We start from the raw sequence: 56,038 nt of genomic DNA, 5'->3' as shown, positions 1-56,038 counted from the left end.
GGCGATCTGCGCGAGCTGCGGCGCAAGCGCCTCGACCACGCGGGCGGTCTGGGTGGGATCGGTCCAGAAGTGCGGGTCGACGGCATCCGAGTCGGCGTAGTCGAGCGGCTCGATGTGGTCGCCCGCCACGAACGAGGCAACCCCGTCGGCCACCGCGGCGTCGACGTGGTGCTGCACGCCCTCTTCGAGCCCCAGCCCGTTCGAGACGAGCAGGTCGGCGGTGCGCATGCGGGCGGCTTCACGCGCCGAGAGCTCGAACGAATGCGGGTCGCTGCCGCGGGGCATGAGGGTGACGACATCGACCTCGTCACCGACGAGGTTCGCCGTGATGTCCCCTAGCAGGTCGGTCGTGACGACGACGGTCGGCCGGTCGCTGCCCGCGGCGGCACACCCCGTCAGCGCGGCGACGGCGGCGACCACCAGCGCGGCGAGCGCGCGCCTCATCGGCCCGTCTCCGCGACGAAGGCAGGCGCGTCTGCCTCGAATGTGCGGGCGATACGCCCGGAATCGGCGTGGTCGATCTCGAACATCACGTTCTCGGCGGGTCCGTTCAGATAGGTGCGGTTCGCGTCGATCTGCAGGGTCACGCCCGCCGCGAGTGTGGGATCGGCGAGGGATGCCGCCACGAGCGGTTTCGTGCGCGCGATCGCCTTGCCGCTCTCGCCGTCGATCACGAGAACCTCCCCCTTCGTCGTGAGGGCGACGACGTGCTGGTCGGCGTCGTCGACCGCGGCGACGCGGGCGAGCGGCTCGCCGGCATCGACGCGGGTCCACGCGCGCTCGCGGGTGTCGAGCAGCCAGAACGCGTCGCCGCCGGTGAGGCCGGCGACCGTCGGCCGCCCCTCGCGTGCGGCGAAGGAGAGCGCGCGGTCGTCGGCACCCTCGGGGTAGGGGATCCGCTCGAACGAGGTGCCGTCGGCATCCGTCACCGCCAGGATCGCAGCGTCGGCGCATCCGACGACGACGCCGACGTTCGTGGCGATCGAACCGGCGGGATCATTGCAGGGCACGGTCTCGACGTCGGCGCCGGTCGCGTCGACGTGGCGGAGACCGTCGGCATCCGTCACGAGGGCGCCCGTCGGGAGCGGGACCACCATGCCCGAGCCGGCGGGGACATCGAGGCGGAAGCGCTCCTCGATGCGCCCCTTCTTGAGCGCGTCGAGGTCGAGGAGCACGGCCTCTCCCCCGTCGAACCGGATCCCCGCACCGAGGTCGCTCGCGACGACGGTCGGCTCGCCGTCGCCGGTGAGGTCGCCGAGGATCACTGCGGGAGCCTCGTAGTAGTGGAAGTGGTCGACGTGGTTCCACGTCCAGACGCCGCTGTCGACGATCCCGACGCCGCCGTCGCGCCCCGCGTAGAGGAACCGGCCGTCGGTCTCGAGCGAGGTCGACGGCGTGATCTCGCCGAGTGCGTCGGTCGTCTCGTCGAGCAGGTCGAGGTGGCGGACCTCACCGCCCGGGGTGACGCTCGTGAGGTGCAGGGCGGGCTCGGCGAGTTCGGTGGCGCCCGCGATGGCGCCGTGTCCCTCGCCCGCCGATTCGGGGACGGATGCCGGTGCCGACTGGCAGGCCGCAAGGGCGAGGGCGAGGGCGAGGGCGGGCACGAGGGCGATCGGGGCGCGGCGGTTCATGCGGTCCTTTCGTCGAGGGCGGGGCGGGTAGGACGGACGAGGGCTCGGATGCCGGTGGACGCCGCGCAGGAGCAGATCGCCGTGAAGGCGACGGTGGCGCCCGCGGCGGTGCCGAGGTGCCACGACAGGACCAGGCCGACGGCGACCGCGACGGTGCCGATGACCGCGGCGAGCGTCATCGTCGGGACGATGCGGCGGGTCCACGCGCCGGCGGCGACCGCGGGGCCGAGGAGCATGCCCACGACGAGGAGCGATCCGACGGCCTGATAGGCCGAGACGACAGCGAGGGTGACGAGGCCGACGAGCAGGATGTGCGCGAGGCGAGGGCGGAGGCCGAGCAGCTGCGCCTGCCGCGGATCGACGGCGAGTGCGACGAAGGAGCGGTGGCCCGCGGCGGCGACCAGCAAGGTCACAGCCGCGGCGACGGCGAGGAGCACGAGGTCGCCCCGCTCGATCGCCAGGATGTCGCCGAAGAGGATGGCCGAGGCATCCGTCGCGAAGCTGCGCGAGGCCGAGATGACGATGACCCCCAGCGAGAGACTCGCGACGAAGAGGAGGCCGATGCTGGTGTCGGCCGAGAGCCGACCGCGGCGCTGCAGGGCTCCGACGCCGAGCGACATCGCCGCCGCGCTGACGGCCGCGCCGACCACGGGCGGGAACCCGGTGAGCGTGGCGACCGCGATCCCGGGCAGCATGCCGTGGGCCATCGCCTCGCCGAGGAAGGCCATTCCGCGGAGGACGACCCACGTGCCGACGACCGCGCAGACGACCGCGACGAGGGCGCCGCCGACGAGGGCGCGCTGAACGAAGGCGGCGGCGAACGGATCGAAGAGGACGGACACGGTGCCCGACTGTACACGTAATTGAGAACGGTTTTCATTTGCAATACTGGTCGGATGCACAGCTCACGGGTCGTCGTCCGGTTGGGTGAGGTCTGCGTCGACATCGACGGGCACCGCGCCCTCGACGGCGTCGATCTCGACGTTCGCGCCGGCGCGCTCTCGGCCGTGGTGGGCGCGAACGGGTCGGGGAAGTCGACGCTCGTGTCCGTGCTCGCGGGGCTCCGCGCGCCGACCTCGGGCACGGTCGAGATGCGCCCCGGAACGGCGATCGCGCTCGTGCCGCAGCACACCGCCGACACCGCGCGTCTGCCCCTGACCGTCGCCGATCTCGTGTCGATGGGACGCTGGCGCGAGCGCGGCGCTTTTCGCCCGCTGAGGCGGAGTGACCGGGAGCGCGTCGCCGAGGCAATCGACGCGGTCGGGCTGAGGCCGTACTCCTCTCGTCCGCTCGGTGCGCTCTCGGGAGGTCAGCGTCAGCGGGCGTTCGTCGGCCAGGCGCTCGCGCAGGACGCGGATCTGCTGCTCCTCGACGAGCCGACGAGCGGTCTCGACGATGCGTCGCGGCGAGCCGCGGCATCCGCTCTGCGCGTCGCGGCCGACAGGGGTGCGGCGGTCGTCGTGGTGACGCACGACCTCCGCGAGCTCGGCGAGGTGGATGACGTCGTGACGCTCGCGGCGGGTCGGATCGTGGGTGCGCCGACCGCGTACGACACGCGGGGGCGGAGGGGTCGGAACGTGAGTAGCGTTGAGGGGTGACCAACGCTCCGATCGATGCCACCACCACGTCCGCCTGGGCTGAACTCGAGTCGCTGAAGGCCGGCTTCACCCCCGATCTGCGCGGCTGGTTCGCGGCAGACCCGGGGCGCGTCGCCAAACTGACGCACGACGTCGCCGACCTGCACGTCGACCTGTCGAAGAACCTCGTGACTGACGAGATCGTCGCCGCCCTCGTGCGCCTCGCCGAGCAGACCGGCGTCGCCGAGCGGTACGACTCGATGCTCGCGGGTGAGCACATCAACACGACCGAGGATCGTGCCGTGCTGCACACCGCTCTCCGGCGTCCCGCCGACGCGACGCCGTCGCTGACGGTCGACGGTCAGGACGTCGACGCCGACGTGCAGGGCGTGCTCGACGCGATGGCCGAGTTCGCCGGCCGGGTGCGCACGGGCGAGTTCACCGGCATCACCGGCAAGAAGGTCGAGACGGTGGTCAACATCGGCATCGGCGGGTCGGACCTCGGGCCCGTGATGATCTCGGCGGCGCTGGAGCCGTATGCGGATGCCGGCATCTCGGCGCGCTTCGTGTCGAACATCGACCCGTTCGACATCGCGTCGAAGACGAAGGACCTCGACCCCGAGACGACGCTGTTCATCGTCGCCTCGAAGACGTTCACGACGCTCGAGACGCTGACCAACGCGCGCCTCGCCCGTGACTGGCTGTGGGAGGGCCTCGCGTCGGCGGGGGCCATCGACGGCAGCGACGAGCAGAAGAAGGATGCCGTCGCCCACCACTTCGTCGCGGTGTCCACGGCACTCGACAAGGTCGCGGACTTCGGCATCGACACCGCGAACGCGTTCGGCTTCTGGGATTGGGTGGGCGGCCGGTACTCGGTCGACTCGGCGATCGGACTGTCGCTCGTTATCGAGTTCGGGCCCGACACGTTCCGCGAGCTGCTGGCCGGATTCCACGCGGTGGACGAGCACGTGCGGACGACGCCGCTCGCGCAGAACGTGCCTGTCCTGATGGGCCTGCTGAACGTCTGGTACACGAACTTCCTCGGCGCGCAGTCGCACGCGGTGCTGCCGTACGCGCAGCAGCTGAGCCGGTTCGCCGCGTACCTGCAGCAGCTGACGATGGAGTCGAACGGCAAGTCGGTGCGGTGGGACGGCTCCCCCGTGACGACCGACACCGGCGAGGTGTTCTGGGGTGAGCCGGGCACGAACGGGCAGCACGCGTTCTACCAGCTGATCCACCAGGGCACGCGGCTGATCCCGGCGGACTTCATCGCGTTCGCGAACCCCGCCTACGCGCTGACCGACGGCGACCGGGATGTGCACGGCCTGTTCCTCGCGAACTTCCTGGCGCAGACGAAGGCACTGGCGTTCGGCAAGACGGCCGAGGAGGTCGAGGCCGAGGGCACGACCGGTGCGCTGGTCGCGGCACGGACGTTCCCCGGCAACCGTCCGACGACGTCAATCTTCGCGCCGTCGCTGACGCCGACCGTACTGGGCGAACTCGTCGCCCTGTACGAGCACATCACGTTCACGCAGGGTGCGATCTGGGGCATCAACTCGTTCGACCAGTGGGGCGTCGAGCTCGGCAAGCAGCTCGCCATGCAGATCGCGCCGGCGATCGAGGGCGACAGCGACGCGTTCGAGTCGCAGGATTCCTCGACCAAGGCGCTCCTGGAGTACTACCGCGACCACCGCGCCTGAGGCTCGTGACGCGTCTCGAGGTCGAAGTCGGTGGGTGGGAGCACGATTGCTGCGGCCCCGAACTCGTCCGGTTCACGCCTGTGGAATGGACTGTCATCCCCGTGGTTGACGGTCCGTTCGTCGAGACGCATCACGGCCTGGAGGAGTCGGAGGGCCTGAAGGTCATCGAGGTCGCCGGCACGATCGTGGAGCTGGAGGCCATCGATCGTGATGGTTCCCGCATACCGATCACGCGTATCCCCAGCGGACGCGCCTTGCTCGGGATGGACGAAGAAGACGCAGGCGACGTGATCGAGATGTACACCGACCGCATCGTCAACGTGTCGGACGACGATTTCATCGTGACCGTTGACGTGCAGGACTGACCGTCGGTCCTAGAACGGTGGTGGGTCGGTGGTGAACTGCGGGATGCGTCGTTCGGGCTTTACGAGGTAGATCCGGCCGGCGGGTGAGGTCCATTCGAGTGCGCCGCCGGGTTTGGCTGTGACCTGCCAGTCGGTGTGGTGTTTGAGGGTGTGGTGCCCGCGGCAGAGGGGTGCGAGGTTGGTGGCGTCGGTGTGTCCGCCGTGGTGCCAGTCGACGGTGTGGTCGATGTCGCACCGATCGGCCGGGATCCCGCAGCCGGGTGCCATGCACCGGGCGGCCCGCCACGCGACGAGCCGGCGGAGGTCGGCCGGGGGCCGGTACTGTTCACGGCCGACGGAGAGGACGACCCCGGTCTCGGGGTGGGTGAGGACCCGCATCCACCCGGATGCCGCCCCGCACAACTCCCGCGCACGGTCGAGCGGGATGGGGCCGACGCCGTCGACCTGCGCGGCAGGGCCGTCACCGGTGAGGAGGGTGAGAGCGGGCACGGTGACCGTGACGGTCGGGCGGATGCCGCGCACGGTGTCGGGGAGGGATTCGGTTTCCCCGTCGATGAGGAGGTCGCCGAACACGTCGGCGCGCTTCTGATCCAGGATGCGCTCATCATCGAACGTTTTCGCGATGGCGGTGAGCCGCCCGTGGATCGCGTGCGCTTCGACGGCGGGGAGGTGCGCGGTCAGCCACGCCATCCCGTCCGCACCGGGTTCGACGCGAACGTGCCTGCGGGCGACGGCATCCATGTGACGTTCCGCGATCGTCGCTTCACGCTCCCTGTCCACAATCCGCTTCACGGCGCGGCGGAACGGCCCGGTCGGCATCTCCTCCGCGAGTGCGAGCACTTCGGACACCAGCTCGTCGCGGACGATCTCGAGTTCATCGAGGCCGTCGACGATGATCGTCGCGTGGGTGTCGGTGATATCCGCGTGGCTCATCGACTCCCACACCGCCGGGTACCGCTTCACCAACGCCCGCCCGACCCCCATCAGACGTCCCGCGGCGTGCTCGCTGATCCGCAACGCCGACGCGACTTCGAGACGCACCGACCGTTCCACCAGCACCGACGCACCCTCATCCCGGGTCGCCGCGCGGATCGCGTCATCCCACAACTCGACGATGCTCGCATACCGCTGCGCCGCGTGGATCGTGGCCATGTCCGCGCTCAACACAACCCAGTCCAGGGTCGTCGGGATCCCCTCGGGGACCTCATCGAGATACGGGGAAGGGCTGGACATAGTCCCAGACTAGGGAGGGGTTCCGACATCGCTTCGGCGCTGGTGTCGCCGCCCGACCGGCGCTTTCGGCCACACTGAGTGAGTGCAGCCGGAACAGACAGTGGTGAAATCCGACGACCCGCGGTGCGCCGAGCTCGACGCCGCCGGGTGGGTTGTCGTCTCACGATCGTGGGCAGCGCAGGTCACGGCGTCGGGCATCGATGTCGATGCCCTCTCCGGAGCGGTGGAGCGAGGTCGCCAGCACGGCGACGTTCGCGAGATCGGAGACGCGGATCTTGATGCCGTTCTCCTGCTCGACGTGGCGACGCTGGCCGACTATCCGGGTGGTGTCGCGACCCAGCACCGCCCGCTGACGAGGGCGACCGCTCGCGTGTCGCCCACGAGGCGAGGCTTCGGCATCGTCGATGGGGATGGCCGGGTTCTCGCGGTCACCTACGTCGATGTCGACGGAGGGACCGCTGAGACAGAGTTCACGGTCGTGGCAGCAGAGCACCGCGGGTTGGGCCTCGGTACGGCGGTGAAAGCGGCATCCATACTGGCTCTCGTCCGCGAGGGCGTCGGCGTCTTCCGGACGGGGGGCGCCGCGGAGAACGCCGCGATTATCCGTTCCAACCACCGCCTCGGATATCTGGTCGACGAGGAGTGGCTCACCTTCTCTCCACCTTCGGCGCGTGGTCGACGACACCAGCCCACCCGAGCGCGCGCCGACCTCACCCGGTAGCGTGCAGGCATGCGCGGACGCAGACTCACCTGGACCATCGGCGGCGCCGGACTGATCACGTGCGGGGTGGCCGGCATCCTGCTCAGTGCCACGCTGGGCTCGTCGCTGACCGACGTCCTGGCATTCTCCGTCGACCTGCTCTGGGCGGCTGCGGTTCTCATTTTCGCGATCGGCACGTCACCCCGCGACAGCGTGGTCGCTCGTCGCCCCCTCGGGGTTATCACGCTCGCGCTCGTCGCCCTCTGGCCCCTGGCGATGCGGATCGTCGGCCTTTTCCAGGACCCCATGGACCCCATCCCGCTCATCCCATGGGAGGTATCCACCTTCGTTCCGCTCGCTCTGAGCCTCGTCGCCGTCGTGCAGATCGGCCGCGCGTCCGTCGCACCGCGCGCCTGGCGGTGGGCGCCGGCGATCGCCCTCGCCGTCTCGGTCGTGTGCGACGCGCTCAGCCTGGTGGTCGTCGCGGGTGCGGACCAGGCCTCGGCCGTCCAGTTCGTCGGGCTCTCGTCGGCGCTCGGAGTGATCGGATTCCTCGTCCGCACACTGGGACTCGGGATCGTGGCACTCCTCGCCGTCGCGTCGGAGCGACCGGCATCCGTCCCGGTCTACTCGTCGCCCTCGGAGCCCGCGCCGGGCTCCTGACCCTTCGCCCCCTGCCATCGATCGGAGCTCCGCGTTCGCGCGGACCTCGGGGCGCGGAGCCTCCGCGGGAGCGCAGATCTCCGCGCGACCGCTGAGGCACGAGACCCTTCCCCTGGACAAGCCCCGCCGCGAGCGCCACCCTGGTCGCATCCCCGGACGAAGGAGACGGCCATGTTCCAGAACGACGGCGCCTACAGCGGATTCGCGGTCGACGATCTCGATGCGGCACGAGCGTTCTACGCCAACACCCTCGGCCTCGACGTGTCGACGCTCGACAGCGGATTCCTCCACCTGAACCTCGCGTCAGGCGGCACGGTGCTCGTCTACGGCAAGCCGCACCACGAACCTGCGGGCTTCACCATCCTGAACTTCCCTGTCGACGACGTTGACGCCGCCGTCGACGACCTCAACGCCAAGGGCGTTCAGACCGCGATCTACGACGACATGCCCACCGACTCGAAGGGCGTCATGCGGGGCCACGGCCCGATCATCGCGTGGTTCCGCGACCCCGCGGGCAACGTCCTCGCGGTTCACGAACGCTGACGATCAGGCCTCCCAGAACCCGACCGCGCAGAGCAGCCGCGTCTCGTCGTCTGCACCCGCCGGCGGATCGATCGCGGGAGGAAACACACCCCACTGCCGCCACTCGTCAGCGTGCGGGACGACGTTCTCGTTCAGCCCCGCGATGAGCTCGGGAGACAGGTGGAACGGGATGCCGAGATGCTTGGCGATCAGCCACGCCTGAAACGCGCGATACGTCGCCAGGTGCGCGAACCCTTCCTCGGCGGAGTAGTCGCCGTACTGGAAACGGAATGTCGTCGCCGCCCCGCCCTCCCGCACCGCAGCCGTCGCGGTGTCGTTCAGACGGTCGTAGGACGCGATCGGATCGTCGCCGAGGAGGTCGGCGTTCCGGAACTCGTCGCCGTCGGCGGGAGACTTCCCGGCGAGCACGTCGGGGACCCACGCCTCGTCGTACGCGTGCGCGAAGACGATGTCTCGGAAGGTGGGATCGGGAGTGGACGTCCACTCCTTCGGGGCTGGCTTCGACAGGTCGGCCGGATCGATGCGATCGATGACGGAGCGCAATGCGGCATCCGCTTCGAGAAACAGTTCATCGGTTCTCATGTCGACACCGTACGACCGGCCGCCGACACTGTCACGAGCCGTGCACGTGGATCCGCTCGCCCGACGCGCTGAAGATGCTCACCACCTCGGCGAAACCGTCCTCGGTGGCGCTGAGGCTGTGCGGCAGGCCCGTGTCGAACTCGGCCGCCTCTCCCGCCCCGATCCGATGCTCCTCGCCGTCGAGCAACAGCCGGATCGTGCCGCTCAGCACGTAGAACCACTCGACCCCGTCGTGCACCTTCGGCGCCGGAGCGGTGGATGCCGCGGCGTACCGGATCTTGTAGGTCTGCACCGGCGAATGCTCGAGGGTCAGCGGCGCGACGACCATGCCGTGCCGACGCTCGGTCGCGCGGCGCACCCGCGGGTCGACGGGCTCTCCGCGCACGAGGTCGTCGAGCCGCAGGTCGAGGACAGATACCAGCGGGAGCAGCAGCTCGAGGGATGCCTGTCGTCGGCCCGCCTCGAGTCGGGACAGCGTGCTGATCGACATCCCCGCCTTCTGCGCGAGGTCGGCCAGCGTCCAGCCGCGCTGCTGCCGCGCCGCACGCAGGCGCGGCCCCACCCGGGCCAGATCCGTCGTCATGGGTCGAGTTTGCCACTTCTGCAAAGGAAGTTGCCGTATCGGCCCTCCTCGCGGGAGCGTGGCGTCATGACAGACACCCTTTACGACGCCGTCATCGTGGGCGGTGGCACCGCCGGACTCAGCGCCGCGCAGATGCTCGGGCGCGCGCGCCGCCGCGTCCTCGTGATCGACGCCGGCGCTCCCCGCAACCGCTTCGCCGCGCAGATGCACGGCGTGCTCGGTCACGACGGCCGCTCCCCCGCCGAGCTCCTGCGCATCGGCAGAGCAGAGGCGGAGAGATACGGCGTCGAGTTCCTCGACACGACCGTGACCTCGATCGACGACGCCGGCGACCACCTCACCGTGGCGCACGACGGCGGCATTCTCGCCGCGCGCGGCGCGGTCCTCACCACCGGCGTCGTCGACGACCTCCCCGACGTCCCGGGCCTGCGCGAGCAGTGGGGTCGCGGCGTGATCCATTGCCCCTACTGCCACGGTTACGAGGTCGCCGGGCGCCGCCTCGGCGTGCTCGCCACCTCGCCCGCGAGCCTGCACCAGATCGAGCTCGTCCGGCAGTGGAGCGGTGACGTGACCGCGTTCACCGCGGGTCTCGGCGACGTCGACGACACGGTCGCCGCACGCCTGGCGGGGCGCGGCATCCGCCTCGTCGACAGCCCGGTCACGGAGCTCCGGACCGACGACGACGTGGTGACCGCAGCCCTCACGGCGGACGGCGCCGCGCACGCGATCGACGCGCTGTTCACCGCGCCGACGCCGCGCCTGCACCTGGACTATGCGGCGAGCCTCGACCTCGCCGTATCCACCGAGCCCGGCGAAGGACTCCGCGTCGACATGCGCGGGGCGACGAGTCATCCGCGCGTGTTCGCCGCCGGCAACGTCGTGAGCCCGTTCGGCAACGTGCCGCTCTCGATGGGCCAGGGCTCGATGGCCGGCGCCGGTCTCAACGCGGCGCTCGTCATGGAGGACGCCGCTTCAGCCCTGCGCGACTCAGAGACCCTGCGCAGCTGAGGCCGCCGCGGCGGCGCGGGCCAGCCACGCCGGCGGTTCGCCGTACCGCTGGAACGGCACGAGCCTGCCCGCCGCGCAGTCCTCGACGAGCGTCGCGAGCCGGTCGGTGCGGGTCTGCTCGCGCTTCGCGCTCTGCACCCAGTGCGCCACGGTCCTGCGATACGAGGGCGTGGCGGCATCCCAGAACGCTTGGGCGGCCGGGCTCGCGGCGAGGGATGCCGCCTGCTCGGGCGTGAGCTCGTTCCGCTGCTCGTGCGAGTAGACGCCCGACAGGTCGGGGGTCCGTCGCTCGAAGGCGGCGAGTCCCGCGGGGTGCATCCGCCCCTCGGCCTGCAGCCGTTCGATGTGCGCGATGTTGACGGCGCTCCAGATCGATCGGGACTTCCGCGGCGTCCAGCGCTGGATGCGGGCGCCGTCGCCGATGCCGCGGCTGACGGAGTCGATCCAGCCGAACCGCAGCGCCTCGGGCACCGCGTCGGCCCACGTCAGACCCAACCGCGGATCGCCCTTCCGGTAGAAGACCGTCCACACCTCGACAGCCGTCTCGTGGTGGGCTTCGAGCCAGTCGCCGAACTCCGCCGCCGAGGCGAAGAAGATCGGGTCGGATGCCGGTTCCACCATGGTCGCGACGGTACCACCGGCATCCGACGCGGTCAGCGCAGCTGCAGGCTGTTCCACGCCCCGGGCTCGTCGAACTCGCCGTAGACGACCTCGGCTCCGCTCGCGGAGACCGATCCCGCGCAGACGAGGAGTGACAGCGTCGGGTAGCCGTGGGGGCGGTTGTCGCGGATGATGGCGCGGTCGTCGGTCGGTTCCAGCGCCGTGGTGCGTTCGAGCGCGCCGAGCCATTCCGCGATCCAGTCGTCTCCCGACGGCGCCGCGAACGCGTCGTGCCAGGCGACGATGCGCGCCGTCTTCGGGTCGTCGACGTCGTCGTGCGCGATCATGTGGACGCCCGGTGCGAGATCGACTGCGCGTACCGACTCGCCGTCCCACATCGAGACGCGGGCGCGACCCGGCGTGACCGTCAGCAGGTTGAAGCCGTGCGTCGGCGGCGCGTCGGACAGCCCGCGTCCGGCCGCCGCGTCGAGCACGATGTGCCCGCGGGAGCCGGTCGCGAGCGAGTCGTCGATGAAGTCGGCCCGGTTGAGCACGACGGCGAGGCGGGATGCCGACGGGTCCGCCGCCAGCCATGCGCCGCCCGCGCGGGTGTCGCGCACGCCGATCACCCCGGGAAGGTCGGGCCACCACGGCCCGAGCGGATCCCACGCACGGGCGGGATCCTCGTCGCGGACGGCCAGCACGCGGATCGCCGCCGTGGCGTCCTCGGGAACGTGGACGATCACGGTGCACATCGTGGTGGCCTTTCGCGTCCGACCCCGTGGGAGGATCGGACCATGTTCGTCGTCGTGGGCGTCTCGGGCGGCATCGCCGCGTACAAAACGGTGCAGGTGGTCCGCGCACTGGTGACGAACGGGCACGAGGTGCACGTTGTTCCCACCGAGGACTCGCTGCGCTTCGTCGGGACCGCCACGTGGGAGGCGATCAGCCGCCATCCTGTCACGACGAGCGTGCACGACGACGTCGCCGAGGTCCGCCACGTCGCCCTCGGCACGCAGGCCGATCTCGTGATCGTCGCGCCGGCGACCGCGAACACGCTCGCCAAGATGGCCGCCGGCATCTCCGACAACCTCCTCGGCGTCACCCTCCTCGCCACGACCGCGCCCGTCGTCGTCGCACCCGCCATGCACACCGCCATGTGGGACCACGCCGCGACGCAGGCCAACATAGCGACCCTCCGTTCGCGCGGCGTGCACATCGTCGGCCCTGCGGACGGCCTGCTGACCGGCGGCGACGGCGGACCCGGGCGCATGGTCGAGCCCGACGAGATCGTCGCGGCTGCCCTCGCTGCCGCCGGTGCCCCGGCATCCGATCTCGCCGATCTGCGCGTCGCGGTGTCGACCGGCGGCACGCGCGAACCCATCGACCCCGTCCGCTTCCTCGGCAACCGGTCCAGCGGAAAGCAGGGGGTGGCCGTCGCCCTCGCCGCCGCCGACCGCGGCGCGTACGTCCACCTCGTCGCGGCGCACGTCGACGAGGGCGTGCTCGACAAGGCCCTCCACCACCCGCGGATAGCCGTCGAACGTGCCTTGACCGCTGTCGAGATGGATGCCGCGATGCGCGCCGCGAGCGCCGAGGCCGACGTCGTCGTCATGGCCGCCGCGGTCGCCGACTTCTCGGTCCCCGAGGTCTCGGACGTCAAGATCCGCAAGGAGGACGGCACCGTCGCCCTCGATCTCGTCGAGAACCCCGACGTGCTCATCGGACTCGTCCAGGCGCGTCGTCCGGGTCAGACGATCGTGGGGTTCGCGGCCGAGACGGCTGCCGACGAGGCGGAGCTGCGCGAACGGGGCATCCGCAAACGCGCGCGCAAGGGCGTCGATCTGCTCGCCGTGAACCGCGTCGGCTGGCAGGAGGGCTTCGAGACGGCCGAGAACCGCGTGCTCTTCGTCGACGCCACCGACGAGGTCGCATCGCAGGCTGCGGGGACCAAGCGCGTCGTCGCCGACGCCCTGTGGGACGCGGTCCTGCGCCTGCGCTGACCCTCTCGCGCCCGCGCGGAAGATAGCGGCATCCGATCCGGTTCGGGCTCCGAATCATCTGTGTGCCGCAGATACACACTCCCCTTCTCGCGCCCGTCGACGGGCATCGCAACGTCACGGACCTCCTCGTCCAGCGTGCCGAGAAGGCTCCCCACCACGCCGCGTTCGACGTCGCCACCGGCGACGGCTCGTGGCGGCAGGTATCCACCGTCCGGTTCCTCGGCGAGGTCCGCCGGCTCGCGAAGGGCTTCATCGCCGCGGGTGTCGCCCCCGGCGACGCTCTCGCGATCATGGCCTCCACACGCTACGAATGGGCCGTCACCGACCTCGCCGCCTGGTTCGCAGGCGCCGTCGTCGTGCCCGTGTACGAGACGTCGTCGCCCGTCCAGGTCGCCGGCATCGTCGCCGACGCCGGCGTCGTGCTGGGCGTCGGCGGAACCGAAGCCCAGACCCGCCGCCTCGCCGACGCCTTCGCCGAAACCGGCGCGGGACGCCTGGGCGCCTATGCGATGGACCCGGCCGACCGGGTGGCCGGCGGCATCCGGACCCTCGACGACCTGCGCTCGCGGGCCGACGACGTGACGGATGCCGACCTCGAGCGCCACCGCACGGCGGCCGACCTCGACGCACCCGCGACCATCGTCTACACCTCCGGCACGACCGGGGAGCCCAAGGGAGCCGTGCTCACGCACCGGAACTTCCTCGGCCAGGTGCTCAACATCGCCGCGGCCTACGGCGAGGTCGTCCACGAGCAGGGCAACACGATCATCTTCCTTCCGCTCGCGCACGTCCTCGCACGCGGACTGCAGCTCATCTGCCTCGCGAACGGCATGCGCATCGCGCATCTGAGCGACCCGAGCACGGTCGTCGAGACACTGTCGGTCCTCCGGCCGACGTTCCTCGTCGTCGTCCCCCGCGTTCTGGAGCGCATCCAGGCAGCCGCCGCGCAGAAGGCGGATGCCGCGCACCTCGGCCGCGTGTGGCGCGCCGCTGTCGCGACCGCCGTCTCGGGCGGACGCGCGGCCGAGCAGCGCACGGACGGGCGGGCACCGGCATCCGTTCGTCAGCGCCTGTTCGAGACCCTGTTCTTCCGCCGCCTGCGCGCCGTGATGGGCGGACGGGTCGACTACATCCTCTCGGGCGGTGCGCGGCTCGACCCCGAGGTGTCGCTGTTCTTCCGCGGCATCGGGGTTCCCGTCATCGAGGGCTACGGCCTCACCGAGACGACCGCGCCGCTCACCGGCAACCTGCCCGGCGACATCCGTGCAGGCACGGTCGGTCGACCCCTCCCCGGCTCGACCGTCCGCATCGGCGACGACGGCGAGATCCTCGCGAAGGGGATCGGCGTCTTCCGCGGCTATCGCGACCCCGCGCACGACGCCGACGCCTTCGTCGACGGATTCTTCCGCACCGGCGACCTCGGCCGCTTCGACGCCGAAGGGCGGCTCATCATCGACGGCCGGGTCAAGGACGTCATCGTCACCTCGACCGGCAAGACCGTCGTCCCCGCCCCGTGGGAGTTCGCCGTCGAAGCGGACCCGCTCGTCTCGCACGCCGTCATGGTCGGCGAGGGACGGTCGTACCTCACCGCGCTCATCGTCCTCGATCCCGACGAGGCCGCCCGCCAGGGCGATGCGCCCGCCGCCGGCCAACTGCGCGAGATCCCCGACGAAGGCCTGCGGGCGCGGATCCAGCGGAGCATCGACGCCGCGAACGCGCTCGTCTCACGCAGCGAGCAGGTGCGCCGCTTCACGGTCATCGCCGCCGACCTCGCCGACACCACCATCATCACGCCGACGCTCAAGATCAAGCGCCGCGTCCTCCTCGAGCGCGGCTCCGACGTCGTCGCCGCCCTCTACAGCTGACCTTCCCCCGCCTCGAAAGGCCACCATGTCTTCGCAGAACCGTTCCGCCGTCATCACCGTCGTCGTCGGGCTCGTCATCGGCGCGCTCGTCGCGCTCGCGGGCAGCCAGGGAGGCGCGACCGTCGGCGGCATCCCGGTCTTCGCCCTCGCCGTCGCCGCCGCGTTCGCCGTGCAGGTGCTCGTCTACATCCCGTCGGCGATCGCTCGCACCGAGCGCTTCTTCGACGCCACCGGCAGCGCGACGTTCATCCTGGTCACGCTCGGCGTCACCCTCCTGTCGCCGTCGCCCGACGCCCGCTCGCTCGCCCTGGCGGCGATGGTGATCATCTGGGCGGCCCGCCTCGGCTCGTTCCTCTTCATCCGCATCCACCGCTCCGGCAGCGACGACCGCTTCGACGACATCAAGGTCCACCCGCTGTCGTTCCTGCGCGTCTGGATCATGCAGGGCCTCTGGGTCAGCATCACGGCCGCCGCGGCGTGGATCGCGATGGCGACCGAGCCCGCGGACCGCGTCTCGTTCGACGTGTTCGCCGGCATCGGCATCGTGATCTGGATCGTCGGCATGCTCATCGAGGTCGTCGCCGACCTGCAGAAGAACGCGTTCAAGGCGGACCCCGCCAACAAGGGCCGCTTCATCCGGACCGGGCTGTGGTCGCGCTCCCGCCACCCCAACTACTTCGGCGAGATCCTCGCGTGGGTCGGCGTCGCGATCGTCGCCGCACCGGTCTTCGAGGGCTGGCAGTGGATCGGCCTGCTCTCGCCCGTGTTCGTGATCCTGCTGCTGACCCGGGTGAGCGGTATCCCGCTTCTCGAGAAGAAGGCCGACAAGCGCTGGGGAGGCGACGCCGACTACGAGGCGTACAAGACCGCGACGCCGGTCCTCGTGCCCTCGCTCGGACGCGCGAAGGTCGCCGCGCACTGACGCAGGTCAGCCGGGCTCGCCTCAGCCGAGCCCGGCGACCTTCGGCGCGGGCGTGCCGTGCACGTGCTCGCCGAGGAAGCCGAACACCGTCTCGTACCAGACGACGGCATGCTGCGGCTTCAGCACCCAATGGTTCTCGTCGGGGAAGTACAGGAACCGGTGCACGGTCGACCCGTCGTCTTCGCCGAAGTGCTCGTTGAGCTCCGACCAGAGGCGCAGGCTCTCGCCGATCGGCACGCGGTAGTCGCGGTCGCCGTGGATCACGAGCAGCGGTGTGGAGATGTCCTTCACGTAGCGGTGCGGTGAGTTCAGGGCCATCGCCTCGGGCGTGAAGATCTCCTGCCAGTACGACGAAGCGTCGGTCGTCCCGGCGAACTGGTCGAGGGCCCACAGGCTCGCGTGGGTCACGATGGCGCGGAAGCGGTCGGTGTGACCGGCGACCCAGTTCGCCATGTACCCGCCGAACGAGCCGCCCATCGCGGCCGTCTTCGTCTCGTCGATGTCCGCGCGCGCGACGACCTCGTCGGTGATCGACATGAGGTCGGTGTACGGCTTCTCGCCCCAGCTGTTCCAGCCCCGGGCGATGAACTCGAGGCCGTACCCGGTCGACAGCGCCGGGTCGGGCAGCAGCACGGCATACCCGCGGGCGAGCGCGAGCTGCGGGCTCCAGCGCCAGCTCCAGGCGTTCCAGCTGTTCAGCGGCCCGCCGTGGATCCAGAGCAGGAGAGGCGCGGGGGATGCCGCATCCGCCCCCGCGGGCAGGAGCAACCAGCCGCGCACCCGGGCGCCGTCCTCGGCGGTCGTCTCGACCTCGGTCATCGTTCCGGCGGGCGTGGGCAGCGCAGCCGGCGTCGCGAGCGCGGTCACGGTGCCGTCGGGGTCGATGCGGACCGGATGCGGCGGCACCATCCACGACGAGCGGAGCGCCACGAGCGCGCCCGTCGCGCGGTCGACGGACACGTTCGAGTACGCGTGGTCGTCGGTCGTGAGCTGCACGGGAGCGCCGCCGTCGAGCGGCACGCGGAAGACGGGGCCTCGCCCATCCTGGTCGGCGGTCACGATGAGCGCGGTGTCGTCGTGCGCGAACGCGATGCTGGTCGGCCAGCGGTCCCAGCCCTCCGCGATCCGGCGCGGCTCCGAGCCGTCGATGCCGGCGATCCAGAGCTCCTGATCGGCGGGGCCGGTCGGGTCCGAGAACGCCGCCCGCCCGTAGGCGATCGACCGTCCGTCGTGGCTGACGGCCGGCGACTCGAAGTACGTCGACCGCTCCTCGAACAGGGTCGTGTGCGCGCCCGACGCGACGTCGATCGAGACGATCGCGAACCGCTCGGCGCGGCCCTGCGGGAAGCGCATGGCGGCGATGAGCGTGCGGCCGTCGGGGGTGAGCGCCGTCCCGGCGGTGTCTGCCGCGCGGCCGGGGGCGGGCGTCAGGTCACGCGGGCGCGGAAGCGACGCGGGGTAGGGGGTCGTGGCATCCGGTTCGTCCTCCGCCGTGTCCGAAGCGGCGAGCGATCCGATCGTCTCGGCGAGCGCGTCGAGGTCGAGCGAGAGCAGGTGCGGCTCGGCGGGTCCGAGGTCGTGGTCCCAGTAGCGGACCGGGTAGGTCGTGTGCAGGATCGCCGAGAGCTTGCGCTTCTTCCGCTCGGCCCGCAGCTTCGCGTCGGCCTCGAGCGAGTCCGCCGACGGCAGCAGGTCGGCGGCGAGGACGGCGACGGATGCCGCATCCGCGACGGCCGCGATGCCCGACACTCCCCCGGCCAGGCGTGTGATCGCGCGCGCATCGCCGCCCTTCGCGGGGAGGAGCCAGAGCTGCGCGGCCTCGTCCTCGCCGTCGCCCTCCGCATCGGGGCGGGCGCTCAGGAACAGCAGGTCGCCGTCCGCGGTGAACGCGGCGCCCTGCTCGCCCTTCGCCGAGCGGGTCAGCCGGCGGGGCGTGCCGCCACCGGTCGCCGGGACCTCCCACAGCGCCCGGTCGTATCCGGTCTTGTCCTTGTTCAGGGTCGCGACCGTGAGGACGGCGCGGGTGCCGTCGGGCGAGAGCGCGACGGCGTCGATGCGGGGCAGGGCGATGTAGTCCTCGAGCGAGGCGAAGGGGTTCTGCGGCATCCCTCCACGCTAACCGCGGACCCCGTCGCGGCGACAGGGTCGGTTCAGCGGAGCAGGTCGGCGCTCGAGCAGACGGTGGCGAACTCCCCGTCGAGGTTTGTCGCGGTGATCGCCGCGAGCGTCGCTGCGGTGACGACGGTGCCGTCGGGCGCCGTCCGGTCGAACGAGTGGGTGGCGTCGAGGGCGAAGTACACGTCGTAGCCGAGGTTGCCACCCACGCGGGCCGTCGTCTCGCAGCAGTGGTTCGTCGAGATGCCCGTGACGACGATCTGCTCGATCCCGTTCGCGCGCAGCCACGCGTCGAGGTCGGGCGTCCCGTGGAACGACGAGTTCACGCTCTTCGTGACGAGCAGATCCGGGATGCCGGTGACCTCCGGCTTGAGGTCGTTGCCCGGCTGGCCGGGTCGAAGCGGCGACACCGGCGACGTCGAGTCGTGCCGGACGAAGACGACCGGCCAGCCGAGCTCACGCCACCGCTCGAGCAGTGCGGCGATGTTCGCCTCGCACTCGGGGTTGTCGCGCTCGCCCCAGTGCGCGGTGTCGTCGAAGCCGCGCTGCACGTCGATGACGACGAGCGCAGCGCGGTCGAGGGCGAGGTCTCGCGGCGGGATCTGCACACGTCGAGCCTGGCACGCGGTCCTCCCGTGCGGCGGTCAGGGAACGGCGGGATCCTGCCAGGCTTGGTGCCCGAGGCATCCGGTGTCAAGGGTGTCCTCGGACGTTGCGGCGTCGACGACCGTGGAGGGATGCCACGCCGCTCCACCTCTGCATCGTCCGCCCCCGATCGCGCCGAGGTCGAGCGCGTCGCCGCCGAGCGGTTCGGGCTGACGCATCTGCGACCGGCGCAGCTCGATGCGATCGAAGCCGCTGCCGGCGGGCGCGACGTGATGGTCGTCTGGGCGACCGGATCGGGCAAGTCCGCCGTCTACCAGGTGACCGCAGCGCTGCGGCCCGGCGTCACCGTCGTCGTGTCTCCGCTCATCGCGTTGCAGGAGGACCAGCTCGCCGGTCTCGCGCACGCCCCCGATGCGCCGAAGGCCGTGGCCCTCAACTCCGGGCGGGGCGAGAAGGCCCGCGCCGAGGCGTGGCGCCGCCTGCGCGAGGGCGAGGCGACCTACGTGCTCCTCGCACCCGAGCAACTGGCAGGCGACGAGGTCGTCGCCGAGCTCGCCACCCTCGACATCGCGCTCCTCGCCGTCGACGAGGCGCACTGCATCGCCTCGTGGGGGCACGACTTCCGTCCCGATTACCTCGGTCTCGGCGAGGTCGCCGAGCGCCTCGGGCGACCACCGATCCTCGCGCTGACCGCGACGGCATCCACCCCCGTCCGCGAGGAGATCGCGGCCCGCCTCGGACTCGACGACCCCTCCATCCACATCGGCGACGTCGACCGACCGTCGATTCGCCTCGGCGTCCGACGGCACGGCGACGACCGCGAGAAGCGCGCCGCCGTGGTCGACGAGGTCGCCTCGCTTCCCGTCCCGGGGCTCCTCTACACATCGACGCGGCGCTCGGCGGAGCGGTACGCCGACGACCTGACCGAGCGCGGCAAGCGGGCGCGGGCGTACCACGCCGGTCTCCCGTCGAAGGAGCGGGCGGAGGTGCACCGGCAGTTCCTCTGCGACGAGCTCGACGTCGTCGTCGCGACGAGCGCGTTCGGCATGGGCATCGACAAGGAGAACGTGCGATTCGTCATCCACGCCGACGTCCCCGAGTCGATCGACGCCTACTTCCAGGAGCTCGGCCGCGCTGGCCGCGACGGTGAAGAGGCCCACGGCACCCTGCACTACCGCGCGGAGGATCTCGCCCTGCGGCGCTACTTCGCGACGAAGAATCCGGATGCCGCCGAGCTTCGCGCCCTCATGCGGGCGATGTCGACGCGGGCGCGCCTGAAGTCCGCTCTCGCGAAGGAATCCGGGCTGTCACCGCGCCGCGTGACGGGACTGCTCACGCTGCTGATCGACACCGGGTCGGCACGCGCGTCGAAGTCCGGGGTGTCGCTCCGGCGGAACCTCGACGAGCGCGCCGCCGTGAAGGCGGCACTCGAGCGAGTCGAGGAGCGCGAGCGGATCGAGCGCTCCCGCATCGAGACGATGCGCGAGTACGCCGAGACGCGGCGCTGCCGGCGCCAGGTGCTGCTCGGCTATTTCGGGCAAGACCTCGACGAGCCATGCGGCAACTGCGACACCTGCGCGGCAGGAGCAGCAGACGCCGTTCGGGCCCCGGCATCCGCTTCGGACGCGGGATTCGAGATCGATGAGAAGGTGTCGCACCGCGAGTGGGGCGCCGGCACCGTCGTCTCGATCGACGACGACCGCATGCGGGTGTTCTTCGACAGCGAGGGCTACAAGGTGCTCTCGCTCGAGATCGTCGAGCGAGAGCACCTGCTCAAGGCCGGCTGACGTGCCGAGTGCAGGTCCAGAGGTAGTTTGGGGCCGCCACGGCCGCCGTTTCGCACGCTGAACTTGCATCGGGCACGGCGACCGAGCCCCAGGGCCGAACGCCCCTCAGACCTCGATGCCGACGGCGGTCGAGCAGCGGGCGAGCTCGTCCGCCGACAGCTCGAGGTCGCGCGCCTGGAACGAGTCGGTGATGGATGCCGGGCGGCTCGCCCCGGGGATGGGGATGACGGTCTCGCCGAGCGACAGCTCCCAGGCGAGCACGACCTGCTGCGGGCTCACGCCGTGCGCCTGGCCGATCTCGGCGAACACCGTGAACCGCTCCCCGATCGAGCCGGCGCCGCCGATGCCGCCGAGCGGGCTCCACGGCAGGAAGGCGATGCCGTTCTCGACGCAGTACCGGAGCTCGCCGTAGCTGCCGGGATGCCGCGGCGAGAACTCGTTCTGCACGCTCGTGAGGTTCCCCTCACCGAGGACCTCCTGCGCGATCTGGATCTCCTCGACGCTGGCGTTCGAGATGCCGACGGTGCGGACGAGTCCCTCGTCCTGCAGCGTCTTGAGGTTCTGCATGACCTCGCCGTAGACCATCCAGCGGTCGGGGCGGTGGTACTGGTACAGGTCGATGACGTCGACCTGCAGGTTGGCGAGCGACTTCTGGACGGCGCTGCGGAGGTAGCCGAGCGATCCGTCGCGACCGAAGTCCTTCTCGGCCGTCCGGGTGATGCCGCCCTTCGTGGCGACGACGATCGACGACCGGTCGCCGTCCCAGCCGGCGAGCGCGTCGGCGACGATCCGCTCGTTGTGGCCCATCTCGTCCCAGCTGGGGGCGTAGATGTCGGCGGTGTCGATGAGCGTCACGCCCGCGTCGAGCGCCGCGCGCACCGTCGCGACGGCGTCGTCGTGCGAGGGCAGGCCGTTGCCGTTCATCGACACCGGCATCGCGCCGAGTCCAATGGCCGAGACGGTGAACGGTCCGAGTGTGCGCTGCGACATGAGTCTCCTTCGACGGGGTGGGGTGCGGCATCCACCCTGCCAGTCGACACCGCCCAGCGCGACGACCCTTGACAGATCAGCGCGGACAGATCACCGCGGCGGATCAGCGCGCGGTCAGCTGCTCCCGCACCTGGCGGCGGAGCACCTTGCCGATCTGCGAGCGCGGCAGATCGTCGAGTTGCACGACCTTCCGGGGCACCTTGTAGGCGGCGAGGTGCGAGCGGGCGAAGTCCTTGAGGGCGGATGCCTCGAACGCCGTCCCCGGCTTCATGACGACAGCCGCGACCACGTCCTCGCCGCCGGTGGCCCGTGGGACGCCCACGACCGCGGCGGACTCGACGTCGGGGTGCAGCGTCAGAACCTGCTCGACCTCGCTCGGGCTGACGTTGAACCCGCCCGTGATGATGAGCTCCTTGACGCGGTCGACGACGGTGACGAAGCCATCCTCCGAGACGGTGACGATGTCGCCGGTGCGCAGCCATCCGCCGTCGAGGAGGACCGCGGCGGTCTCCTCGGGGCGGCGCCAGTAGCCCTGGAACACCTGCGGCCCGCGGATGAGGAGCTCGCCCGCCTCACCGGCGGGACGGTCGACGTTCGGGTCGTCGGGGTCGACCACCCGGATGTCCGTGCTGGGGAACGGCACGCCGACGGTGCCCGGGCGGCGCGTCGGGCCGATCGGGTTGCCGAGGGCGACCGGCGAGGTCTCGGTCATGCCGTAGCCCTCGACGAGCAGGCCGCCCGTGACCTCCTCCCACCGGGTCACGGTGGGGACCGGGAGGCTCATGGCACCCGAGATCGCGAAGCGGATCGTCGAGAGGTCGACGCCCTTGCGGGTGCTGGCCCGCGACAGCGCGTCGTAGATCGGCGGCACGCCCGGCAGGAACGTCGGCGGCGACTTCTTCAACGCGCCCACGACGAGGTCGACGTCGAACTTGGGGAACAGCACGATCCGCGCCCCGATCGACACCGCGAAGGTGAGGCACAGGGTCAGCCCGTAGGCGTGGAACATCGGGAGGACGGCGTAGAACGTCTCTTCGCCCTCGGTCAGCCCCGGCACCCACGCGCGCCCCTGCTCCGCGTTCGAGCGGAGGTTCCGGTGCGAGAGGACGGCGGCCTTCGGCATCCCGGTCGTCCCGCTCGTGAGCTGCAGGAGCGCGGTGTCGTCGAGGGCGGGCCGCGCGTACTTGCGGGGCAGCCGGCGGGCGTTCGTGAACTGCGACCACCGGATGATCCCCCGCGCGGTCGGCTTCGAGGTCAGCGCCTCGCGTCGCTCGCGGAGGGCGGGGACGGGCAGGCGCAGGGCGGCGCGCGATGCCCAGGGCAGGGCGTCGGTCATGTCGACGGCGACGATCGCGGCGGGCGCGATGTCGCTCGGGAACTCGGCGACCATGTCGGCGATCTTGTCCCAGACGATCGCGACGACGGCCTCGTGCACCTCGAACTGGTGCCGCAGCTCACGGGCCGTGTAGGTCGGGTTGTGCTCGACGACGATCGCGCCGATGCGCAGAGCGGCGTAGAACGCGACGATGTGCTGCGGGCAGTTCGGGAGGACGAGCGCGACGCGGTCGCCGGCGCTGACGCCGAGCTTGCGCAGGGCGTTCGCCGCGCGCGAGACCTGCTCGCCGAGTTCGGCGTAGGTGGTTTCGGCGCCGAAGAACTCGGTCGCGACCTTCGACCCGTAGCGCGCGACCGAGTGGTCGAGCAGGTCGACGAGCGTCTCGTCGACGGGGTCGATGTCTGCGGGGACGCCGGGCGCGTAAGCGGCCAGCCAGGGGCGTTCCTGCAGATCGGATGCCGGCGGTGTCGAAGTCATCGTCGTGTGTCCTCCTCGGTGTCCCGCCAGCGTAGGGCGGTTTTTCGATGCGTCTGCTGTGCGTCCGCTACGCGCGTTCGAATCCGGCGAGCCCCGCGGCGAACACCCGGATGACATCGTCGACGTGTTCGTCGTCTCCGGTCGCGAGCCACCACGCGGCGAGTCCCTCGGCCGCCGCATGCACGACGGCCACGAGCGTCGCCGTCGGCGCGGTCAGCACACCGCCCCGGGACGCCATCCACGCCTCGACGAGCCGCTCGATCTCCCCGCGGACAGCCTCGGTCTCGGCCCGCGCGGCACCGGCGAGCGCCTCGGATGAGCGAGCCATCGCGGTGAGCTCGGCAAGACGTTCGTGACGCGCGCGCTCGCGCCGCAGCTCGGCGACGAAGGTGTGGAGCGCCGCAGCGACGGCCTCGCCGAGGGGGAGCGGTGCGAGCGGCTCGGCCCACAGCCGGCGCGTCAGCAGACCGGACTCCCGCTCGAGCAGGGCGGTCACGAGATCGGCCTTCGACCCGAACGCGTAGCTCACGACGCGGTGGGCGACGCCCGCTCGCTGCGCGACGCTGCGGAGCGACAGCGCGGCGACCCCGTCGTGCACCATCACCTCGACCGCGGCGTCGAGCAGCTGGCGACGGCGATCGTCGACGTCGAGATAGGTCCGGCGAGGTGACGGGTCGTTCACAGTGATCTCCGAGCGTGCGGCGCGTGGTGGCATCCATACTAGTTTTATCCACCCGGACCAATTGAGGAGATCTCATGATCAGCGTGACCCCCGCCCGCGCCACCGACCTCGCCTCCGCCGCCGCGATCCTCGCCGAGGCGTTCGCGCAGGACCCCGTCATGGCGGCCGTCGTGCCGGGCACGCGGCGTCGGCACGAACGGCTCACCGATCTGTTCCACGGCCTGCTCGCCAGTGGGCCGTACGCGACGGGCACGGTCGACCTCGCGCGCGATGCGGACGGCACGATCCTCGGCGTCGCCGCGTGGGAGGGGCCGCACGCCGAGCGGGGGGCGCTCGCACGCCAGGCGTCGGAGCTCCCCCGCTTCGCGCGGGCGCTCGGCTGGCTCGGGATGCCGCGGGCCCTGTCCCTGCTCTCTCGCCTCGCGCGCCACCGGCCGCGCGCCCCGCACTGGTACCTCGCCGAGATCGGGGTGAGCGCCGCGGCGCGCGGCAGGGGCGTGGGCGGGGCGCTGCTGTCGGCGCAGCTCGACACGCTCGACACCACGCGTCAGAGCGCGTACCTCGAATCCTCCACTCCCGACAACCGTCGCCTCTACCGACGCCTCGGGTTCGAGGAGCTCAGCCCGATCGAGGGCGTGCCGGGGGCGCGGCCGGTCGCGATGCTGAGGCTGCCCGCCGCGCGATAGCGTGCTGGCATGGACCGATCGGGCGATGACCATTGGCGTCCGCTCGTGGCCGCGCTCGCGAACGACCGCGTTCGCGAGGCGTTCGCCCGGCTGACACTCGGGGCCACTGCGGACGACGCCCTCGAGGGCCTGTCGCCGTCGCGTCGGCGCCACGTGGTCGAGACGCTGCAGCGCGCCGGGCTGCTCACGGATGACCTGCGGGCGGACGGCGGGGCGTTCGCCCGCGTCCTGGCCGCCGCGCCTTCCGCGCCGAGGCCGACGGGCATCGCGCGCTACCTCTCACCTGACGGACGTCTGATCGGGTATCCGTCGAATCCGGACGAACGCCGCGAACTCCTGATTCTCCTCGCCGCCCGCATCCTCGCCCCCGGCGAGGTCCTGGACGAGCGCGGGATCAACGAGCGGCTCCAAGCCCTCACCGACGACGTCGCCGCCCTCCGGCGGCACCTCGTCGACCACGACCTCGTCGAACGCACGCGGTCGGGTACCGAGTACGCGCTGGTCGTCGACCCGTCCTCGTAGGAGACGCTCTTCCGGCGCCGTCAACCGCTATGCGGACGGCCGCCTCCGGGTGTGCACTGGTGCGGTGAACTCGCTCCCGTTCTGGCTGGTCGTCGTCGTCTTCGTCGCAGCCGCCGCCGTCGTCTGGGTCGCCGGCATCCAACTCTCGAAGACCACCGACGTGCTCGACGCGCGCTGGCACATCGGCAGCGCCTTCGGCGGGCTGATCATCCTCGCCGTCGCGACGAACCTGCCCGAGATCGCCATCACGGTCAGCGCCGCTGCGGCGGGCAACCTCGGGGTGGCGGTCGGCAACATCCTCGGTGGCATCGCACTGCAGACCGTCGTCCTCGTCGTACTCGACGCGTTCGGCCGCCGGGGCCGAGGGGTGAAGCCGTTGACCTACCGCGCGGCATCCCTCGTGCTGGTCCTCGAAGGGCTCGTCGTGGTGGCCGTGCTCGCGGCCGTCGTGGCCGGCAGCCAGCTGCCGGAAGGACTCGTTGCCCTGCGCCTCACGCCGGACGTCGTCCTCATCACCGCGCTCTGGATCGCGGGCCTGTTGCTCGTGCAGCGCGCCGGTCGCCACCTGCCCTGGAGCGGCAGCGGAACCGTCGACGATGCGTCGCCGCACACCCCCGGACACCGCCGCTCGAAGCCGCAGCACCCCCACAAGAGCCGGCCGACATGGCTGGTCGTCACGATCTTCCTGGTCGCCGCCGCGGCGACGCTCGGCGCCGGTGTGGTCCTCGAGCGCGCCGGCGACGCCATCGCCGAGGACATCGGGCTCTCGGGCGTCCTGTTCGGCGCCACGTTCCTCGCCCTCGCGACCTCGCTCCCCGAGATCTCCACGGGCCTGCAGGCGATCCGGCAGGGCGACGACAACCTCGCGATGAGCGACATCTTCGGGGGCAACGCGTTCCTCCCGGTGCTCTTCCTCGTCGCGACCGTCATCTCGGGCCAGGCCGTCCTGCCGCGCGCGGGCGCGACGGACATCTACCTCACCGCGCTCGCTGCCCTGCTGACCCTGGTCTACGTGGTCGGGCTCATCTTCCGTCCTTCGCGGCGGGTGCTGGGGATGGGCGTCGATTCGCTGACGGTCCTCGTGCTCTACGCGGTGGGGGTCGCGGGCCTGTTCGCGGTCGCCTCCGGCTGAGTCCGTCCGGTCAGTCGTACGACGCGAACACGCGCCGCTCGACACCGTCGAGGCGCATCGTCCCGCCGTACGGCACGATCCACTGCGGACGCGTGTGCCCGAAGGGCACGCCGACGCAGACGACGGCGTCGGGGTTGTAGCGGGCGACGAGCCCGGTGACCACCTCACGCTGCGCCTCGCGGCGCGCGCGCCGGGTCTCGGCATCCGGTTCGTCGCCGAATGTGCTGACCGGCGGCCGCGCGACGACGACGCCCGCGACGACGCCGAGCACGCCGCGCTCGCCCAGTGCGCGGACCCAGCGCGCGACGAGGCGGGGCGAGGGCAGTTCCTCACTCGTCTCCAGCAGGAGGATGCCACCGCGGAGGTCCTCGAGCTCCGGCATCCGTCCCGCCAGGCCGATCTCGTCGAGCACGTCGAGGCACCCGCCCCAGGTGCGGCCCTCGACGACCCGCGCCGGCCCGGACCACGTCCACGGCTCGGTCGGGACGCGGTCGCCGTACGAGGTCAGCGCCCGTGGATCGAGCCAGTCCACACCGGTGTCCTCGGATTCGCCCGGTTCGGTCAGCTCGAGCTCGCCGCCGTCGAACAGCGCGGCGCGCAGCGACTGGAGATGGATGCCGTCGAGCCCCGGCCCCGCGCCGATGTGCACCTGCGTCGACCCGCCGTAGAAGCCGGGCACGCCCGCCTGCCAGAGGGCGTTCAGCAGGTGCGTGTTGTCGCTGTACCCGACGAACGGCTTCGGGTCGGCGAGCGCACCCGCGAGGTCGACATGCGGCACGACCGTGATCTGGTCGTCCCCGCCGATGCTCGCGAAGACGGCACGGACGTCGGATGCCGCGAGCGCCGCCTCGACGTCGGTGGCGCGGGCGCGCGGGTCGGCCCCCAGCATCCGCGTCGTCGGATACTCGACCGGCTCGAGCCCGAGTTCGTCGCGGATGCGGCGGAGCGCCTGCTCGTGCACCGCGGGGGCGAAGCCGGGCGCCGCGAACGACGGCGAGAGCACGGCGACGCGGTCGCCGGGGCGGAGCTTCGAAAGGGTCCGGAACGAGCGGGGCACGCCCTCATCGTGGCATCCGAGGACCGTCACGCGCTGTTCACCGGTGATTCACCCCGTCGCAGGAACGCCGACGGATCCTGGAACCGATCTGCACGAGAGGACCCCCCTGTGACCACTGTGGAACCCCCCACCACCCGCACGACGCTTCCCCTCGCGGCTCACGCCGTCGGAAAGCGCTCCGCCGTGACCTGCCAGTTCAAGTGCGCGAACGCGTGCCTCGGCCCCGAATGCAACGGGTCGGACAACCCGACGTTCCGCAGCATCGCCGAGCTCGCTCTCTCGCGCCGCATGCTCATCGGCGCCGCGGCCGCGGGCGCCGTCGTGGTCGCGACGGACGCGTTCGGCGTCCTCACCCCCCAGGCCGCGTCCGCCGCCACGACGGGCGGGGCGGTCGAGTCCCACTGGGGCTGGAATCACCACAGCCTGCCGTTCCAGCCGATCGCTCCGGTCCCGGCATCCGTCGACGCGCTCACGGTCCCGAAGGGCTACACGTGGTCGCCGATCATCCGCTGGGGCGACCCGCTGTTCTCGGACGCGCCGACGTTCTCGCTTGAGGGGCAGAGCCGCGCAGCGCAGGAGCGCCAGTTCGGCTACAACAGCGACTACCTCGACATCCTCGCCGACCGCTCCGGCAAGACCGGCGTCCTCGTCAACAACCACGAGTACGTGAACCCGAACATCATGTTCCCGCCGTCGACGGATGCCGCCGAGCTCCGCCGTCGCGGTGAGGTGTTCAAGGCGGCCCAGGGCATGTCCGTGGTCGAGATCACGCGTCGTCGCCGCGGCACACCGTGGCGCTACGTCGTCGACGGCCGCCGCAACCGGCGCATCACGGTCGAGACCGTGTTCGAACTGACCGGCCCCGCCGCCGGCTCCGACCTGGTGAAGACCGCCGCCGACCCCGAGGGCCGCTGGGTCCACGGCACGCTCGGCAACTGCTCGGGCGGCACGACCCCGTGGGGCACGATCCTCTCGGGCGAGGAGAACTTCAACGGCTACTTCGCGTGGGCCGCCGACACGGCCGGCCAGAAGCGCTACCAGGCGAGCGCCTCGCGGACGACCTCGACCGGCTGGGAGGCCTACGACCCGCGGTTCAACTCGTTCGACCCCGGCTACGTCAACGAGCCCAACCGCTTCGGGTACATCGTCGAGATCGACCCGGACGACCCCACCTCGACGCCCAAGAAGCACACCGCGATGGGTCGCTTCAAGCACGAGGGCGCGAACGTCATCGTCGCGGAGGACCGCCGCGTCGTGGCCTACATGGGCGACGACGAGCGCAACGACTACCTCTACAAGTTCGTGTCGAAGAACCGCATCAGCTCGTCACGCAAGAAGAACATGTCGCTGCTCTCGGAGGGCGACCTGTACGTCGCGCGCTTCCGCGGCGACTCCCCCACGAGCCAGATCGACGGATCCGGGAAGCTTCCCTCCGACGGCGCCTTCGACGGCACGGGCGAGTGGATCGCGCTGACCCGGCACGGCAAGAGCGTCGTGCCCGGCATGACGATCGACGAGGTCCTCGTCTACACGCGCCTCGCCGCCGACAAGATGGGCGCGACGAAAATGGACCGCCCCGAGGACGTGCAGCCGAGCCTCCGCACCGGCAAGATCTACGTGGCCCTGACGAACAACTCCGATCGCGGCAAGACGTCGATGGTGGATGAGGCGAACCCCCGCACCGGCAACCGCTTCGGTCACGTGCTCGAGATCACCGAGCGCCACGGTCAGGCGGGCACGTCGTTCGGCTGGAGCATCCTGCTGCAGTGCGGCAACCCGTCCGACCCGAGCACCTACTTCGCGGGCTACCCGAAGGACAAGGTGTCGCCGATCTCCTGCCCCGACAACCTCGCGTTCGACGAGGACGGCAACCTCTGGATCTCGACCGACGGCGCCCCGAGCACGATCGGGTTCAACGACGGCCTGTTCCGGGTCCCGCTCACCGGACGGGAGCGCGGCCACGTGGAGCAGTTCCTCGCCGTGCCCCGCGAGGCGGAGACGTGCGGCCCCGTGATCCACGCGCGGGAACAGCTGGTGTTCGTCGCGGTGCAGCATCCCGGCGAGAACGGCACCGTCGCAGCTCCCACCTCGCTGTTCCCCGACTACGGCTCGACGCGACGGGGCGACATCCCCAACGCGCCTCGACCGTCGGTCGTGCAGGTGTACCGGAGCTGATCGGAGTCAGCTGATGCCGGAGGGGGTCGACGTCACGTCGGCCCCCTCCGGCATCAGCGGGCGACGCCGATCGGGTCGCCGGTGCGGGCGAGGTCGGCCTCCAGCTCGCGAACGATCGGGATGACCTTCTCGCCGAACGCCTCGAGCTCCTCCTGGAAGTGCAGGAAGCCGAGCAGGAACAGGTCCACCCCGCGCTTCTTGTAGGCGATGATGCGCTCGGCGACCTGCTCGGGCGGACCGAACAGCTGGGTGCGGAAGCCGTCGTTGTACTGCACGAGGTCCTCGAACGAGGAGTCGGCCCACATCCCCTTGCGGTCCGCGGTGGATGCCCCGGCCTGCTGCACCGACTTGCGGAAGCCTTCGACGGACGCCGGATCGGCCTGCGCGATGATCTCGCGCAATTGCTCACGTGCTTCCGCCTCAGTGTCGCGGACGATCGCGAACCCGTTCAGACCGAACCGCACGGTGCGCCCGTGCTCAGCGGCGACCCGGGTGACGTCGTCGTACTGCTCGGTGAACCCGTCGAAGTCCTTGCCGTTCGAGAAGTACCAGTCGGCATGAGCGCCGCCATTGAAGCGCGCGGCCGTCGAGTTGCCGCCCTGGAAGATGTCCGGATGCGGGCGGCCGGGCACCGGGTAGGGGCCGGGGCGCAGCGTGAAGTCGTTCACGCGATAGAAGTCGCCGTGGAACTGCACGTTCTCCTCGGTCCAGAGCTTTCGCAGCACCTCGATGAACTCGGCGGAGCGGCGGTAGCGCTCGTCGTGCTCGAGCCACGGGAGGCCGAGCTTCGTGTACTCGTCCTTGAACCAGCCCGAGACGACGTTGACGGCCGCGCGGCCCTTCGAGAACTGGTCGGCCGTGAGGATGAACTTGGCCAGCACGGCCGGCTCCCACAGGCCCGGGTGGACGGCGGCGATGACCTTCAGCTTCTCGGTCGCGAGGAGCAGGGCGAGGCTGATCGACGTCGACTCGTGCTGCTGAGCCGCGCCGTAGCTCGACAGGTACCGCACCTGGCTGAGGGCGTACTCGAACCCGACGCGCTCGGCCGTCTGAGCGAGCTTCACGTTGTAGTCGTAATCCCAGGACGTCCGCTGCTCGATGTTCGAGACCACGAGGCCGCCGCTCACGTTGGGCACCCAGTACGCGAACTTCAGCGGCTCGTGGGTCGAGGCCGGGTCGAACGAGGAGGTCTGCTCGGTCATGGTGTTCTCCCTGGGCTGGCGACGCGGTCGGGCGACGCGATCGGATGGGTTCCCCGGAACCTTCCGCCCGGGCGCCGGGCAGTGTCAATCGATGTGAACGCGTGTGTCGGGGCGTGACGGTGTGTGTCGGCCCGTGACGACGGGATGCCGCGATTCACGTCACAAACGCGCCCCGCGCGGATTCGGCGAGTAGCAAGGGTGCGACGACCACGACCCCACTGCTGAGAGGCGACGACATGACCCGGCATCCCGACCCCGCACTCCACGACGAGCTCTCGCTCGGCACCGACTACGAGACGCTCGCGGCGCGGTTCCGGCCGTTGTTCGCGCAGATCGCCGACGGCGCGGTGGACCGCGAGAACGACCGTCGGCTGCCGCGCGAGGAGATCCGGCTGCTCACCGATGCCGGGTTCGGCGCCGTCCGTGTCCCGCGTGCGTACGGCGGGTCAGGGGCATCCCTCCCCCAGCTGATCGAGCTGCTCACCGAGCTCGCTGCCGCCGACTCCAACATCCCGCAGGCGCTGCGGGGCCACTTCGCCTACGTCGAGGACCGCCTCAACCAGCACGCGACCGTCGACCAGTCGGCCTGGTTCACGCGCTTCGTCTCGGGCGAGATCGCCGGGAACGCCTGGACCGAGATCGGCGAGGTGAAGGTCGGCGACGTCAACACGAAGGTCACCCGTCGCGGCGACGACCTCGTCGTCAACGGCACCAAGTTCTACAGCACCGGGAGCATCTTCGCCGACTGGCTCGACGTGTACGCAGAGCACGACGGCGTCCCCGTGATCGCGATCGTGCGCGCCGATCAACCCGGCGTGACCGTCCACGACGACTGGGACGGCTTCGGGCAGCGCACGACCGGCAGCGGCACGACGATCCTCGAGGACGCCCGCGTCGATCCCGACGACATCACCGTCTTCGCCGATCGCTTCCGCTACCAGACGGCCTTCTACCAGCTCGTCCACCTCGCCACGCAGGCCGGCCTCGTCGCGGGCGCGGCGCGGGAGGTCGCGGCACACGCCCGCGCCCGCACGCGTGTCTTCAGCCACGGCTCCGCCGGGACCTGGTCAGAGGATCCGCTCGTGCAGCAGACCGTCGGGGTGGCGACGGCGCAGGGGTTCGCTGCCCGGGCGGTCGCGGTGCGGGCGGCCGAATCCGCGCAGGACGCCTACGTGGCGCGCTTCGCGTGCGATCCCGAGGCCGAGGAACGCGCCAATCAGCGCGCCGAGATCGAGTCCGCCCAGGGACAGATCGTCCTCACGTCCCTCTCCCTCGAGGCGACGAGTACCGTGCTCAACGCGCTCAGCGCGTCGGCCGTCTCCGAAACGAAGCGCCTCGACCGCTTCTGGCGCAACGCCCGCGCCGTGTCGTCGCACAACCCCGTCATCTTCAAGCAACGCATCGTCGGCGACTGGGCGATCAACGGCACGCCCGCCCCCTATGTGTGGGCGATCGGGCAGCGGCGGACGACCGCCGCCGCGGCGCGGTGAGGGCCACACCGGACACCGAGCTTGCTCATCACAAATTGATAACAGGAATTCCTTGCCACCGTTATCTCGCCGTTATACAGTCATTGCACGGTAGATGTTTTGCTGTGGCAGCTACCGACATGTGATTGCAGGACACTCTTGGTGCAAAGGGACAAGGGCCGGCTGGATGCCTCTCCAGCCGGCCCTTACTGCATCACCCGTCAGGCGGTCTCGCTCCGGCGGCGGCGCATCACGAGCACCGTCCCGAGTGCGAGAAGCGCCGCACCGGCACTGCCTGCGACCCACAGCGGCCCGGCCTGACCACCGGTCGACGCCAGCTCGTCGCCGTCAGCCGCCGCGACCGCACCGCTCGAGACGGTCACCGCGGCCCATCCGACGAGATCGCCGGACTCGTCGACGACGGCGACCCGATGGGCGCCGGGCTCGACGTCGTTCGGCAGCGCGAAGCTCGCGGCACCGGCGGCATCCGCCGTCACCTGTCCGAGCGCTGTCGGCGTCGAGTACAGGAACCCGGAGTACCGCTCGCCGGCCGTCAGCCCCGAGACGACGACGCGGTCGCCGCGGACGGACGCTTGGATGCCGCCCTCTGCCGCAGCCGGCAGGTCGTCACCGTTCGCGACCGGCGCACCAGGGGTGCCGCCGGTCGACGGGAGCGTCGGCTGGGGAGCGGGGGTCGGCTCGGGCGAACCGGTCGGTGCGGGCGCGGGAGTGGGCTCAGCCGTGGGAGCCGGCGTCGGCTCCGGGGTCGGGGTGGGCTCGGGCTGCGGGCCCGGGCTCGGCTGGGGCTGCGGGGTGGGCTCGACGCTTCCGTCGCCGATCACGACCGAGCCGTCCGCCTTCACGGTGACCTTCGCGGCCATAGCCGCCGCGAGGTTCATCCGCTGCCAGCTCTCCTGCTCGCCCACGTCGAGGGGGTTGCCGGAGTCCTCGGCAGTCAGAGCGAGCACCTGTCGACGCTGCGCCGGCGTCAGGTCGGGGTGGGACGAGACGAGCAGCTCCTCGGCTCCCGCGGGCACCACGACCTTCTCACCCTTGGGGCCGATGTCGGGGAAGCCGTACCCGAGGTGCTCCTCGTAGTACGCGAGCGCCTTGTCGGTCGGCAGGTACGGGACGTCCTTCTTGATGCAGTTCTCGAGGGTGTCGCCGCAGCCGCGCTCCAGAACGCCGCGCAGTTCGTCGGCGGCTTCGTCGACGAGCGCGCGCATGGCCGGGTCGGCGAGGCGGAGCGCGATGATCTTCTGGCCCATCATGCGGCCGCTGATGACGTCGAGCGGGTAGTGCGCAGCCATCACGACGCGGTTGTTGCCGGCCTCGACCGTGCGGGCGAGGATCTGCGGCGCGAGCTGGGGCAGCATCTCGGCGAGCGCCGTGCCCTGCCAGTACGCCTGCGACGTGTGGCCCGACGGGAAGGAGCCGCTCGTGGAACCCCACGCGTCGCCGCCTTCCTTGTCGCGGTAGACGAGGTCCTTCGTCTTGTCGAGACGGATGTACGGCCGGTCGTAGTCGAAGTAGTTCTTTGGCGGGTTCGTCGACGAGGTCGAGCCGAGCTTGCCGCCCTCCTTGTTGAGCAGCCAGGTCACCTTGGGCAGTTCGCCGTCGGCGATGGCCTCGGCGTAGATCGCGCCGAGCTTCTTCCCGAACGCGTCGCCCATGCTGACGGACATGTCCTGGTACTGGTCGACGATGGCCCGCTGGACCTGCGCCTTCGAGGCCGTCCGGTTGATCTCGCTCGTCAGCTCGTCGTTGTAGTCCATGACGGCCGCATTGCCGCCCGGGCCGCGGTCGGTGCGGAGGTTCTGGAAGACATCCATCATCCGGACCGACCAGTTGTCCGCGCTGGGAGCGCTCGAATCGCCCGTCGAGGCGGTCGCGTCCGACGAGTAGGTCGCCGTCTTCTGCGCCTCGGTGAATCCGTCCGCCGCGAAGGCGGGGACGGCTGCCAGAGTGCACGCGACGAGGATGCCGAGGCCCCCGATCGCGCCGCGGGTCCGGCTGCCTGCTCGTCTTGTCTGTTTCTTCACGCTCACGGGCGCGCCTCACTTCCATCGGTTGCGGGAGTCGTCGCAGACTATCGATGACACGCGGGTTTGTCAGGACATAGCGACAACACAGTTCATGAGAATGCTCTCCTGAGCGTGCGAACGGCACGTGACGGCGCGGTGAAGCCGAGGGGACCATCGGCGCTCGGCGCGTCTGCCCGCGGCGATACAGTTGACGCCATGACCGATCGACGCCTCGCCATCGCCGCGTGGGAGAGCCTCTTCCGCGCGCAGCACGAGGTCATGGCCGAGATCTCCCGGGACTTCGACGACGATCAGCTGTCCGGTGCCGAGTACGACGTCCTGCTGACGGTGACCCGCTGCGATGAGCACACCGCACGCCTGCGCGACGTGACCGCCAACATGCTCATCAGCCAGCCCAGCGTCTCGCGACTGGTCGACCGGATGGTGGCACGCGGGCTCGTCTCCAAGCAGCCCGACCCGCAGGACGGCCGCGGCGCGATCCTCCGCGCCACCGACAAGGGCGCAACGATGTTCCGTCGGCTGGCGACGGTCCACGGCCGGACGATCGCCGAACGGATGTCGGTCCTCACCGACGACGAACTCGCACAGCTCGAGAAGCTGACCGCGCGCCTTCGCGGCGTGTGACACATGCGAATCGCCCCGCATCCGAGACGGGATGCGGGGCGATTCGCGTCAGTGCGAGGATGCCGCGGTGATCACTGGTCGATCGGCTGCGGATCGCTCTCGCGGGCGGAGATGGTCGGGGCCGAACCGTCGGCGACCACCTCGACCTTGCGTGGCTTGGCCTTCTCGCTCACCGGGATGGTGACGGTGAGCACACCGTTGCTGTAGGTCGCCGTGATGGCGTCGGTGTCGATGCCCTGGCCGAGGTTCAGCTGGCGCAGGAAGCTCGCGGTCTCACGCTCGCGCGTGATCCACTTCACCCCGTCGGCCGCCCCCACGGTGCGCTCGGCGCGGATGGTGAGCAGCTGGCCGTCCACGTCGATGTCGACCGAGCCCGGGTCGATGCCCGGCAGGTCGGCGTTCAGGACGTAGTGGTCGCCGTCGCGGAACAGGTCCATCGGCATCCGTCGCGGGCCGCGGCGCGTGTCGAAGAGGGTCGACGCCAGGCGGTCGATGTCACGGAACGGGTCGTAGGTTGCCATGATTCTCTCCTTCAGTGATGTGGTCTTAAAGTTGAGCCCCTGCGGCTCAAGTGCGTTCAGATTAGCACTCTGACCTACCGAGTGCCAACGGTTCTCGCACGGCGAACGCCCACGTCGGAGACGGCCTTAGGCTGGCGACATGAGCGCCCACGAGACCGCCCCCGAGCCCGCCGACCCGTTCCTCTGGTTGGAGGAGATCGACGGACCCGAGGCCCGCGCCTGGGCAGCCGAACGGACCGCCGAGACCGAGGCGGCCTTCTCGGGCAACACACGCACCGCGCTCGAGCGCCGCCTGACCGGCATCCTTCAGGACCCCGATCGACTCGTCGTCCCGAGCCGCCACGGCGATCTCATGTACGACCTGTGGCGGGATGCCGCGAACCCCCGCGGCCTGTGGCGACGGACATCCCGCGCCGCCTTCGCAGCGGGCGAACCGACCTGGGAGGTGCTGCTTGACGTCGACGCACTCGGCCGCGAGGAAGGCGTCGCCTGGGCGTTCGCGGGCGCGGCTCACGGACCTGCGGGCAGCGGGCGTGCACTCGTGCGGCTGAGCCCGGACGGCGGTGACGCCACCGTCGTGCGCGAGTTCGACCTCGACGCACGTCGTTTCGTCGACGACACCCCGTTCGCCCTCGACGCCGAGAAGACGATGATCGCGTGGGTCGACCGCGACACCCTGCTCGTCGCCACTGCCCTGCACGGCGGCGGCGTCACCGACTCGGGGTATCCGATCAGCGCCCGCGCCTGGCGACGGGGCGAGTCCCTCGCGGACGCTCCGCCCATCGTGACGGGTGTCGCCTCGGACGTCGGCGTGTTCGCGCACGTCGACCGCACGGGCGGCACCGCGACGCCGATCGTGGTCATCGCGCATGACTTCTTCCACTCCGAATCCTGGGTCTGGGACGGCGGCGAGCCGCGTCTGATCGCCGTGCCGCAGGACGCGAACGTCGATGTTCACGGCGACCTCGTCACCGTGCGGACCACGACCCCGTGGCGCATCGGCGACACGACGCATCCGTCGGGCACCCTCCTCATCGGTCCACTCGAGACCGTCACGGAGGGCGACGGGTCGGACCTGCGCGTCGCCTTCGCCCCGAGCGACACGGCGGTGCTCGAAACGTGGACGTGGACCCGCACGCGCCTGGTCCTCACGATCCTCGACCGCGTGCAGAGCCGGCTCGTGTCGCTCGATCCCGAGACGCTGACCGGAGTCGACATCGACCTGGGCCTCGGCGACGCCGATCTCTTCAGCGCGAGCGTCGCCACCGCCGACGACGACGAGGACGACGAGCTGTGGGTGGTCGCTCGCGGCTTCCTCACTCCCCCGACGCTCCTGGTGATCGCCCCCGGCGCCGAGCCCCGCGTCGTCGACCGCAGCCGCCCAACCTTCGACGCGTCCGGACTCGTCGCGGAGCAGCACTGGGCGACGTCGGCCGACGGCACGCGCGTGCCGTACTTCGAGGTCGGTCCGCGGGAGCGCTCCGGCACTCTCCCCGTCCTCATGAACGGCTACGGCGGGTTCGAGCACGCGCTCACCCCGGAGTATCCGACGATCGTCGGCCCCGCCTGGCTCGAGGAGGGACGCGTGTACGTCGTCGCGAACATCCGCGGCGGCGGCGAGTTCGGACCCGAGTGGCACCTGGCCGCGCTGCGCGAGAACCGCCACCGCGCATACGAGGACTTCGCCGCCGTCGCGCGCGACCTCGTCGCACGCGGCGTCTCGACCCCCGACCGCATCGCCTGCCACGGCCGCAGCAACGGCGGTCTGCTCGTCGGCAACATGCTGACCCAGTATCCCGACGACTTCGGGGCGATCGTCTGCGGCGTGCCCCTCCTCGACATGAGGCGGTACACGCGACTGTCGGCCGGTGCCAGTTGGATCGCGGAGTACGGCGACCCCGACGACCCGGCCGAGTGGGAGTTCGTGAAGACCTTCTCGCCGTACCACCTGATCGAGCCCGGGCGGCGGTACCCGGCATCCCTCATCTACGCGGCCGCGAGCGACGACCGGGTCGGCCCCGTACAGGCGCGCAAGATGGCGGCACGGTTGGCGGACGAGACGGATGCCGAGGTGCACTACCTCGAGCCCATCGAGGGCGGTCACTCCGGAGCGATCGACGCGGCCTCGACCGCCGCACTGCACGCGACGATCCACGCGTTCCTCGACCGCACGGTGGCGCGCGCCGACTGAGCGGCGGGGCCCGCCCTCTACGCTGGGGGGCGGGAGGTCCACCGCATGAGCACCATCGGGGCCGTCGAGGATGACCTCGCGGCGACGCTGTCCGCTGTCGCGGAGCGCGTCCGCATCGACGACGCCGCGGCCGAGCGGATCCGCCAGCACGTCCCCGGGCTGCGCGCGGCGCTGGCCCGACGCGGATCGTCTGCCGATCTCGTCGACCTCGTGACGGCGGCGGTCGTCGCCGCGAACGGTCGTTCCCTCGACCTCAAGGTGCACGGCGAGCAGCGCGCCGCGAACCCCGTGCGCACGAGTTCGCGGTTCGCCCTCGGCGCCGCCTGCTACGCCGACAGGTACGCCGGCAACCTCGCCGGGCTCCGAGACGAGATCCCCGCGCTCCGCGACCTCGGCGTGAGCGTGCTGCACGTCCAGTCACCGTTCGCCCGCCGGGAGGACGGCACGATCGACCTCCGTCGCGGCGACCCCGGTCTCGGATCGATCGACCGCCTCTCCGACCTGGCTGCCCACCTTCGCCTGTCCGGCATCTCGCTCGCGGTCGACATCCCCGCGCGCGACGATCTCGCTGGACTCGTGGACGATCTCCTCTTCCTCGCCGGGCGCGGGGTCGAGGTCTTCCTCCTTCCGGCTCGCGACACGGTGGACGTCCTCGCCCCCGTGCTGGCGATCGGTGCACCGGGGGTCGATGTGCTCCCGGCATCTCCCGGTTCCGCTCCTCTTTGGCACGCGCTCGCTACGGGCGACGCGGCACCCCTGCAGCGCGCGCTCGAGGCACGCGACGGCAGTCTCGACGTCGCCGCGGTGCGGGACGCGGACGCGGTGGTGTGGCGAGCGGATGCTGCCGAGCTCACCGCTCGCTACACGGACGGCTCCTCGTTCGGGCGCGGCCTGGCGACGGCGGACGGCGTGGCGGGGACAACCGCGTCGCTCGCCGGGGTCGAGGCGAGCGACCCGCTCGGCGAAGCCCGCGTGGCCCTCGCGCACGCGTTCGCGCTGAGCGTGCCGGGTCTTCCCGTGCTGTGGCTGGGCGACGAGGTCGGTCAGCTGAACGACCCGACGTTCCGCGACGACCCCGAGCGTCGCGACGACCCGCGCTGGACGCACCGCGGTCAGAAGCCGCGTGACCGCTATGCGCAGAGGACGGATGCCGCCACCTCGGCCGGCCGCATCCACCGCGACCTCACGAAGCTCATCGCCGTCCGGCACACGACGCCGGAGTTCGACGGGACGCGTCTGATCGGTTTCGACGTCCCCGCGCCGTCGGTCGTCGCGTATCAGCGCCCCGGCGACGGGTCGGTCGTGCTGGTGCTCGCGAACGTCGCCGCAGAGCCCGCGCATGTTCCCGCGGAGACGCTGTCGGGCTTCGCGCGCACGGCACTCGATCTGGTGGAGGGCGTCGAGCTCGCAATCGACGAAGGGCTCACGCTGCCCGCCTGCGGTTTCCGCTGGCTGCGCGTGAGCCCTGTCGTCTGAGTCCGGCCCTCTGAGACCGGCGGATGTCAGTCCTCGACGACCGTGACGGTGACCTCGATGTTGCCGCGCGTGGCGTTCGAGTAGGGGCACACCTGGTGCGCGGCGTCGGCGAGCGCCTGCGCCTGGTCGTGCGGGAGGTTCGGGATGACGACCTCGAGCTGCACGGCGAGACCGAAGCCGCCCTCGCCGTTGGAGCCGATGCTCACGCGCGAGCCGACGCTGGTGTCCTCGAGGGTCACCTTCTGGGCGCGGGCGACGGACTGCAGGGCGCTGTGGAAGCACGCGGCGTAACCGGCGGCGAAGAACACCTCGGGGTTCGGAGCGCCACCGGCGCCACCCATCTCCTTGGGAACGCGCACGTCGGTGTCGACGAGACCGTCGACAGTACGGACGTGTCCGTTGCGGCCGCCTCCGGTTGCGAGTGCTTCTGCGGTGTAGAGAGCTTCCATGATGTCCTTCGGGTCAGGAGGCGATTGCCTCGTCGGTGGTACGCATGACGCGGTTCAGGTCGTGGACCGCGTCGAGCAGCATCCGCGCCTTCTCCTCGTCGAGTCCGGTGCAGCGCGCGATCTCCGCGCCGACGACGGACAGCTCCGAGCGGAGCGCACGGCCGTCGTCCGTCAGCGAGACCTCGACGACGCGGTCGTCGTGAGGACTGCGCGAACGGGAGACGATGCCGCGCGCCTCGAGGCGGCGGATGAGCGGCGAGAGAGTCCCGGAATCGAGGAAGAGCTCTGCGCCCAACTCCTTGACCGACCGGGACTCTTGCTCCCCGAGAGCGACGATGACGAGGTACTGCGGGTACGTCAGCCTCCACGGCGCGAGCACGCGCCGATACGCCTGCCCGAAGGCATGGCTGGCCGAGTACACCCCGAAGCACACCATCTGGTCGGTCGCTCTCATACACGTATGGTTGCACGCAATTTAGTTGCGCACAACTTAACGGAAGACGAACGTTCGTTGCGGATCCTCCATAGGGTGAGTACATGACCACGGGCGGCGGCGGAATACTGCTCTTCTCGGGCGGTGCGGATTACGCCGACCCGTGGCATCCGTTCGCGGAGACCAGTGCGATCGTGGCCGACGTGCTCCGCGACGAGGGTGACGTCACGGTCGTCGACACGCTCGACGACCTCGCCGAGCGGATCGACGCTGCTGACATGCTCGTCGTCAACGCCGGCGGCGGTACCGCGCCGCATCCGCTCGACGCGCGCCTCGCCGAGATCCTCGCGGCCTACGGCGGCCCGCTGCTCGCCCTGCACGTCGCAGCGACGCTTCTGCCGGAGCACACGGTGTGGGAGGCGCGACTCGGCGGACGCTGGGTCCGCGACGAGACCTACCACCCCGAACGCGGACCGCTGCACGTGCGCGCCGTCTCTGCATCCGTGGCCGACCTCGATCCCCTCGACACCGTCGATGAGGCGTACACGGCGCTCCGGGTCTCCCCCGAAGCCGACGTCCTGCTCGTGCACGACCACGCCGACGGGGTCGCGCACCCGCTCGCGTGGACGCACGAGAGCAACGGATGCCGCGCCGCCTACAGCGCGCTGGGGCACGACGCGGAAGCCTACGCGCCGCCGCTCGCGCCGGAGCTCATCCGGCGGCTCAGTCGCTGGCTGCTCACCTGACGGGCCGAGAACAAGAAGAGCCCCATCGAAGCGGAGCTCTTCTCAGACTGTCTCAAGACAGTGCGCCCCGAAGGGCCCCGAACCCTCAACCCCCTGATCCGTAGGGACGGCCAATGAACAGAGGCCGCGCAGCCCTCCACGCCGTGGATGCCGATCACACCTGCGTGCACACATTCGAGCATCGGCCTGAACTCCGGCGCAGGCTCCGCGCACGATAAGTATCCTCATCTGGACATTGCGCATGAGCGGGCACGGTTCGTGTGCGGGGCGCTTCTGAGAAACTCGCGAGATGGATTTGCAGCAGTTGACCAGTTTCACGTCGCCCTGAGGCACTGCAACAACGTCGTGTAGTTTCGTCCCGACCACGGTGGCCCGGGGCGCGGACATCGTGCGACGGAAGCATCACTCAACCGTGCGATCGTTTTTATTGCGGTAGCGGCGTGGCAAGCCGCTGTCGAGGAAATGGTCATTGCCATTCTCGATTCAGCACGGCCGAGAGGCCCGGCGCCGATCGACATTGCCGCCACGACGCAGCCGTCGGACCTGCCCGCAGGGCGATCAAGGACTTCGCGACGCCGAACTCGCACAACACGCGACGACTCATGCGCAGTGCTGGATTCGATCCGCAAAGTCACTGGACGTTCAGTCTTGCGGGCGGGCGCGGGAAGCCCAGAATCGTCTGGACCCCGACCATGGTCGAAGCACGCCTCGATCAATGGCTCCAGGTCCGGCATGCACTGGCGCACGGTCACGACGCGCTAGGCGCAGTTAATGCACTGCTGACGGTACGCCTCAAGAACACCAAAGGCGCGCCATGGTTGAACTCGAGGATGCGGAACAGTGCGTGGCGCTCCTCAACCGACTCGTGCGGCTCACCGCTGGCGCGGTCGCCGCCCGCTGCGGGTTGCAGTGAAGTACCCGCGGCCGTAGTGGACCCATATTGAGGCAGTGCGCGGGAATCGCGCGCCGGACCAGGTGACCTGCACAACGGCGCCTCAACGACCAAGAGTTGAAGCAGGCCGCGCGCTTCATCCGATTACGGGCCACGTTCGAACCCCAGGGGGGGTGTGTTTGCTCCCCCACAGCGGGATGATTGAACCACGCCGATTGGGTCCGCTGTAAAAGAGGGGGACGAACGTTGCCAAAACCGCGTGGGCTGATCAATCACGTGAGGGTCGAAACGGCGGTCCGGGAGCGAGTCTGCCATCGCCACAAGACAGGCCAGGATGCGAGACCAATCATGGCTGGCGAACGATGCCTCGTAATCGATACCTCGGTGATGGGAAAGCAGAGCTACTGCCTCGATGCCGCAACGGACATCATCGAACAGGCCCGACTTGATATCGACGAGATTGCACGTCAAATTTCTGCTACACGCTAGGGCGCGTTCCGGTCTGTCAGGTGTGCGGGTGCGGATAATCGGGCTGATCTAGGAGTCGAGTTGCGACCACCCTTGAGCGCGCGGAGGCTCGAAGTATGTCTATCTCAGCGCCAGCGCTCCGGTCCGACTTTGCCGCTCGCAGCAGTTTGCCGGAGTTAAGTCTGCATGCCATCGAGCCAGTCGACCGGGATTAGCGCCTCCCCGTTGCGCCAATTGGCGATCACCGCGTCCTGGAACCACTGGTCGGAGAGATTTGCATGATCACAGACGATCACCTGCATGGCACCATCCAATTCGTCCACGTACCGCGCAAGAAGAGTGAATTGACGGCGAACGCCCTCCCAATCAGCGTCTTCGTCTTCGGCCGCGTCGACGATTTCTTCAGGGAAGAAGGCCTGAGTCGGCTGATCGAGCATCAAGAATCTCGGCACCGGACGAGCTTGGGTTGCAAACCAGTGGTGGAAAGCGAGGTGAGCTACGAGGTGGTATCCGACCCAGTTCTCTCCGCTCCCCATGCGTGCAAGAGGGCGTCGGCCACCAGGATAGAGCGCCGCCACAGACAAACTAGGTAGGTCGAACACGATGTGGTGCTCGGACCCCTCGAGCCCTAATGCGCGCGCGTATTCGGTGAGGTTCCCCGAGATCTGATCGAGTGCGTGTTGGGTTGCTAGTTCCGGGCTATCGGCGGCGAGCAGTTCCTCGAGACGCGCGATCTGACCTCGGAGTGTGGCTGCTCGCCCGCGCAATATGTTGACCTCATCGCGCGTATCCACTCCGCGTTCGAGTTCCTGCATGACGCGTCCCTTGAGCTGAGCCACCCGCTCACGAAGCGGTAGGCCGTCGACCTCGTCGGTCTCGTCGCGGCGCAGTGAGTCCAATCTCGCAAGCAGAGTGCGGATCTCGGCCGTCGCATCAGCCCGTCGCGCAAGCAACGCATCCATCGCAACTTGCCGCTGTCGATCGGTATCAACGGCGGCCTGAAGCCGCAGGCGTAGCCCATCGAGGTGGCTCTGAATAGCCGAGATTGTCTCATCCGGTTCAGGCAGGACCGAGTGACACAGGGGACAGGTTTCGGGATCACCCTCAACTCGTCTGCGAGGCGCCATCACTTCGACGGCTGATAGGCGGTCGACCTGATGAGCTATCTCGTGCTCCGCGCTAGCCCGAGCGCTCTGAAGTGAGCGAAGGGTCTCAGCGCGAGCATCGATTCGACGGATTTCGCCGTTCAGCTCCTCAAGGGCCCGAGTGGCCTCACCATACAAACCCGCCAGATCGGGTGAGATGTCTGGTTCGGGTCTACTCGCCTGGAGAATCGATTCCAACTGATCTCTTGGAGAAAGTGCCGCGAAAGCCTCGGCTGTGGTCATGAGGCCGAGAGAGTCTGCTGCGGCCAGGAGGCGCATTATTCGCGGTGTCTGTTCGGCTGCGTCCGCGTCCACCACCGAGATCTCGTTCAGGCTTCGTTGGAGTTGACGACGAGCGTTGAGAAGTTGGCGCTGGATTGCGAATTGCTCGGGAGTAGCGGCGCCAAGAAAGTACGGAAGCGTGTCTCGAATAGTGCTCTTTATCTGACCGTCTGCGGCGCGGTGGAAGAGCACTTCGGAGTTGCCGATCTCATTCTGCGTTTGAAAGCAGTAGAAGAGGGCCTGCTTGATAGAAACCTCGATTGGGTAACGCAACGACCCCGGTTCAGGCTGAACCGTGTACCGCTCGACACCGATACGGTCGGAAAGCGCGTCGCGGATGACGTCGGTATCCGCGTTCACCTCGAGTTCCGCGTGGTCGAGAGGCTCCAGATCTTCCCCGCCGAACCGAACCATCGCATGAGTCGTTGTGGCCGTTTCTGGGTTTGGGCGGGCAATGAAGATCCTTTGATCCCCAACTACGACCAACGCGTAGTACCACGAAGCATTCTCGCTGATCGTTCCACTAGGGATCGTCACCGTGTTCCGGCCTAGACAGAATTCGACGACATGAAGAAGTGCCGACTTCCCTGTCTTGGACTTCCCGGTGAGGATATTCAGGGCGTTTGGCCTGAACCGCACATCTCGGCGCTGACCCGAGCGGCTATACACGCCCGTTGCAAGCAGTTGCATGCTCAAACTCCGATTCCAAGTATTTCCACAACCTCGTGGGTTTCAATGCTCGCCAGCCAACGACCGTAAAGCTTTGCCGCTCGCGTGGCTGCGGCGACCTCTGCTGGCCACCCAGCAGCTGGCGACTTCGGTGATCTGGTCGCAAAGATTGTCGCGCCACGCAATTCGAGGCGCTGGCCACGTAGTCCGAACCGGATCGCACGTCGCGTCTGCTCGCTCATCAAGTCCACACGGCTCGCTAATTCCCCCACAATTGCCGGGTTCTGCGTGGCCCAGCGCGACAGCGTTACCCGAGCTTGTGTCGGGAGGGAGCGGCGCGTCTCAGCATGCAAGGCTATGGGCAATACTAAAAATGCTTCCGTCCAGGCCATCGGGCCGCCCCCGGTCGCCTGTCTCCAGTGACAGGAAGTCACGATGAGTTCGCTCGTGAGTGCAGCGTTAAAGAGTGCAGCCGCTTCGGGGCTGCGTCGCCATCTAACCGGTCGCAGAGAATCGTCAGCTGGCATCGAGTAATTCTCCAAGTTTCTCGACGAAATCTGGGTGCCACCCGATCGGATCGTCGGGGATGCCGATCTCGCCGTCCGCCAGCGCGTGGAACACGCCCCGGCTGAACCAGCCTTCATCGAATCGATCGCGAATTCGCGCGCGCGATCGCTCTGATAGGTCCTCCAGAATCTCCTGACCCACAATGTCGAGATCAGTTCGTCCGTCGCGCGCCATCTGGGCACATTTCTTGTCGAAGATATTCTCCCACTCGTCACGGACTCTAGCGGCAAACCTGTCCAGTTCACCCTCAGGCATTAGTTGGTGTCGAAGCCAGTACGAGCGTTGCGCAAACGCCCTGTGATAATCGCGGATCGACTTCCAGAGTCGGGTTTCATCGAGCGCAATCCATCGCAACTGAATGACAAATTGTCGCTCGGCGTAGCCGGCCGCGTCTTCGGGACGGAAAGGATGAGGGAAGGATGGGTCGATCGGCAATGCGTCGGGACCGAGTTGCCCTGCGATATCGGTAACCATTGCGATCAAGTCGGTGCCTGCGACGGCCGATATCTTGCGGCTCAGCATTCCTACTGCCATCACCGCCCAGCGCCCAAGGAGCAACTCTAAGAAGACATCTTCGCGACCAGCGGGAATTCCGAAGCGGAAGACCTTCGCGAGCGACTGCATGAGGTCGTCGGCGTGAGGAGCACTGTCCTCGAGGAAGATCCTCGAGATGAGTGCATGTTGCTGACGTGGGTCCAGAGCGACAAAGCGGTCGCGCCATTTCTGAGTCGCTTGGCTACCAGACGTCCGAGCGGCTAGCAGTATCTGCGTAAGCGCCTGATCCGTGTCTCTCGATCTCGACGTCAGACCAAGCAACTGGTCGTCCTGGCCAAGCGCTTGCGTGGTTACCAACCGGAGAACACTGGCGACGTCATCTGGAAGGTCCATCCACACGTTGAGCGTCCGCCACAGGTCGGTGCTGCTAGCTGAGATTGACGCGGCAGGGCCAGCGTGGTGCTTGACCTGGAGCAACTCCATTGGAGTGCCGTTGTCGTCAAACTGGATGTCGTCGAGCGCCTCGATTCGCACTTCGGTTTCCGGGCTATCCGAAGCTCGCTTCCCAAATTCGACGAGGCTCCAAAGGCACTGGTGAACATACCCGAGCGCTTGGCCAGCCGCACTATGACCGCTCACTGGCATAGCTCACCCCCATCGCTCACCTCCTTCACAACCTAGCCGTTCGGTCCCGGGTAGCGCGACCGATGGGCGGGCTGGGTCATCACGGTTGCTCTGGGGTGAACACGCCGTCCACGCCTCTTAAGTGGGGCATTCGCACATGCACGGTTAGCGGTCCTCTCATGTCGAGGCAAAGTCGATGTCTGTGAAGCCGTCGCAGCGGCCTCGCCTTCGTCTCGGATAGCCCGCTCAGGCGAACGCGCGCTCACGGTACTACTAACGCGCGCCAACCAGCGTCGCCCGGGCACACACGTACGTGCTCACACTCCGGAGCTCGCATCCGAGCTGATCAGTCTGTAACAGATGGACACCGGCGATGAATGCCGCACGTCGACAGCCAAGGCAGAACGAACGGCGGGAGCAGCCCGGAGAACAAGAAAAGCCCCGCCGAAGCGGGGCCTTTCTCAGACTGTCTCAACACAGTGTGCGCCCGAAGGGACTCGAACCCCTAACCTTCTGATCCGTAGTCAGATGCTCTATCCATTGAGCTACGGGCGCATGGCCTGTTTCCGGGCCGAGGAACAGCATACGTCACGTCGGGCCCCAATCCGAAATCGGGCCGCTACTCCAGCTCTCCCGGGTCGATCCCGGCGGGATCGGACTCGAGGATCGGCTCGGGTTCGACGCCGCCGTCGCGGAGCGCCTGCTGCTTCGCGACGCTCCGGCGGTGCGCGCGGAGCTTCGGCAGGTCGACCAGGCGCAGCGCCTGCATGCGGGCCACCCGCATCCGCTCGTAGTCGGCGTCCAGGTCGGGACGCGCCGCGGCGATCCGCAGCGACCGGTCGATGTTCTTCGACACCTCGGCCCAGGCGGCGTCGCGCGCATCCGCGATGAGCTTGCGCAGCTCCTCCTGATCCTCCGACCGGGCGCGCAGCTCCTTCGCGACATGCAAGGACTGCTTGCGGCGCCGGCGCAGGTTGCGGACGTCGCGACTGCGGTAGTCGTGCGTGCCGCTCGAGTCGGAGTACCGGTTGCGGGCGGCCTTGCGCTCGCGCTCGGTGCGGGCGGCATCCGCTTCGGCCTCTTCAGCGAGGGAGATCAGGATGTCGCGGGCATCGCCGACGAAGCGATCGGAATCGAAGTCGTCGCCGTCGACGAGGATGTCGACCAGGATGCGGTTCTTCAACGCCAAACGAGTCGCCGCGGACGCGATGTAGAGCCCCTCGGCGACGACGTCCCGGGTCCTGACCCGCTCATTGTCCGTCAACGCTCACCCCTTGCCTCCAGTCTACCGAGCAGGGGGTGTCGGATGCCGGTCAGCTGAGCGACGGCAGCGCGTGGCCGGCAGGCCCGTCTCCGCGCAGCGGCGGGAACCGCCACGCGAGCGACGCCGGGCCGTTCGGCGCGATGTCGACGTGAAGGGTGTGCGGGGTCTGGATCATCCGCAGCCGTGCGTGCCACGTGCCGTCGGCACCCACGCCGGCGACGGAGCGGAACGGCACCGCGTCGAGCCCCTCGGCGGGCGCGGGCCACTCCCCCGCGGCCCAGTCGCCTCGCCCGACCGGCAGCGTCACGTCGATCCCTTCACCCAGGAATCGGATGCTCCAGCCGCCGTCGGCCTCGGTCACCTCGACGCGCTCAGCGCCGGGAACCGGCCCGTTGCTCGTGAAGGGTCCGGGAGGGTAGACGGCCGCGTCCACGTCGAACGTTCCCGAGAAGCCCGTGCCGCTGTCATCCGGCAACGGCAGGGCCAGCGACGACAGCCGCTCGGCGAGCGCGGCATCCGCGTCCTTGGAGCCGGCACCGGCCATCGCGGGACGCAGGTGCTCGGTGATGAGGCTGAGGAGGGTCTGCATGTCGATGGTCTCGGCCGTCGTGATGATGACGGCGTCCTCTTCGGGCCAGACGATGATGAACTGCCCGTACGCGCCGTCGCCGCGGAAGCCGTTCCGGTTCATCCAGTACTGGAATCCGTAGCCCTGCTGCCAGTCGATCGGGTCGGGGGCTCCGGGACCGCGGTGCGCGGTGTCGTTGTCCATCTGCTTCGAGGTCGCCGCAGCGACCCACTCGGGGTCGAGGATCTGCTCGCCCTGCCAACGCCCCTTGTCGAGCATGAGCTGACCGGTCTTGGCGAGCGACTCGGTGAAGACGTGGATGCCGCTGAAGCCCATCTCGACGTCGCCGATCATCATCCACTGCGCCTCGTCGATGCCGAGGGGCTCGAGCAGCCTCGGGCGCAGGTAGTCGAGAATCGTGCCGCCGGTCGTCTTGGCGACCAACCGCCCGACGCCGTAGATCGTCGGCTGACTGTAGGCGAAGACCGTGCCCGGCTCCCGATCCGGCGCGACGCGGAAGAAGCCGCCGAGCAGATCGCCGCCCGCGTCGCGCGAGGCCATCGCGGCGCGGTCGAGGGCTTCGCTCTCGTGACCGCTCGACATCGAGAGCGCGTGCCGCACGAGATACCGGCGGTACTTCTCATCGAGGTCGTCGGGAACGAGTTCGGGGAAATGGTCGACCATCACGTCGTCGAGCTCGAAGCGCCCCTCCGAGATCGCCAGGCCCGCCGCGGCCGAGGTGAACGTCTTCGACAGCGAGTAGACGAGGTGCTTCAGATCGGGCGCGAACGGCGCCCACCACCCCTCCGCGATGACGTGCCCGTGGCGGAGCACCATGAGGCTGTGCATCTCGGTGTCGGTCTGACCGATCGCATCGATCAGACGATCGACACCGGCGGCATCCACTCCCTGCTCTGACGGAGTGGACCGGGGCAGGGATGAGGACGTCGACGTCATGCCGCCATCCTACGAAGGGCTTCCCCTCAGAGGGCCGAGATGCGCCAGGACGCCGCGAACTCGGCACCCGGCTCGAGCACCAGCAGTCCCGCGTCGTAATCGTACACAGCCGCGTTGAACGCGTCGGGCGCGCAGGTCATCGGCTCGACGGCGACGCCGTTACGGTGCGCGGGATTCGTGGCACCGTCGGGCTTGTCACCGGTGTAGACCTGCACCCACGGGCACTCGGCACCCCACGTGACCTCGACGCCGACGCCCGACGGATCGGTCAGGCGCAGGACGGCGGTGCCGGCGGCATCCGTCTCGAGGTCGGTGAACGCGTGGTCCAACTGCACGTCGCCGAGAGGCCGCGGCGCACGACGGTCGAACCGGTCGGGGTCGTGGTCGGCGACGGGGTGAAGGGCGACGGGGCTGAGCCGGTCGGGCGTGACTTCGAGGACGGATGCCGCGGGCAGCGCGAGCATCCATTCGTCGAGCGGTGCGGGGCCGGCCTTCAGGTACGGGTGCGGGCCGGTGCCGAACGGTGCCGGCGTCGCGCTGAGGTTGCGGGCGCGCACCGTCTGGGTGAGGCCGTCGGCGGCGAGCGCGTAGGTCGTCTCGACACGCACGCGCCACGGGTACCCCGACTGGGGCGCGATCGTCGTCGCCAGGGTGACGCTGCTCTCGGTGCTCGCGACCTCGGCGAAGTCGACCCACGAGGCAAGGCCGTGCAGGGCGTGCGAACGCTCGGGCTCGGTGAGGGCGGCCACGATCTCCTGACCGTCGAACGTGTAGGTGCCGTCGACGATGCGGTTCGGCCACGGGGCGAGGGTCGTGCCGCGGTAATCGGGGCGCACCTCGTCGGCGTCGAACGACACGATGAGGTCGCGGTCGCCGTGGCGGAGCACACGGAGCGAGGCGCCTGTCGAGGCGATGACCGCCTCGTAGGCGCCGGAACGGATCGTGTGCTGGGTGCCGGAGAGGGGCGGGGTGGCGGTGGTCACGGGCGGAGCATCACTTTCAGGGCGGCGCGGTCATCCATCAGGCGATAGCCGTCGGCGGCCTCGCCGAGGCTCAGCTCGCGATCGAAGACGGCCCCGGGATCGACCGTACCGTCCAGCACGCCCGGCAGGAGTTCGTCGATGTAGGCACGGACCGGCGCGACGCCGCCGGTGACGGTGACGTTCTTCTCGAACTGCACGCGCTGCAGCGGCGCCTCGGTGTACTGCGGGGCGCCGACGCGCGACATCGTGCCGCCCGCGCGCACCGCGCCGAGCGCCTGCTCGTAGGCGGGGAGGTGGCCGACGGCGTCGATGACGACGTGCGCGCCGAGCCCGCCCGTGAGCCCGCGGACGGCCGCGACCCCCTCGTCGCCGCGCTCGGCGACGACGTCGGTCGCGCCGTAACGGCGGCCGAGGTCGGTGCGCGCCTCGTGACGGCCCATGAGGATGATGCGCTCCGCGCCGAGCTGCCGAGCAGACAGGACGGCGAGCAGGCCCACGGCACCGTCGCCGATCACCACCACGTCCTTGCCGGGTTCCACACCACCGGTGACCGCGGCGTGCCAGCCCGTGCCGTACACGTCGCTCAGCGTGAGGAGCCCCGGCATCCGCTCGTCGTCCTCGGCGACGTCAACGCGGTACAGCGTGCCGTCGGCGAAGGGGGCGCGGCGACGTTCGGCCTGCGCGCCGCCGGCACCCGTGGGCTTCGTGGTGCCCGCGTTCACGCACGAGGTCTGCAGGCCCGCTCGGCAGAACTCGCACTCGCCGCACGAGAAGACGAACGGCACGATGACGACGTCACCCGGCGAGACGGTGCGGACGTCGGCGCCGACCTCTTCGACCACGCCGATCATCTCGTGCCCCATCGAGCGGCCCGTGTCGTTCGGCTGCATGGAGTGGTACGGATGCAGGTCGCTGCCGCACACGCACGCCACGACGGTGCGGAGCACGGCGTCGGTGGGCTGTTCGATCCGGGGTTCGGGTGCGTCGACCACGCGGACGTCACCGGGGCCGTACATGTAAGCAGCTCGCATCCTCCGATTCAACTACGGATGCCGCGCCCGCGCGCCGTGCCAGGCTGTGGGCATGAGCGCGGTCCATGATGTGGCGGTCGTCGGCGCGGGTCTCGCGGGGCTCCGCGCCGCCACCCTGCTCGCCCGCGCCGGGCGGGACGTCGTGGTGCTCGAGGCGCAGGACGAGGTGGGCGGCCGACAGCGGACCGACCGCGTCGACGGATTCCTGCTCGACCGCGGGTTCCAGGTGATCAATCCCCGTTACGACGCGCTGGCCCGCGCGGTCGACCCCGCCGACCTCGATCTGCGGCCGTTCCCCGTCGGCGTCCGCGTCGTGCGCGGCGCCCGGTCGAACGTCCTCGCTCACCCCGCCCGCCACCCCGGGATGCTGCCCGCCACGATCGCGGGCGCGCTGTCGGGCCTCGTGGCGCCGGCGGACGTCGTGGGCGCCGTGCGGTGGCTGCTGCCGGGGCTTGTGCGCCCGGCATCCGTCGCCCACGGCCCGGATGAGACGCTGCACGAGGCGTGGGACCGCGTCGGCCTCACGGGGCCGCTGCGGCAGTCGGTGCTCGAGCCGTTCCTGGCCGGAGTGCTCGCCGACGACGGCGCCGCGACCTCGGCGGCCTACGCCACGCTGATCACGCGGCTGTTCGCGCTCGGGCGGCCGGGCGTTCCGGCGGCGGGCGTCGCCGCGCTGCCGCGGCGGCTCGCCGAGCTCGCGCGCGCGGCGGGCGCGGAGATCCGACTGTCGCATCCGGCCGACGGCGTGACGTTGCGCGGCGACCGGGTCGACCTCGGCGGCGCGGAGCCTGTGACGGCGCGCGAGGTGATCGTCGCGGTCGGCGGTGAGCACCTGCCGCGGCTGACGGGCGAGCCGGCGCCGCCGATGCGGGGTCTGCAGACGTGGTGGTTCGGTACGGGGGCGGAGGCACCGGCATCCGCTCTGCTCGCGGTCGACGGCGAGCGCGCGGGTCCCATCGTGAACAGCGTCGTGATGTCACACACCGCTCCCGGGTACGCGCCCGCGGGCAGGCACCTCGTCGCCGCCAGCTGCCTGTTGCGGGATGCCGCCGACGAGACGAGCGTGCGCGCGCAGCTCGCGCGGATGTGGGGCGGCGAGGCGGCGTCGTGGGAGCTGCTGCGACGCGACGACATCCCGCTCGCGCTGCCCGCACTCGCGCCGCCGATGCGGCATGCGTCCCCGGTGAGACTGTCGGAGCGGGTGGTCGTCGCGGGCGATCACCGCGAGACGCCGTCGATCGCAGGAGCCCTCGTGTCAGGCGAGCGCGCGGCGGCGTCGGTGCTCGGTCAGGGCTGATCGCCGGTCGCGACGGGGCGGTCGGGGTGGTTCGACCACTGGCTCCACGATCCGCCGTACAGCGCCACGTCGATGCCGGCGAGGCTGAGCGCGAACGCCGCCTGCGCGGCCGACACCCCCGAGCCGCAGCTGACGCCGACGGTCGTGTCGCCCGTGACGCCCAGCGCCTCGTAGCGTGCGCGCAGTTCCTCCGGCGAACGGAACCGACCGTGCTCGTCGACGTTGCCGCCGGTGGGCGCGTTCACCGCGCCCGGGATGTGACCGGCCCGCGGATCGATGGGTTCGAGGTCGCCCCGGTAGCGCTCGGGGGCACGGACGTCGAACAGGATGCCGGTGGTCGGCAGCTCCGCGGCCTCGTCGATGTCGAGGCGGGTGAGGTGCCGCGGGGTGAGCGCGACGTCTCCGCGGGCGGCGTGGACCGTCCCTGACTCGAGCGCAAGCCCGGCGTCGCGCCAGGCCTGCAGGCCGCCGTCGAGGACGCGGACGTCGGGCACACCGGCATCCGTCAACACCCACCAGGCACGCGCCGCGCCGAACATCTGCCAGTCGTCGTAGACGACGACGGTGTCACCGCGGTCAACGCCCCAGCGCCGCGCGGCCGTCTGCAGGTCCGCGATCTCGGGCAGCGGATGCCGACCGTCCTCGGGCGCGCCATGGGCGGCGAGTTCGTCGTCGAGGCTCACGTACACCGCGGTCGGGATGTGACCCGCCTCGTAGTCGTCGCGCCCGTCGGGGCGGTCGAGACGCCACCGGACATCGAGGACCGTGAGCGCAGCGGCATCCCGGATCATGTCGTCGAGCTCTGCAGGGCTGATCAGTCGCGCACGCGTCATGCCCCGACCCTACGACGCCCGACGCGACGATGCCGGAGCCCCGTCGAACGGGGCCCCGGCATGTGCGTGGGAGTGCGGGTCTAACGCGCGCAGGCGATCAGTTGCCGAGCACGCCGTCGACGAGGTCGTTCACGCTCGAGGAGACGTCGCCGACCGTGCTGTCGACGTCACCGGTGATGTCCTTGACGAGGTCGCCGGTCTTCGAGGAGACATCGCTCGAGACGTCGCCGACCTCACCCGAGACATCCGTCTTCGGGGAGACATCCGTCTTCGGAGCGACGTCGGCCTTGGGCGAGACGTCGGTCTTGGGCGAGACGTCGGTCGTGTTGCCCGAGCCCACGTCGTTGCCGTTGCCGACCTCGTTGCCCGAGCCGAGCGGCGCGTCGACCTTCGTGTCGTTGCCCGAGCCGAGCGGAGCGCTCACGTCGTTGCCCGAGCCGATGGGGGCGTCGTTGCCGGAGCCGATGTCACCGACGGACAGCCCGCCCGTCGACACGTCGCCCAGGAGGGGACCGTCGAGCAGCGAGCCGATGGAGCTCTCGAGAGCCTTGTTGGCGTTGAGGAAGTCGGTGAACCCCTCGGCCGCCGTGGTTGTGGTGGTGGTGGTGTCCTCGCTCTGCGCGGCGTTCGCCGGGAGGGCGAATCCGGCGGTGAGAGCGACGGCCGCGAGGCCGGTCGAGCCGAGGACGATGGTCCGCTTCAGGTTGGTACGCATGGTGTGTTTTCCTTCCTTCAGTGCGGCTTTCGCACGATCGGTTGTCCGGTCACGGCCGCAGATCGGATTGGATCGGATGCCGCATGAGCCGCCGACCGGACGGTGACCAGCCCACGCGTCCCGCAGGATTCCGGGCGACGAGCGGCATCCTGAAAAGTTGTTATGAGGCGTCGCAGCGCGGCGCCCGGGTCAGGATTGTGCAAGTGGTCGGCAGGAAGTTCCATGACCACGCCGACCTGAAGGAGATCCGTGACCACGCCGACGCACATCCTCCAGGAGAACGGCTCCAGCAGATTCCCCCTGATCGACAATCTGCGGTCATTCGAGGACCAGCTCCGGTTCACCCTGACGCAGATGGACGGCTCCTCCTTTTGGGCGTTCAGCCTGTGGCGCGCGCCCGAGGGCGCCAACCTGCGCGCGAGCCTGCCTCCCTCGGAGAACTACATCCAATGCGCCGGTGAAGCCGTAGGCGTGGCGGTCGAGGTCCGTTCGACCGACGCCACCGGCACGGCGCACCAGTACACCGTCGGCAAGCCCGGTACGCCCTCGCCGGGAGAACCCACCGAGACGATCCGCTGGGACAGCGGGCGACGCAGCACGACGGTCCATGCGCACGAGGTGCTCACCCTCGATGAGGCCGCAGAGCTGTTCATCGCCTACTACCGCGACGACCGCGTGCCCGCCGAGTACACCCTGCGCGAGCTCAGCGGCGCCTGACACCCCCCGACCCGACGCAAGCGGCATCCATTCATCGCGGATGATCGCCGTTTCCGTCGGGTCGAGACCTCGCTCATGGTCGCCGCCGATGGGGCGTTCTCCCCATCGCGGCCGAGGGTGTGCCGTCACTACTGTCGATGGCGGAGGTGGTCGCCGTGGGGATGATGTTGCCCAATGAGTTGATCTGGATCATGGACAAGATGGGGCTCGAGTGGCCCGACATCGACGAGGACGAAGTCCACAAGGCAGCCGACCTCGTGCGCGGGTACCGCGACGACATGGAGTCGATCATCCAAGCCGTCGACAGCCGCGTGAACGGCGACCTGGCCACGGCACTGCAGGGCAACGCCGGCACGGCACAGGTGGAGGGGTGGAATCGAAACCGCTCCGACAACATGCAGAAGCTCCTCGATGTGCTCGGCCCCGCAGCGACGGGGATCGACATCGCGGGTGGCATCGTCCTCGCTATGAAGATCAAGGTCATCGCCGAGGTGACCCTGACCCTCATGCAGCTCGTGCCGTTGCTCGCCGCAGGCCCGCTCGGCGCCGGCGGCGCGGCGCTGCTGCTGCTCGCGCGCAAGAAGCTCCTCTCCATGGCGATGGAAGCGACGATCGAGCAGGTGATCAACGAGGTGCTGCCGCTGGCGGTCGAGCCGCTCGCCGAGCAGGTCCCGGTGATCGTCATGGCCCTCATGGACGCCCCCGTCGTGGAGGGTGCCATCGGCGACGTGGACGAGTTCGAAGCCGACCTCGAGGCGCTGGAAGCAGCCGCCGACGAGATGGACGCGCAGGCCGTCGACATCGAGGACCGCACCGATCGGCTCCTCGCCGACCTCGCCAACCTGCAGATCTCGGGAGACTGACATGACCATGAAGAGCCTCATGCGCGAGATCGTCGACGCCGTCGACGGCGCGGGTCGCGAGTTCAAGAAGGGGTTCGGGGGCGCGTTCCGCAAGCGCGGCGGCAAGCACCGCGCGGACGCCGCACGCATCCGGGGCACGGACCGACGCAACAGCGCCGACGCCGGGCAGCACCGGCGCGACGCACCCGTCGCCACCCACGCCGCGGAGTACGACATGCTCACGGATGTCAGCCGCGGAGTCGACCAGCTCGGCCGCACCGGGCGCCACGCTGCGCCCGACTACAACATCGCCAACGACCTCGGGACCTCGGTCGGCAAAGCGGTGCGAGAGACCCCGCGCGAGGTGCTGGACGACGTGCTCGGCACGCCGAAGAAGATCCCGGGGCAGGTCGTCGAGGAGCTGTACGAGGATGCCATCGGGCAGGACAACCCCGACGCGTACGGCAAGAAGAGCCGCGGTGACATGGAGTTCCTCGCTCCCAGCGGCGAGGCGGCAGACCTGCGCGGACTGAATCAGGCCGGCATCGAGGACCGGTTCGGCCTCACGCCCGGCGCGCTGGACGGCGCGACGTGGGAGGTCCGGCCCGTCCCCGGAACCACCTTCGTCACGATCGACATCTCCCGCCCCGAGGAGTGACCGGCCGGTCGAGGAGTCGCAGATGGTCGCGGTGAAGGCGGCGGGACGACCATCTGCGACGCCTCGGCGACGACTCAGCCGCGCAATGCGTCGGGCGCGATGCCGAGCAGCGCGGCGAGCGCGCGGCGGGTGAGGTCGGTGCGCGCGGGATCGGCGCGCCAGCGCACGAGACCCTGCGCGCCGAGGCCGTCGATGATCGCGAGCAGGTGCCACGCGATCGCGTCGGCGTCGATCGCGCCGAACTCGCCGCGCTCGCGGCCGCGGTCGATCTCGGCGGCGAGCGCACGCTGCCAGGCGTCCATCTCGGCGCGCACCCGCACGGCGAGCGCCTCGTT

Annotated in this window: 53 protein-coding genes and 1 tRNA gene (2 of these 54 only partly in view); 24 read left to right on the top strand and 30 right to left on the bottom strand. The window is 69.9% G+C overall.

Features of this window, described 5'->3' with window-relative positions:
- The 3 genes in view from Q9S78_RS04605 to aztB are tightly spaced (each overlapping or abutting the next) and all read right to left on the bottom strand, a layout consistent with a single transcriptional unit that may run on beyond the window.
- A protein-coding gene (locus tag Q9S78_RS04605) for a metal ABC transporter substrate-binding protein (RefSeq protein WP_116228154.1) crosses the window boundary here: on the bottom strand, window positions 1-444 show its 5' portion. It extends 453 nt beyond the left edge of the window; 444 of the gene's 897 nt are visible here — the first part of the coding sequence; the start codon lies at window positions 442-444; the stop codon falls past the left edge of the window.
- Window positions 441-1,631: a hypothetical protein gene (locus tag Q9S78_RS04600; protein ID WP_311869112.1), complete on the bottom strand. Its 1,191-nt coding sequence runs from the start codon at window positions 1,629-1,631 to the stop codon at window positions 441-443. The genes Q9S78_RS04605 and Q9S78_RS04600 overlap by 4 nt, the downstream gene beginning before the upstream one ends.
- Window positions 1,628-2,473, bottom strand: coding sequence for a zinc ABC transporter permease AztB (gene aztB, locus Q9S78_RS04595; protein WP_311869109.1), 846 nt, complete (start codon window positions 2,471-2,473; stop codon window positions 1,628-1,630). Before aztB ends, Q9S78_RS04600 begins: the two co-directional genes overlap by 4 nt.
- Window positions 2,474-2,527: 54 nt before the next feature.
- Here aztB and aztA point away from each other — a divergent pair, with 54 nt between their 5' ends.
- The 3 genes from aztA to Q9S78_RS04580 are packed head-to-tail and all read left to right on the top strand — an operon-like array spanning window position 2,528 to window position 5,273.
- Window positions 2,528-3,229, top strand: a complete 702-nt coding sequence (gene aztA / locus Q9S78_RS04590) for a zinc ABC transporter ATP-binding protein AztA (RefSeq protein ID WP_311869106.1) — start codon at window positions 2,528-2,530, stop codon at window positions 3,227-3,229.
- Window positions 3,226-4,908, top strand: coding sequence for a glucose-6-phosphate isomerase (gene pgi / locus Q9S78_RS04585; protein WP_311869103.1), 1,683 nt, complete (start codon window positions 3,226-3,228; stop codon window positions 4,906-4,908). The genes aztA and pgi overlap by 4 nt, the downstream gene beginning before the upstream one ends.
- A 5-nt stretch (window positions 4,909-4,913) precedes the next feature.
- Window positions 4,914-5,273 (top strand): hypothetical protein, encoded by a 360-nt coding sequence (locus tag Q9S78_RS04580; protein WP_311869101.1) that lies wholly within the window; start codon window positions 4,914-4,916, stop codon window positions 5,271-5,273.
- A 9-nt stretch (window positions 5,274-5,282) separates the two neighbouring features.
- Here Q9S78_RS04580 and Q9S78_RS04575 read toward each other — a convergent pair whose 3' ends face one another.
- Window positions 5,283-6,506: an HNH endonuclease signature motif containing protein gene (locus Q9S78_RS04575; protein ID WP_311869098.1), complete on the bottom strand. Its 1,224-nt coding sequence runs from the start codon at window positions 6,504-6,506 to the stop codon at window positions 5,283-5,285.
- Window positions 6,507-6,588: 82 nt separating this feature from the next.
- On the opposite strand from Q9S78_RS04575, the gene Q9S78_RS04570 reads away from it, so the two are divergent.
- The 3 genes from Q9S78_RS04570 to Q9S78_RS04560 all read left to right on the top strand — a co-directional run bounded on the left by Q9S78_RS04570 (window position 6,589) and on the right by Q9S78_RS04560 (window position 8,412).
- Complete coding sequence (locus tag Q9S78_RS04570) at window positions 6,589-7,227, top strand: GNAT family N-acetyltransferase (protein WP_311869096.1); 639 nt, start codon at window positions 6,589-6,591, stop codon at window positions 7,225-7,227.
- Between the two features lie 9 nt (window positions 7,228-7,236).
- Entirely contained in the window at window positions 7,237-7,869 is a 633-nt protein-coding gene (locus Q9S78_RS04565; RefSeq protein ID WP_311869093.1) for a hypothetical protein, read from the top strand.
- A 171-nt stretch (window positions 7,870-8,040) separates the two neighbouring features.
- Window positions 8,041-8,412 (top strand): VOC family protein, encoded by a 372-nt coding sequence (locus tag Q9S78_RS04560; RefSeq protein WP_311869091.1) that lies wholly within the window; start codon window positions 8,041-8,043, stop codon window positions 8,410-8,412.
- A 3-nt stretch (window positions 8,413-8,415) separates the two neighbouring features.
- Here Q9S78_RS04560 and Q9S78_RS04555 read toward each other — a convergent pair whose 3' ends face one another.
- Both Q9S78_RS04555 and Q9S78_RS04550 read right to left on the bottom strand, forming a co-directional pair.
- A complete protein-coding gene (locus Q9S78_RS04555; protein ID WP_311869090.1) occupies window positions 8,416-8,994 on the bottom strand; it encodes a hypothetical protein in 579 nt (192 codons plus the stop codon).
- A gap of 31 nt (window positions 8,995-9,025) precedes the next feature.
- Window positions 9,026-9,577, bottom strand: a complete 552-nt coding sequence (locus Q9S78_RS04550) for a helix-turn-helix domain-containing protein (protein WP_311869088.1) — start codon at window positions 9,575-9,577, stop codon at window positions 9,026-9,028.
- A gap of 66 nt (window positions 9,578-9,643) precedes the next feature.
- Here Q9S78_RS04550 and Q9S78_RS04545 point away from each other — a divergent pair, with 66 nt between their 5' ends.
- Entirely contained in the window at window positions 9,644-10,585 is a 942-nt protein-coding gene (locus Q9S78_RS04545; RefSeq protein WP_311869085.1) for an NAD(P)/FAD-dependent oxidoreductase, read from the top strand.
- Here the strand turns inward: Q9S78_RS04545 and Q9S78_RS04540 are convergent.
- The gene (locus Q9S78_RS04540) at window positions 10,565-11,263 is read right to left on the bottom strand and encodes a YdeI/OmpD-associated family protein (RefSeq protein WP_311858973.1); all 699 of its coding nucleotides are present in this window, start codon (window positions 11,261-11,263) and stop codon (window positions 10,565-10,567) included. The genes Q9S78_RS04545 and Q9S78_RS04540 overlap by 21 nt on opposite strands.
- On the bottom strand, window positions 11,239-11,940 hold the full coding sequence (locus Q9S78_RS04535; protein WP_311869083.1) for an NRDE family protein: 702 nt from the start codon (window positions 11,938-11,940) through the stop codon (window positions 11,239-11,241). Before Q9S78_RS04535 ends, Q9S78_RS04540 begins: the two co-directional genes overlap by 25 nt.
- A 42-nt stretch (window positions 11,941-11,982) precedes the next feature.
- Between Q9S78_RS04535 and coaBC the strand changes: the two genes are divergently transcribed.
- The 3 genes from coaBC to Q9S78_RS04520 all read left to right on the top strand — a co-directional run bounded on the left by coaBC (window position 11,983) and on the right by Q9S78_RS04520 (window position 15,975).
- The gene (gene coaBC / locus Q9S78_RS04530) at window positions 11,983-13,188 is read left to right on the top strand and encodes a bifunctional phosphopantothenoylcysteine decarboxylase/phosphopantothenate--cysteine ligase CoaBC (protein ID WP_311869080.1); all 1,206 of its coding nucleotides are present in this window, start codon (window positions 11,983-11,985) and stop codon (window positions 13,186-13,188) included.
- Window positions 13,189-13,250: 62 nt separating this feature from the next.
- Window positions 13,251-15,053 (top strand): AMP-dependent synthetase/ligase, encoded by a 1,803-nt coding sequence (locus tag Q9S78_RS04525; RefSeq protein WP_311869078.1) that lies wholly within the window; start codon window positions 13,251-13,253, stop codon window positions 15,051-15,053.
- Between the two features lie 25 nt (window positions 15,054-15,078).
- Window positions 15,079-15,975: a DUF1295 domain-containing protein gene (locus tag Q9S78_RS04520; protein WP_116228139.1), complete on the top strand. Its 897-nt coding sequence runs from the start codon at window positions 15,079-15,081 to the stop codon at window positions 15,973-15,975.
- Window positions 15,976-15,996: 21 nt separating this feature from the next.
- On the opposite strand, the gene Q9S78_RS04515 is transcribed toward Q9S78_RS04520, so the two are convergent.
- Window positions 15,997-18,081, bottom strand: coding sequence for an alpha/beta fold hydrolase (locus tag Q9S78_RS04515; RefSeq protein WP_116228138.1), 2,085 nt, complete (start codon window positions 18,079-18,081; stop codon window positions 15,997-15,999).
- A 44-nt stretch (window positions 18,082-18,125) separates the two neighbouring features.
- On the bottom strand, window positions 18,126-18,698 hold the full coding sequence (locus tag Q9S78_RS04510; protein WP_311869074.1) for a cysteine hydrolase family protein: 573 nt from the start codon (window positions 18,696-18,698) through the stop codon (window positions 18,126-18,128).
- A 66-nt stretch (window positions 18,699-18,764) separates the two neighbouring features.
- Here Q9S78_RS04510 and Q9S78_RS04505 point away from each other — a divergent pair, with 66 nt between their 5' ends.
- Window positions 18,765-20,483 (top strand): RecQ family ATP-dependent DNA helicase, encoded by a 1,719-nt coding sequence (locus Q9S78_RS04505; RefSeq protein WP_311869677.1) that lies wholly within the window; start codon window positions 18,765-18,767, stop codon window positions 20,481-20,483.
- A 105-nt stretch (window positions 20,484-20,588) separates the two neighbouring features.
- Here the strand turns inward: Q9S78_RS04505 and Q9S78_RS04500 are convergent, their stop codons facing one another.
- The 3 genes from Q9S78_RS04500 to Q9S78_RS04490 form a co-directional block, all read right to left on the bottom strand.
- Complete coding sequence (locus tag Q9S78_RS04500; protein WP_311858962.1) at window positions 20,589-21,473, bottom strand: aldo/keto reductase; 885 nt, start codon at window positions 21,471-21,473, stop codon at window positions 20,589-20,591.
- A 103-nt stretch (window positions 21,474-21,576) separates the two neighbouring features.
- Entirely contained in the window at window positions 21,577-23,286 is a 1,710-nt protein-coding gene (locus tag Q9S78_RS04495; RefSeq protein ID WP_311869072.1) for a long-chain-fatty-acid--CoA ligase, read from the bottom strand.
- A gap of 67 nt (window positions 23,287-23,353) precedes the next feature.
- Entirely contained in the window at window positions 23,354-23,968 is a 615-nt protein-coding gene (locus Q9S78_RS04490; RefSeq protein WP_311869071.1) for a TetR/AcrR family transcriptional regulator, read from the bottom strand.
- A 74-nt stretch (window positions 23,969-24,042) separates the two neighbouring features.
- Here Q9S78_RS04490 and Q9S78_RS04485 point away from each other — a divergent pair, with 74 nt between their 5' ends.
- From Q9S78_RS04485 to Q9S78_RS04475, 3 genes are all read left to right on the top strand, one after another.
- A complete protein-coding gene (locus tag Q9S78_RS04485; RefSeq protein ID WP_311869068.1) occupies window positions 24,043-24,654 on the top strand; it encodes a GNAT family N-acetyltransferase in 612 nt (203 codons plus the stop codon).
- 9 nt (window positions 24,655-24,663) lie between these two features.
- Window positions 24,664-25,176, top strand: a complete 513-nt coding sequence (locus Q9S78_RS04480) for a DUF2087 domain-containing protein (protein ID WP_311858955.1) — start codon at window positions 24,664-24,666, stop codon at window positions 25,174-25,176.
- A 64-nt stretch (window positions 25,177-25,240) separates the two neighbouring features.
- Window positions 25,241-26,308, top strand: coding sequence for a sodium:calcium antiporter (locus Q9S78_RS04475; protein ID WP_311869065.1), 1,068 nt, complete (start codon window positions 25,241-25,243; stop codon window positions 26,306-26,308).
- Window positions 26,309-26,318: 10 nt separating this feature from the next.
- On the opposite strand, the gene Q9S78_RS04470 is transcribed toward Q9S78_RS04475, so the two are convergent.
- A complete protein-coding gene (locus Q9S78_RS04470) occupies window positions 26,319-27,365 on the bottom strand; it encodes an LD-carboxypeptidase (protein ID WP_311869062.1) in 1,047 nt (348 codons plus the stop codon).
- Between the two features lie 108 nt (window positions 27,366-27,473).
- Here Q9S78_RS04470 and Q9S78_RS04465 point away from each other — a divergent pair, with 108 nt between their 5' ends.
- On the top strand, window positions 27,474-29,540 hold the full coding sequence (locus tag Q9S78_RS04465; RefSeq protein ID WP_311858951.1) for a PhoX family protein: 2,067 nt from the start codon (window positions 27,474-27,476) through the stop codon (window positions 29,538-29,540).
- A gap of 53 nt (window positions 29,541-29,593) precedes the next feature.
- Here the strand turns inward: Q9S78_RS04465 and sfnG are convergent, their stop codons facing one another.
- On the bottom strand, window positions 29,594-30,742 hold the full coding sequence (sfnG, locus tag Q9S78_RS04460; RefSeq protein WP_020097982.1) for a dimethylsulfone monooxygenase SfnG: 1,149 nt from the start codon (window positions 30,740-30,742) through the stop codon (window positions 29,594-29,596).
- Between the two features lie 236 nt (window positions 30,743-30,978).
- Here sfnG and Q9S78_RS04455 point away from each other — a divergent pair, with 236 nt between their 5' ends.
- A complete protein-coding gene (locus Q9S78_RS04455) occupies window positions 30,979-32,232 on the top strand; it encodes an acyl-CoA dehydrogenase family protein (protein WP_311869059.1) in 1,254 nt (417 codons plus the stop codon).
- 200 nt (window positions 32,233-32,432) lie between these two features.
- Here the strand turns inward: Q9S78_RS04455 and Q9S78_RS04450 are convergent, their stop codons facing one another.
- Window positions 32,433-34,259, bottom strand: coding sequence for an acid phosphatase (locus Q9S78_RS04450; protein WP_311869056.1), 1,827 nt, complete (start codon window positions 34,257-34,259; stop codon window positions 32,433-32,435).
- Between the two features lie 192 nt (window positions 34,260-34,451).
- On the opposite strand from Q9S78_RS04450, the gene Q9S78_RS04445 reads away from it, so the two are divergent.
- Entirely contained in the window at window positions 34,452-34,880 is a 429-nt protein-coding gene (locus Q9S78_RS04445) for a MarR family winged helix-turn-helix transcriptional regulator (protein WP_018185507.1), read from the top strand.
- Window positions 34,881-34,951: 71 nt separating this feature from the next.
- On the opposite strand, the gene Q9S78_RS04440 is transcribed toward Q9S78_RS04445, so the two are convergent.
- The gene (locus Q9S78_RS04440) at window positions 34,952-35,401 is read right to left on the bottom strand and encodes an Hsp20/alpha crystallin family protein (RefSeq protein ID WP_018185508.1); all 450 of its coding nucleotides are present in this window, start codon (window positions 35,399-35,401) and stop codon (window positions 34,952-34,954) included.
- 139 nt (window positions 35,402-35,540) lie between these two features.
- On the opposite strand from Q9S78_RS04440, the gene Q9S78_RS04435 reads away from it, so the two are divergent.
- Window positions 35,541-37,592 (top strand): prolyl oligopeptidase family serine peptidase, encoded by a 2,052-nt coding sequence (locus Q9S78_RS04435; protein ID WP_311869053.1) that lies wholly within the window; start codon window positions 35,541-35,543, stop codon window positions 37,590-37,592.
- A 45-nt stretch (window positions 37,593-37,637) separates the two neighbouring features.
- Window positions 37,638-39,068, top strand: coding sequence for an alpha-amylase family glycosyl hydrolase (locus Q9S78_RS04430; RefSeq protein ID WP_311869052.1), 1,431 nt, complete (start codon window positions 37,638-37,640; stop codon window positions 39,066-39,068).
- Between the two features lie 26 nt (window positions 39,069-39,094).
- Here Q9S78_RS04430 and Q9S78_RS04425 read toward each other — a convergent pair whose 3' ends face one another.
- Both Q9S78_RS04425 and Q9S78_RS04420 read right to left on the bottom strand, forming a co-directional pair.
- Complete coding sequence (locus Q9S78_RS04425) at window positions 39,095-39,517, bottom strand: organic hydroperoxide resistance protein (RefSeq protein WP_020097977.1); 423 nt, start codon at window positions 39,515-39,517, stop codon at window positions 39,095-39,097.
- Between the two features lie 13 nt (window positions 39,518-39,530).
- Window positions 39,531-39,971 (bottom strand): MarR family winged helix-turn-helix transcriptional regulator, encoded by a 441-nt coding sequence (locus Q9S78_RS04420; RefSeq protein WP_311869049.1) that lies wholly within the window; start codon window positions 39,969-39,971, stop codon window positions 39,531-39,533.
- Window positions 39,972-40,054: 83 nt separating this feature from the next.
- On the opposite strand from Q9S78_RS04420, the gene Q9S78_RS04415 reads away from it, so the two are divergent.
- Window positions 40,055-40,696 carry a ThuA domain-containing protein gene (locus Q9S78_RS04415; protein WP_311869048.1) on the top strand — a complete coding sequence of 214 codons (642 nt, stop codon included), beginning with the start codon at window positions 40,055-40,057 and terminating at the stop codon, window positions 40,694-40,696.
- Between the two features lie 1,536 nt (window positions 40,697-42,232).
- On the opposite strand, the gene Q9S78_RS04410 is transcribed toward Q9S78_RS04415, so the two are convergent.
- The 8 genes from Q9S78_RS04410 to Q9S78_RS04380 form a co-directional block, all read right to left on the bottom strand.
- Window positions 42,233-44,173, bottom strand: a complete 1,941-nt coding sequence (locus Q9S78_RS04410) for a DUF3732 domain-containing protein (RefSeq protein ID WP_311869674.1) — start codon at window positions 44,171-44,173, stop codon at window positions 42,233-42,235.
- A gap of 2 nt (window positions 44,174-44,175) precedes the next feature.
- Window positions 44,176-44,679, bottom strand: coding sequence for a three component ABC system middle component (locus tag Q9S78_RS14310; RefSeq protein ID WP_376716529.1), 504 nt, complete (start codon window positions 44,677-44,679; stop codon window positions 44,176-44,178).
- On the bottom strand, window positions 44,669-45,748 hold the full coding sequence (locus Q9S78_RS04405; protein ID WP_311869045.1) for an ABC-three component system protein: 1,080 nt from the start codon (window positions 45,746-45,748) through the stop codon (window positions 44,669-44,671). Before Q9S78_RS04405 ends, Q9S78_RS14310 begins: the two co-directional genes overlap by 11 nt.
- Before the next feature lie 572 nt (window positions 45,749-46,320).
- A tRNA-Arg gene (locus tag Q9S78_RS04400) sits at window positions 46,321-46,393 on the bottom strand.
- A gap of 64 nt (window positions 46,394-46,457) precedes the next feature.
- The gene (locus Q9S78_RS04395) at window positions 46,458-47,102 is read right to left on the bottom strand and encodes a hypothetical protein (protein ID WP_020097973.1); all 645 of its coding nucleotides are present in this window, start codon (window positions 47,100-47,102) and stop codon (window positions 46,458-46,460) included.
- 49 nt (window positions 47,103-47,151) lie between these two features.
- Window positions 47,152-48,627 carry a serine hydrolase domain-containing protein gene (locus tag Q9S78_RS04390; RefSeq protein ID WP_311869043.1) on the bottom strand — a complete coding sequence of 492 codons (1,476 nt, stop codon included), beginning with the start codon at window positions 48,625-48,627 and terminating at the stop codon, window positions 47,152-47,154.
- A 26-nt stretch (window positions 48,628-48,653) separates the two neighbouring features.
- A complete protein-coding gene (locus Q9S78_RS04385; RefSeq protein ID WP_311869041.1) occupies window positions 48,654-49,610 on the bottom strand; it encodes an aldose 1-epimerase family protein in 957 nt (318 codons plus the stop codon).
- Window positions 49,607-50,641 (bottom strand): zinc-binding dehydrogenase, encoded by a 1,035-nt coding sequence (locus Q9S78_RS04380; protein ID WP_311869036.1) that lies wholly within the window; start codon window positions 50,639-50,641, stop codon window positions 49,607-49,609. Before Q9S78_RS04380 ends, Q9S78_RS04385 begins: the two co-directional genes overlap by 4 nt.
- Before the next feature lie 52 nt (window positions 50,642-50,693).
- Between Q9S78_RS04380 and Q9S78_RS04375 the strand changes: the two genes are divergently transcribed.
- Complete coding sequence (locus Q9S78_RS04375; RefSeq protein ID WP_311869034.1) at window positions 50,694-51,938, top strand: FAD-dependent oxidoreductase; 1,245 nt, start codon at window positions 50,694-50,696, stop codon at window positions 51,936-51,938.
- On the opposite strand, the gene Q9S78_RS04370 is transcribed toward Q9S78_RS04375, so the two are convergent.
- Both Q9S78_RS04370 and Q9S78_RS04365 read right to left on the bottom strand, forming a co-directional pair.
- Window positions 51,929-52,771, bottom strand: a complete 843-nt coding sequence (locus tag Q9S78_RS04370) for a sulfurtransferase (RefSeq protein WP_311869032.1) — start codon at window positions 52,769-52,771, stop codon at window positions 51,929-51,931. The genes Q9S78_RS04375 and Q9S78_RS04370 overlap by 10 nt on opposite strands.
- Before the next feature lie 97 nt (window positions 52,772-52,868).
- Window positions 52,869-53,486: a hypothetical protein gene (locus Q9S78_RS04365; RefSeq protein ID WP_311869030.1), complete on the bottom strand. Its 618-nt coding sequence runs from the start codon at window positions 53,484-53,486 to the stop codon at window positions 52,869-52,871.
- 249 nt (window positions 53,487-53,735) lie between these two features.
- Between Q9S78_RS04365 and Q9S78_RS04360 the strand changes: the two genes are divergently transcribed.
- From Q9S78_RS04360 to Q9S78_RS04350, 3 genes are all read left to right on the top strand, one after another.
- On the top strand, window positions 53,736-54,203 hold the full coding sequence (locus Q9S78_RS04360; protein ID WP_311869028.1) for a hypothetical protein: 468 nt from the start codon (window positions 53,736-53,738) through the stop codon (window positions 54,201-54,203).
- 137 nt (window positions 54,204-54,340) lie between these two features.
- Window positions 54,341-55,066, top strand: coding sequence for a WXG100-like domain-containing protein (locus Q9S78_RS04355; RefSeq protein ID WP_081626405.1), 726 nt, complete (start codon window positions 54,341-54,343; stop codon window positions 55,064-55,066).
- Window position 55,067: 1 nt separating this feature from the next.
- Complete coding sequence (locus Q9S78_RS04350; protein WP_311858917.1) at window positions 55,068-55,703, top strand: hypothetical protein; 636 nt, start codon at window positions 55,068-55,070, stop codon at window positions 55,701-55,703.
- Window positions 55,704-55,777: 74 nt separating this feature from the next.
- Here the strand turns inward: Q9S78_RS04350 and Q9S78_RS04345 are convergent, their stop codons facing one another.
- Window positions 55,778-56,038, bottom strand: the 3' portion of a protein-coding gene (locus tag Q9S78_RS04345) for a TetR/AcrR family transcriptional regulator (RefSeq protein ID WP_311869026.1). It continues 363 nt past the right edge of the window; only the last 261 of its 624 coding nucleotides appear in the window; its start codon lies beyond the right edge, outside the window; it ends in the stop codon at window positions 55,778-55,780.

The sequence above is a fragment of the Microbacterium aquilitoris genome (genome assembly GCF_031932285.1).
Taxonomy (GTDB): Bacteria; Actinomycetota; Actinomycetes; order Actinomycetales; family Microbacteriaceae; genus Microbacterium; species Microbacterium aquilitoris.
This window is presented reverse-complemented; position numbering and strand designations above follow the sequence as displayed.

Bases quoted from the DNA above. Each gene is read 5' to 3' on its own strand.
- Q9S78_RS04600 (WP_311869112.1), bottom strand. From the start codon at position 1,631: ATGAACCGCCGCGCCCCGATCGCCCTCGTGCCCGCCCTCGCCCTCGCC.
- aztA (WP_311869106.1), top strand. From the start codon at position 2,528: ATGCACAGCTCACGGGTCGTCGTCCGGTTGGGTGAGGTCTGCGTCGAC.
- Q9S78_RS04575 (WP_311869098.1), bottom strand. From the start codon at position 6,506: ATGTCCAGCCCTTCCCCGTATCTCGATGAGGTCCCCGAGGGGATCCCG.
- Q9S78_RS04565 (WP_311869093.1), top strand. From the start codon at position 7,237: ATGCGCGGACGCAGACTCACCTGGACCATCGGCGGCGCCGGACTGATC.
- Q9S78_RS04560 (WP_311869091.1), top strand. From the start codon at position 8,041: ATGTTCCAGAACGACGGCGCCTACAGCGGATTCGCGGTCGACGATCTC.
- Q9S78_RS04555 (WP_311869090.1), bottom strand. From the start codon at position 8,994: ATGAGAACCGATGAACTGTTTCTCGAAGCGGATGCCGCATTGCGCTCC.
- Q9S78_RS04550 (WP_311869088.1), bottom strand. From the start codon at position 9,577: ATGACGACGGATCTGGCCCGGGTGGGGCCGCGCCTGCGTGCGGCGCGG.
- Q9S78_RS04545 (WP_311869085.1), top strand. From the start codon at position 9,644: ATGACAGACACCCTTTACGACGCCGTCATCGTGGGCGGTGGCACCGCC.
- Q9S78_RS04535 (WP_311869083.1), bottom strand. From the start codon at position 11,940: ATGTGCACCGTGATCGTCCACGTTCCCGAGGACGCCACGGCGGCGATC.
- coaBC (WP_311869080.1), top strand. From the start codon at position 11,983: ATGTTCGTCGTCGTGGGCGTCTCGGGCGGCATCGCCGCGTACAAAACG.
- Q9S78_RS04520 (WP_116228139.1), top strand. From the start codon at position 15,079: ATGTCTTCGCAGAACCGTTCCGCCGTCATCACCGTCGTCGTCGGGCTC.
- Q9S78_RS04515 (WP_116228138.1), bottom strand. From the start codon at position 18,081: ATGCCGCAGAACCCCTTCGCCTCGCTCGAGGACTACATCGCCCTGCCC.
- Q9S78_RS04500 (WP_311858962.1), bottom strand. From the start codon at position 21,473: ATGTCGCAGCGCACACTCGGACCGTTCACCGTCTCGGCCATTGGACTC.
- Q9S78_RS04495 (WP_311869072.1), bottom strand. From the start codon at position 23,286: ATGACTTCGACACCGCCGGCATCCGATCTGCAGGAACGCCCCTGGCTG.
- Q9S78_RS04485 (WP_311869068.1), top strand. From the start codon at position 24,043: ATGATCAGCGTGACCCCCGCCCGCGCCACCGACCTCGCCTCCGCCGCC.
- Q9S78_RS04480 (WP_311858955.1), top strand. From the start codon at position 24,664: ATGGACCGATCGGGCGATGACCATTGGCGTCCGCTCGTGGCCGCGCTC.
- sfnG (WP_020097982.1), bottom strand. From the start codon at position 30,742: ATGACCGAGCAGACCTCCTCGTTCGACCCGGCCTCGACCCACGAGCCG.
- Q9S78_RS04455 (WP_311869059.1), top strand. From the start codon at position 30,979: ATGACCCGGCATCCCGACCCCGCACTCCACGACGAGCTCTCGCTCGGC.
- Q9S78_RS04445 (WP_018185507.1), top strand. From the start codon at position 34,452: ATGACCGATCGACGCCTCGCCATCGCCGCGTGGGAGAGCCTCTTCCGC.
- Q9S78_RS04440 (WP_018185508.1), bottom strand. From the start codon at position 35,401: ATGGCAACCTACGACCCGTTCCGTGACATCGACCGCCTGGCGTCGACC.
- Q9S78_RS04435 (WP_311869053.1), top strand. From the start codon at position 35,541: ATGAGCGCCCACGAGACCGCCCCCGAGCCCGCCGACCCGTTCCTCTGG.
- Q9S78_RS04430 (WP_311869052.1), top strand. From the start codon at position 37,638: ATGAGCACCATCGGGGCCGTCGAGGATGACCTCGCGGCGACGCTGTCC.
- Q9S78_RS04425 (WP_020097977.1), bottom strand. From the start codon at position 39,517: ATGGAAGCTCTCTACACCGCAGAAGCACTCGCAACCGGAGGCGGCCGC.
- Q9S78_RS04420 (WP_311869049.1), bottom strand. From the start codon at position 39,971: ATGAGAGCGACCGACCAGATGGTGTGCTTCGGGGTGTACTCGGCCAGC.
- Q9S78_RS04415 (WP_311869048.1), top strand. From the start codon at position 40,055: ATGACCACGGGCGGCGGCGGAATACTGCTCTTCTCGGGCGGTGCGGAT.
- Q9S78_RS04410 (WP_311869674.1), bottom strand. From the start codon at position 44,173: ATGCAACTGCTTGCAACGGGCGTGTATAGCCGCTCGGGTCAGCGCCGA.
- Q9S78_RS14310 (WP_376716529.1), bottom strand. From the start codon at position 44,679: ATGCCAGCTGACGATTCTCTGCGACCGGTTAGATGGCGACGCAGCCCC.
- Q9S78_RS04390 (WP_311869043.1), bottom strand. From the start codon at position 48,627: ATGACGTCGACGTCCTCATCCCTGCCCCGGTCCACTCCGTCAGAGCAG.
- Q9S78_RS04380 (WP_311869036.1), bottom strand. From the start codon at position 50,641: ATGCGAGCTGCTTACATGTACGGCCCCGGTGACGTCCGCGTGGTCGAC.
- Q9S78_RS04375 (WP_311869034.1), top strand. From the start codon at position 50,694: ATGAGCGCGGTCCATGATGTGGCGGTCGTCGGCGCGGGTCTCGCGGGG.
- Q9S78_RS04370 (WP_311869032.1), bottom strand. From the start codon at position 52,771: ATGACGCGTGCGCGACTGATCAGCCCTGCAGAGCTCGACGACATGATC.
- Q9S78_RS04365 (WP_311869030.1), bottom strand. From the start codon at position 53,486: ATGCGTACCAACCTGAAGCGGACCATCGTCCTCGGCTCGACCGGCCTC.
- Q9S78_RS04355 (WP_081626405.1), top strand. From the start codon at position 54,341: ATGGCGGAGGTGGTCGCCGTGGGGATGATGTTGCCCAATGAGTTGATC.
- Q9S78_RS04350 (WP_311858917.1), top strand. From the start codon at position 55,068: ATGACCATGAAGAGCCTCATGCGCGAGATCGTCGACGCCGTCGACGGC.